Here is a 57,393-nt window from a genome sequence, read left to right as displayed (position 1 = left end):
ACGCTAAGCTGTTAGCTGACCACAAACAGCTTAAGGTATGGCGCTGGGTCTATAATTACCCTATCTTTCCAATAGATCGAGTTTGCTTTCTTTCCCGTTCCAGTCATCCGCATCAGGTAAAGGCGGTTTTACATCGGTAATAACAGGCCATTGTTTGGCCAGTTCGGCATTTAATGCGATGAAATCTTCCTGCCCCTCAGGCAATTCATCTTCTGCAAAAATTGCGTTGGCGGGGCATTCAGGTTCGCATAACGTGCAATCGATACACTCATCCGGATCAATAACCAGAAAGTTAGGGCCTTCATGAAAGCAATCTACCGGGCATACATCTACACAATCAGTAAATTTGCATTTAATACAGTTTTCGGTGACTACAAAAGTCATAATTATTACCAGGAAAGTTGATTTTTAATTTAAAGCGTTATTCTAGCAGAAAGCGTTGGATGATTGAATGCCGAGTTTGTTAAACGCATCATTTAGCCGGGTTTGGTGTGATGCCGAGGCAAGTAATGGCAGGGCAAATAGAGGCTCATTTAGTCTTCGCGCCATTCTGAATAAGGATGTATCGCGAGATTGTTGTTGTAATAACGCAAATCCGCGGTGACTTCCAGGCCTAGCCAGTAGGGTTTGGAAAAAGATTGTCCTGTTGCGTCCAGTTCAATTTCAGCGACTATCAAGCCCTGATTGTCGCCTTCAAACTCATCTATTTCCCAAAGATGATTATCATCAGTGACGAAATGACGGGTTTTTTCGATTAACGGTTTCCTGCAAAGATTCATTAATATCTCGTTTGCATCAGTCATCGGAATTTCATATTCATATTCATGCCGGTGAGTGCCGACAGTCGCCGTTTTTATGTTCAGCCAGGCATGATCATTGCTGATGCGCACCCTGATTGAGCTGGTTGCCTGAGAGCTTAAATAGCCTTGCCGATATTCTACCGAATGGCTAACGTATTTGCGCCAGTCATCATTGGCAAGCAAAAATTTATGTTCTATTTCTATAGCCATGAGTAGATGTCTTTAGTATGGGGTACCATTCAGCTTGCGTAGCCTAAGCTAACCGGATTAATGAAAAAAATTATCGTCATTATTATCATCGTCGTCGTCCAGCGACAATGATTCTCCGGGAATTGTCTTTTCTTCCATTGCCCATTCCCCCAGATCAATCAATTTACACCGTTCGGAGCAGAAGGGTTTGGAGGGTTGTTCAGGAATCCAGGGTACAGAGCGTCCGCAGTTAGAGCACTTTACAATCAGTGTTTTATTGGATGCAGACATTAGAAGAGGCAGCAGGTTAGATAAAAAGGAATCTTGTCAGGACTTTGTGTTGGCCGTTTGTTGTCGGAAGACGGCACCATGAACCGGATGGTGCAGCGGTGTTTGCCGCCACTGATTTCTGCAAAGCAGTGTATGGATTTATCCACACTGACTTTAAGCAGTTGGTGGAGTTGGTGGGGTTGATTGATGTCCAGCGAAAATTGAAAAAAACCGGCTTCAGCGATCTCATGAGTCGGTGAACTGCAATGACGGATAAAATTAAGAATCAGGTCAATTGCGGTACGGATGTCATTAAATGGGCTACTCCAGTGTTGCAGGTCTTTTAATCGATTAGCTTCATCCTGCTCAAGCCAGTAATGGAATTCGGGTAAGTCGAAAGAACACGTTCCACCAGGGATGGAACTGCGTTGAGCGATGCTCTGGAATAAGTCGCTTTCCATGACAAGGGTGCCGATTTTTCCGTTAGTGGCATAGAGTTTTTTGCTGGTTTGATTTAATGTGCGAAGCAGTTCTTCCAGTTTTTGGGTGTCGACGCCTTGGTTATAGGCGATTTTATTGAGTACGTTGGCATGCCGATCGAGCTCTTTCAGTATTTCTGATTTGAGATCATTGCGTCTGAAAATGGTCATGATATCGAGCAGCACGCTGATCGCGGCACGTTTATCATCAACCGTCTCACCCGTTAAGAAATGGCTGAATTGCAGGAAAAGTTGTTCTAGCCGTATAAAAACCCGGATGCGTTCATTGAGTGGGAATTCATAGGTAATCGTGGTGTTCACAGACAAGTTAATCCTGGTAAGCGCTTAATGAAAGGTATAAATTGTGCAGTTTTTTTACCTGTTCTGCAAGTCTATAATCAGTATTCGAGTTATCAATCAGATCGTCGGCTTTTGCTTTTCTGAATGCGCGAGACACCTGGTTGTCGATTATGGACTGTATTCTGGCAACGGTCAGATTATCTCGAATCTTAACGCGTTCAATTTGCGTCTCAACAGGGCAGTCGATAACCAATATCCGGTCAACAAGGTGAGTCATGCCGGTTTCGAATAATAATGGAATGCTGATTATGCAATACGGAGCGATGAGCTGTTCGAGTTCTGCTTGCAGGGTTTTGTAGATTAAGGGATGAAGTATTGATTCAAGTTTTTGTTTCTGTTCGTGATCGGAAAAAACCAGTTCCCTGAGATTTTGTCTATTCAACGAGCCGTCCGGGTTGAGGATGGCGGGGCCAAATTCCTGTCGTATTCGAGCAAGTGCCGGCTGTCCTTTTTCGACCAGCCGATGGGCTATTTCATCGGCATCGAGCACCGGGACATTTAACTCAGAAAAAATCCTGGCAACCGTCGATTTTCCACAGCCTATGCCGCCGGTTAGTCCGATTTTCAACACGATTTTACAAACCTGCGGCGGTCAAATAGAGTTGGTTAAGATCGTTTCCCCATAATAGCGCGATCCATCCTGCGGCTGCTAGATAAGGCCCGAAAGGGATAGGTACGGTATGATCGTGTTTGACAAAAATGATCATGCCGAGACCGATGACCGCACCGACCAGTGATGATAATAAAATAATAATCGGCAAGTACTGCCAGCCCAACCAGGCACCGAATAAAGCCAGCAATTTGAAATCGCCATAGCCCATGCCTTCTTTGCCGGTTATCAGTTTAAACAGATGAAATACCGCCCAAAGGGCTGTATAACCGGCAACAGCGCCGATGATGCTGGTGTGGGCATCAGTAAACACATTAAAGAGACTCAGACACAGACCCAGCCAAAGCAGGGGCAGGGTGATGGAGTCAGGCAGTAACTGGTGGTCAATATCAATAAAGATTAATGCAATCAACGACCAAGTCAGCAGCAGGGCGAAAGCGGCTTGAGGCGTGTAGCCAAAATGCCAGGCGACTATGAATGATGTTATCGCGGTGAAAGCTTCTATGAGCGGATAGCGCATCGAAATGTGACAGCCGCATTGTGCACACTTTCCTCTTAAAAAAACATAGCTGATGACCGGAATGTTCTGGTAAGGCTTGATCGGCGTATTGCATTTTGGGCAGCGGGATAAAGGAAAAACCAGATTAAAGGGTTCTTCTTTTTCAGTCTGCGCCGTTTCCGGATTAAGTTGCAAGTATTCGGTACATTCCTTACGCCATCCTTGTTGCATCATGATGGGCAATCGATAGATGACGACATTCAGAAAGCTGCCGACTAGCAAGCCGATAACACCGGCTAAAAGTGAAAATAAAGGCGTTATAGCTAAAAGCGTATTAAGTTGTTGCATCGGTGTTTTTGAGAAATGAGTGAAAGGCTAAAGGCTAAAGGCTAAAGATAAATTGTATTGGCGCCAGGGTTTTTTCGCTTTGTATCTTTCGCCCGATTCTTCTTCAAATCGCCGCACCCATTTTAAATATCGGTAAATACATTGCGACAATCAGGCCGCCGACTAAAATGCCCAGTATCACCATAATAATAGGTTCCATTAAGCTGCTTAAATTATCGACCAGGTTGTCGACTTCTTCGTCGAAAAAATCGGCGACTTTCAACAGCATGGAATCCATTGCGCCGGATTCCTCGCCGATAGCCACCATCTGTATTACCATGTTCGGCCAAAGATTGGACTGCTGCATCGCAAATTGAAGTCTTTGTCCGGTTGCCACTTCCTCGCGCATTTTTAACACGGCTTCTGAGTAGATAATATTGCCGCAGGCTCCGGCGACGGACTCGAGAGCCTCTACCAAGGGCACCCCGGCTGCCGACATGGTGGCCAAGGTTCTGGCAAAACGCGCAACGGCAGACTTGTTTAAAATGAGACCGACTACCGGTAATTTCAGCAGGGTTTTATCCAGAAAGTGACAGAATGCTTTGGAACGTTTTTTAAAATAGCCGAACACGTAAACAGCGCCAATAACAATACCAACAACAACATACCACCAAGCCTGCATCCATTCAGACATATGGACAACCATTTTAGTGAAGGCGGGCAAATCTGCGCCAAAACTTTTAAACATGTCGTCAAATACCGGCACCACAAAAATCAGCAGGATGGTGGTGACGATAAAGGCGACAACAATAACAGCGATCGGATAGGTCAGCGCCTTTTTGATCTTTTTCTTCATCGACTCGGTTTTTTCTTTGTAGGTGGCGATCTTATCCAGCAGCGTTTCCAATACCCCCGCCTGTTCGCCTGCCGCAACCAAGTTACAAAATAATTCATCAAAATACAGCGATTTTTTGTTTAGCGCTTCGGCCAAGGTGTCGCCGCCTTCAATATCGGCTTTGATCCCCATCAGCAGGGCCTCCATGCTGGCGTTATCATGGCCTTTGCCGACAATCTCGAAAGACTGAACCAAAGGCACGCCCGCTTTAAGCATCGTGGCAAGCTGTCTGGCGAAAATGGCTATGTCGCCCGGCGTGATGGCCTGGATTTTTGCGCTGAATAACGGTTTGGGTTTTTTCTTGAGTTTAATGACACGATAGCCTTGCCGCCGCAGCTCGGTTTTCGCAATGATTTCGCTTCTTGCAGAGATTATGCCACCGGTTTTCTTTTTGTTTTTGTCGGTTCCCGCCCAGACGAAATCTATTTGTTCAGTTTGCTGTGCCATGATTATTCCTTGGTAATCCGATCAATTTCTTCCAGGCTGGTTATTCCCATGCTTACCTTGTTGAGTCCCGATCTACGCAAATCATTAAAACCTTCAGCCAGCGCGCACTCCGCCAGTTGATCGGCATTGCCGCCGTTTAAGATCAGAGTGCGCATTTTTTCGGTCAGCGTCAGGACTTGATAAATACCGACCCGGCCTTTATAGCCATTGGTGCAATGATCGCAGCCGACCGCACTGAACATCTTAAGCTCGCGTAACTCTTCCGGTTTGAAGCCGGCATCAAGGAGAACTTTATCGGGAAGGTTGGCCGGGACTTTGCAGTGTTCACAAAGCCTCCGGCCCAGACGTTGCGCCATAATCAAATTAACCGCAGAAATGATGTTGAAGGCAGGTATGCCCATTTGCAGGAGTCGATTTAAGGTTTGCGGGGCGTCATTAGTATGCAAGGTTGATAGCACCAAATGTCCCGTTTGTGCGGCTTTAACGGCGATTTCGGCGGTTTCCAAATCACGAATTTCGCCGACCATGATGATATCGGGATCCTGCCGTAAAAACGCCCGTAAAGCACTGGCAAAAGTCAGGCCTGCTTTAGGATTCATGTTGACCTGATTGATGCCTTCTACAGTGATTTCAACCGGGTCTTCGGCGGTGGAAATATTGCGCTCCACGGTATTCAGGATATTTAAACCGGTATAAAGGGTAACCGTTTTACCGCTACCTGTTGGCCCTGTGACCAGGACTAAACCGTAGGGTTTGTTGATGGCCTCAAGGAAAATCTGTTGTTGTTCCGGTTCAAAACCCAATTTTTCGACGCCCAGTTGGGCGCTGGTAGGGTCCAAAATACGCAAAACGACTTTTTCGCCAAACAGGGTAGGGCAGGTATTTACCCGGAAATCAATGGCGCGATTTTTGGATAAGGTCATTTTGATACGGCCATCTTGCGGAACCCTGCGTTCGGCAATATCCATTTTAGACATCACTTTAAGACGGGACACGAGTCTGTTGGCGATACTTTGGGGCGGCGTGGCAACCTGGCGAAGTATGCCGTCCGATCGGTAGCGGATGCGGAAAATTTTTTCGTAGGGTTCCATGTGTATATCGGATACCCCCTGTTTGATCGAGTCTAACAATATCTTGTTAACGTAACGCACAATAGGCGCATCATCAATGTCTGAGTTGACTTCGGCTTTAGCGATATCTTCTTCGCCACCGCTGATGTTCAGGTTGTCCAAATCCTCATCAAGCATATCCGTCATTGAGGTATCGGCGGCCTCTAAGGCGGCCTCAATGGTTTTGGCAAGCTTATCTTCTTCAACCAGAACGGCTTCGGGATTAAGGCGGCTGTGGAACTTGATGTCATCCAGAACGTGAAAATCGGTTGGATCGGATATGGCGACAAACAGGGTTTTGCCCCGGGTAAAAAGGGGGAGCGCGTGGCATTTTCGGACGAGCTTTTCGCTTACCAGATTTACAGGGAGTTTACGGAAGTCGATGGCATCCAGATCAAAAAAAGGTACGCCAAATTCAATGGAGGCTTGGGATGCGATCACTTTACTGTCAATAAGCTTATTGCTGGCAAGATAACGTATTAGCGAGACTTGTTTTTTTTGCGCTTCCTGGCTATGGGTTCGTGCATCATTCTCAGTTAGCAATCCCTTTTCAATCAAGCACCGTATAAGGCCACTAAATTGTAAATCTGTTGATGCGGTTTTCATAGGATGCTTGCTTTGTCAGTTGTTTGAACAAATATAGGTTAAAAAGGGGTAAGGTACAAGGCTAAGGGCTAAGGGCTAAAGGGGCGCTCTTTTTGCCCTTCGCCTTTCGCCCTTCGTCCGCCTTTCTTATAACTCCCGAATTTTGCGCTGCTGTTCTTCCAGGTTGTTAAGTATCGAACGTAAATCAGCCAGCTTGGCTTTTTCTTTATCGATAACTTCCGGAGGCGCTTTGTCGACAAACGCCGGGTTATTTAACTTACCCTCGACTCTAGGCAGGTCGTTATGGATTTTTTGTATTTCCTTTTCCAGTCGCGCCAGTTCCGCTTCCTTGTCGATTAAGCCCGCCATGGGGATCAGGATTTTCATCTCGCCGACTAAGGCCATCGCCGATTCGGGCGTGGTGTCATCAGTGTTTAACCAGGTGATCGATTCCAGCCTGCCCAGCTTTTGTAAATAAATCCGGTTGTTGGTCAAGCTTTGTTGATCGGCATCCGAGCCGTTTTGCAATAATATCGGCAGTGGTTTGCTCGGGGCGATATTCATTTCGCCACGAATGCGGCGCACGCCCAGAATAAAACTCATCACCCAGTTGGTTTCGGCGATGGCGTTAGCATCGATTTGCGCTTCATCGGCAACCGGGTAAGGTTGCAACATAATGGTTTCGGCATACACACCATCCCTGGCGATCGCCGCGCCAGTTCCCGACTGGCCTGCGGCATACACACCATCCCTGGCGATAATACCCGCCAATGGTGCAACCCGCTGCCAGATTTCTTCGGTAATAAACGGCATGATCGGATGCGCCAAACGTAAAATCGACTCCAGAACCGTCAGCAGGGTTTTACGGGTGCCGCGTTGCAGCGCCTCATCGCCGGATTGCAGCGATATTTTTGACAGTTCCAGATACCAGTCGCAATACTCATTCCAGGTGAACTCGTAAATGGCTTGAGCGGCCAGGTCAAAACGGTAGTTGTCGATCGCGTTGCTGGTTACGGCCGTCACCTGATGCAGACGGGAGGTAATCCAGCGGTCCACCTGGCTGTATTCGCAAGGTGCATCAGATAAACCGTTATCCTGCTCTTCGGTGTTCATCAGCACGAACCGCGCCGCGTTCCACAGCTTGTTGCAGAAATTTCGATAACCTTCGGTGCGGGCAAGATCAAAGCGAATATCGCGGCCGGTAGACGCCAACGAAGCGAAGGTAAAACGCAACGCATCGGTACCGTAAGACTGAATGCCGTCCGGGAAATGCTTGCGGGTATCCTGTTCGATTTTTTTGGCCAAATGCGGCTGCATCATGCCGGAAATACGTTTTGCAACCAAGGCTTCCAGTTCTATGCCGTCGATGATGTCAATCGGGTCGAGTACATTGCCCTTGGATTTGGACATCTTCTGCCCTTCCGCATCGCGCACCAAACCGTGGATGTAGACTTCCTTGAACGGCACTGCGCCCTGGAATTTCAGGCCCATCATGATCATCCTGGCCACCCAGAAGAAAATGATGTCAAAGCCGGTCACCAGTACGCTGGTCGGGTAATGCTTGGCCAGTTCCGAAGTTTGCTCGGGCCAGCCTAAGGTGGAAAAAGGCCACAACGCGGAAGAAAACCAGGTGTCCAGCACATCTTCATCCTGTCTAAGCGCATAGTCGGCAGGCAGGTTGTGCTTGGCGCGGACATCCTGCTCGGAGTTGCCGACGTAAATATTGCCCAGTTCGTCATACCAGGCCGGGATACGGTGCCCCCACCAGATTTGCCGGGAAATACACCAGTCCTGGATATTGCGCATCCAGTCGAAATAGGTGTTTTTCCAGTTATCCGGCACAAACTTGATGTCGCCGTTTTCAACGGCGGCAATCGCAGGCTCGGCTAGCGGCGCAACCTTAACATACCACTGGTCGGTCAGCAGCGGTTCGATAATGCTGTTGCTGCGGTCGCCACGCGGCACCATCAATTTGTGGTCGGCGATTTTTTTCAGCAAACCGAGAGCATCAAGGTCGGCGACCATTTGTTTGCGCGCGACAAAGCGATCCAGGCCGATGTATTTGGCTGGAATCAGCTCGTTTTCGCCTTCGTCGTTGCCGCGTATCGCGGCGTCAACGGTAAACAGATTAATCAAGCCGCCATGCGGCAAGTCCTGAATAACCGAGGTATGACGGTGGCGCGTCCAGACCTCGTAATCGTTAAAATCATGAGCCGGAGTGATCTTGACGCAGCCGGTGCCGAATTCGGGATCGACATAGTCATCGGCAATAATCGGTATGCGACGGCCTGTTAATGGCAGTTCCACGAACTCACCGAGCAGATGTTTGTAGCGCTCGTCATTGGGATGTATCGCTACCGCCGCATCGCCCAGCAGGGTTTCAGGACGGGTGGTGGCGACGATTAAATGCCCCTGACCGTTGGACAGCGGGTATCGAATTTGCCACATGTAGCCGTTTTCTTCTTCCGACAACACTTCCAGATCGGAAACGGCGGTATGCAAAACCGGGTCCCAGTTGACCAGGCGTTTGCCGCGATAAATCAGGCCTTCCTCATACAGCCGGATAAACACTTCCTGCACCGCATCGGACATGCCGTCATCCATGGTGAAGCGCTCCTTGTCCCAGTCCAGCGAAGAGCCCATACGCCGCAGTTGACGGGTAATGGCGCCGCCGGATTCCTCCTTCCATTCCCAGACTTTTTCCAGGAATTTTTCGCGGCCCAGATCATGGCGGGTAAGGCCTTCCGCATTGCACAGCCTTTCGACCACCATTTGCGTGGCAATGCCCGCATGGTCGGTGCCCGGTTGCCACAAGGTGCTACAGCCTTTCATCCGGTGATAGCGGGTCAGCGCATCCATGATGGTATCCTGAAAGGCATGGCCCATGTGCAAACTGCCGGTGACATTGGGCGGTGGAATCATGATGCAATAGGATTCACCCTCCGGTTTGGCCGCGAAATAGCCTTTGTCTTCCCAGGTTTGATACCAGCGTTGTTCGATTGAATGCGGGGCGTATGTTTTTTCCATGGATGCGTTATTATTTTTGTGAAAAAGTTAGCTATTTTAGCAGGATTAAGCAGGTAGGGTGGGCAAACAGGCTTTATCGTTCGCCCACTTTTTTATCCGTGATTGGTGGGCTTAATATAATATTGTATCGTTTCTACGGCAACCGTGGGAGCGATAACTGTCGCGGGCGCGGCCCGCTCCTACAAATATTATCCGTACAAACATTATCCGTAGGAGCGGGCCGCGCCCGCGAGCTTTAACAATCAAAAAGCAATAAACAGGTGTTTAAGATGCTGGCGCAGGTTCCACTTGGCATCGGTGTTCAGGGCGCGTTCCAGGCAGATAAAAGCTTGCGGGTTTTGCAGTAATTGATCGACGGTTTTATTCGACAGCGTATTGTCCAGACAAATCAATGCAGATCAAACAAGCCGATCAGTTGCGCTTCTTTTTCGGTGATGTAAGCTTCCAGCCGTTGCAGGTTTTCAGTTTCCGAAGCTTCCGGGTCGGGTTTGAAATCGACGCGGGGAAAATGCGATTTGGTCAATTGGTAGACTCTGAAACCGGCATCCAAAGCTTGGGGGTTGTCGCCACTTGTGCCCTTGAGGGTGGTGTTGGACATTTTGCTTTGCAGGGTGTTTTCGTTCATTTTTATATTGATGTTGTTGGTACATTGTGGGCAACGCTTTTTTGCCCACCACATGATGAATTCATAGTTTTGGTGCCGTAAACGGTGGGCAAAAAAGCCTGTCTACCCTGCAATCTATAGCCGATTTGCCCAGTAATCCGGTTTTCTATGCAGATGGGGTATGGCTACAATCAATATTTCATTAGCCCGAATTTGGTAAATAATGCCATAAGGAAATTGCTTGATGAGGCAGCGTCGTGTGCGATGGCTCAATTGTTACCACGCATCAGGATATTGTTTAATACGTGCTACAGCCGATTGCACCTGATCAAGAAATTCAAAACCAAGTCCTGATCGCTGAGCATTGTAATACTCAATGCCCTTCTCAAGCTCTTTTTCAGCGGCATTTAAAAAGTTAACGTTCACTTTTATATTTGTCAAATACTTGCTCGGCGCTAATCGCTTTTATGTTTCCTGCCTCATAAGCATCGATTCGGTTTTCCGCTTCTTTTGCCCAAAGCTCATCCATTGTTTTATCCGGCTGATCGAGACTGGCTAACAATTTTTCAACCAAGCTCGCCCTGTTTTTAGGTGCGAGCGTTAAAGCCTCTTTAAGTATTTGTTGTTCTAACATTATGTCACCTCATTGTTGATGATTTATGTTGTTGAATGTCGGGCAATTAGAAAGGAATCTCAGTTGGCACCGTCATACCGGCATGGATGCCGGTATGACGAACTTTTTGGCGTTAACTGAATTATCTTGCTAATCAGGTTTCATTTTACAGCGATTATATCTTCATATCGCCGTAATCTTTAACGGGGGCTTGATAGGTTGCGTTAGGTTTTTTCCTGCAAGCGTTCTTGCTGGCCATCGGGGGTGTTGGGCATTTTGCTTTGCAGGGTGGATTCGTTCATTTTTCGTTGTATTGATGGTTGGATGTTTTATCGTTCCCACGCTCCGGCGTGGGAACGATGTCGTTTTGCCGGTGCCGATTTCCATTTCGATGCAGATTTGCGGCTCTTCGCTTAAGGCGGCTTCATTTTCTGCAAGGGCGTCTTGTTGCAGGATGGTGAGTTTATTTTTGTGTAGCTGCTCCGGGCTTAGCAAGCACAGGTTTGGGGCAATATCGGATGCATTTGTTTGTGATAGTAACGGACGCTCAGATACATTTTTGCTTTGACCTTTGAAGAGTTCAACCGCGCTTTGTATGGCTTTGTTTTGATAGAGCAGGTCTTCAAGCTGAAGTTGCATCGTGTTCCTTAGTTTGCGCTAAAGGGTGAAAAGGTGTGCTTACCAATCTTTATGCGTCGTAATCTTGATGCCTGACTGCTGATAGCGGCGATAACGATTTCTGCCGGCTTCTTTGGTCGTTTCGCTATTATCCAGTATTTCAAGAATGCGCTCGGTTTGCGCTCCAAAGTTAGGATAGTGTGACGACAGGTTGAATAGGACTTTTTGCCAGTTTTCGGGCGCATCCAGCGAGCCGATCAGTATGACTTTTTCTGTGGCCGCACTCGCTCCCGGCGAGTCTGCGGCATACACACCATCCCTGGCGATATCGGGCTGTTCGCCGGTATATATCTGGTGCGGGATAAAACTGCCCGCCCTGAAAGTCCAGAGCAGGTCGTCTATGATTTGGCTTTGTTCGGCTGAATCGGTGAGCACATAGCAAAAACTGCCGCTACGATAGGCTTTTTCGATCAGTTTACAGGCAAACAGATACCGATCTTCCAGCGATTCAGTCGGCAGTATATAAAAGCTGACTTCAGCCACTTAGGTGATTTCCACTAATGAATCGACTAAAAAAATCGTCCACGAAAAATACAAAAATTCTCATAACACGATTGTTGTGACTGCTTTTTTCGTGTCTTTCGTGGAGAGGGTTTTTCCTACGGATCACCTTATGCCTTTGGCTGTTGAGCGCGGTCAATCAGATACTGGCTTAATAACGATACCGGGCGGCCGGTTGCACCTTTGGTTGGACCGGTGCGCCAGGCGGTGCCGGCAATGTCCAGATGTGCCCAGCGGAATTTTTCGGCAAAACGTGACAGAAAACAGGCGGCAGTGATGGTGCCGGCATCTTTGCCGCCGACATTGGCTATGTCGGCGAAATTGGATTTAAGTTGTTCCTGATATTCTTCCCATAGCGGTAAACGCCAAACGCTGTCGTTGGCGGTTTCACCGGCCGCACTCAGGTCATTGCACAAGGCGTCATCGTTGCCGAGCAGGCCGCTGGTTACACGGCCTAAAGCCACCAGGCAGGCGCCGGTCAGGGTGGCCAGATCAATCACTACCTCGGGATTGAAGCGTTCGGCATACGTTAACGCGTCGCACAGCAGTAAGCGGCCTTCGGCATCGGTATTTAACACTTCAATGGTTTTGCCGGACATGCTGGTCAAAATATCGCCCGGTTTATTGGCGTCGCCATCCGGCATATTTTCTGACGAGGGAATCAGGCCGATAATATTCAACGGCAGTTGCAGTTGCGCCACGGCAAGCAAGGTGCCCAGAACAGACGCGCCGCCGCACATGTCGTATTTCATTTCATCCATGCCTGCGCCCGGTTTTAATGAAATGCCGCCTGCATCGAAAGTGAGACCTTTGCCGATCAGCACGATAGGCTTGGCGTCTTTATCGCCACATTGATAGCTTAGGGTGATAAATTTTGCCGGTTGACGACTGCCGCGCGAGACCGATAAAAGAGCGCCCATGCCCAGTGCAGTCATATCGGATTCTTCCAGGATGTTAACATCCAGACTGGCATATTTTTTACTCAGCTCTATCGCTTGTTCGGCAAGATAGGTTGGGGTGCAGATGTTACCCGGCAAATCGGCCAGGTGTTTAGTCAACTCCATGCCTTCGGCAATAGCCTTGCCTTGCAGCATCCCAGAATGCGCCAAAGCTCGTTCGGCTTCGGTGGCGGCAATGCTGATTTTTTGAATCTGGCTTTCTGTTTCTTTATCGGATTTTGTGTGGGTAAATTGATAGACGGCATCGTTAAAGACTTCAATGATGTGCCGGGATTTCCATTGCAGGTCACGGCCTGCAACATCGCATTCCGCCAGACAGCAGATGACCGATTTTATTTGCGGCTTTTTCAGGCTGTTAACGGCAGCGAGCAACGCTTTTTTGTAGTCTTTGCCGGATAAAGGCTTATTTTCGCCCAGTCCGACCAGCAAAATGCGTTCAATCTTGCTGTCTGGAACAGCGTTGATTAACACGGTTTCGCCGTTTTTTCCGCTCAGGTCGCCACGGCTGACGATGTTGTTAATGAGTCCGTGAGTGATGCTGTTAAGCGTGGATGCTGATGGACTGAGTTGTTGGTCTTGATAAACACCGACAATAATACAATCACATTGCAGCTCTTCTAATGGTGCGGTTTCTATTGAATAATCCATAACTTAACTCGGTTATTTGTTGAATGGAGCATTATCTTGAGCAGACCTGAATTAACTGGCCCTGAGCCTGTCGAACAGGGCGGCTCAAGATGGGCCGTTTAGCTGGGATTATACAACACACACTCGTTTTTGATACGGGGGATACGACGGTTGGCGGTAAATTGGATTTTATAGATTCACCACGAAGACACGAAGGACGCGAAGTTTTTACTCAAGCCCCTCTGAAAGTATATTGATTTTTTAAAGATAAAACTATGAACTTCCGTTTACGACCAAAGTTGACGATGGATTTTAAAGTAACTTTATCTCCTCTTCCAATTCGCGTATTTTAAGAAACAACGGCTTAAGTAGTTCGTTGGCGTCTCCATAAAAAAGTTTCCCACTCCCCGTTACTTCAATATTTTTTCTTTGCTCTAAAGATGACAAACTGCGCTTTTGCTCATACTCAGACGCATGAGATTCTAAATACCTCCTAACTGCACTATTTCCCTGTTCTTTTATATATTCATATTCTATCCAGTATGGGCCAACACCTTTAGGATAGCGTTCAATATCTAAGACTGCACCAGATTCATACGCCATGATAATTAAACCAATATGATTTATCCTGTCACTATCACTATCACTATAACGAGAAAAAAAACCCATATTATTGTCTTCCTAATAAATAAATCCTCTAAAAATTTTATATTAGCATAAGGCATGTTTCTATTGCGGTTTTCTTAGCCAAGTAGGCCGGAATAAGACCATCCAAGCGCGTAGCGCGAGGTGGCGTTTCCGGCGGATTCGGGCGGTGTGTGCCGGAAACGCCCGTTTTCGCTATCGCTCAAACAGGTTTATTCCGGCCTACGGGGCTATGAATTTCAGCTTACACCCCATTGCTGTCATTGGAGCAGGCTAGGAACGGACTGTTAAACTACGCGGCTAATCACTCTTCTGCATCTTTGGTTGCCATGTCTTATTTGCCAAGCCGTGGTAGTTAGCCAGTGAACGGACAAGCTCTTCATCGCGACCAATGACAAATCGCTGGCAATGGTCAGTCAATCCTAGATTTATCTGACGAACTTGCTGAGCACTCGCGACCCTGTGCTCTAACCGCCCATTGTTACTGTACATCAAGAGGGCACAAGACGCGGTTAGCGGAAACACGACTAGGGCATCAGAGTTCCCAAAGCCAACTCCATAAAAGTTGCTCTTACGCGGTGCGACGGTGGTAAGCAACACGGGGGCATCGGTCGTAACGAATGACTTCTTGTCGTTGTTTCGGTGAGTCACGATCCAGTCACGCCTAGCCAAAATTGGCGCAACGGTAAAGGCCATTTCCATGGCCTTTCCGACAGCCCACTTGTGATCCGTGGTCACTTTATATGCGCCGCTATTAATGAAGTTAACCAGCCCCTGAGCCTCTTTTTCAAGCTCTTCTTCTGAGATTGGCGATCCTGTTTTACTGCGGATTCGATCTTTAACTTCTTCAACGTTGGCAAATCTTCTTTTCGCTATGTCGCTAATGAGTTCAGAGTTAAAACCCTTGAGTGAATCAACTATGTCCGGTGTTCGAAAGGCGGCAAGGGCGATGAAGATGGCTAGATCGGTTCGCTCGTCTGTACTAATCGGTTTCTTCGCAACGAGCTTCATGATGACTTGGTTAGCCTTTTTTTCAAAGCCGCAAAGCATCTCTTCAAGCTCGAAGCGCTGTCGACCTTCTGCATCTTTGAGCGTGTAAAAGTGGCCGATCACTCCTGTGTTTTTCGGTTGCTGGACACGAATACTGTTTGATTGTCGGTCATACACAGCGAGCATCCCGTTCTTGGTGAAGCCCTTCAAATAGAATTCCGGCAAGAAGTGCTGGCGTTTGGGACCAGTCAGTTTTGGATTGACAGATGGAGGCATTTGGGCGGTAGATTCAGGTATCGTCATATTATGGATTGGTGTTGTTTTTCATCCTAAGCGGGACGGGGTTTGCAACCCCGTCCCTAACGTTTCTGAGATGCCCGAGCTAAACGGTTACACTTAATCAACGCAAAATGTTTCGGACGGGGCAACATGCCCCGTCCGGCTGTTAGTTTAATAAAGATATGGATATATAAACTTTGGGTTTTCAAATTAATTAAACATAGCGTAGAGCGTTGCGAGATAATTTGTAACTAAATCATCGCCTTCGACTGGAGCCCATGGTGCTTGCTCTTCAGCTTTAAGTGGAACAAATGGCCCGGCTTTAGCTTCAAAGAACACGGTTCCATTTTTTAGTGCGAGTACCGTGTGAAAAGTACCGTAAGGAATGTCAACTCCAACAGTCTCACTATCTGCTTCTAATGTTAGCGTTTGCTCAACGTTACCTGTTGAGTCGAAAACTATTAAACCCAACTTACCAGAAAGGCAAATTATAGTTTCCCCTTTGTTTGGGTCGTTATGTTTGTGTGGCATAACATATGAATTCGGCTCTATAGCATTTAATAATCGGTGCGTTTGAGCTTCACTATTTTCGTGAAAATTGTGGTTCTTACGGCGGCGAGGCGACGCTATGGCCTCCATACTAAGCTTTTTGAGCAGTTGCTGATCGATGGGAGTAATCATACGTTTTTGATCCTATCTTCCCCTGTGGATTAATTAATGTTCCAAAAGAGGGGAGGGGATTGCAACCCCGTCCCTAACGTTTCTGAGATGCCTGAGCTAAACGGTTACACTTAACCAACGCCAAACATTTCGGACGGGGCAACATGCCCCGTCCGGCTGCGCCCCCATCGACAAGCCGGAAACACCTATTCGGTTTCGCTCAAGTGGGCTTCGGGGCCTACGGGGCAATCTTCGAACCCTGCACAGCCAACACACCTGAACGACCCTCTATTTCTGACATAGCCAGTTCATGGCAAGGCAATGTAGCGGTATCGAGGTCGGCGGCATAATCTTCCAGCGTACCGATGTCATCTTCGGCTTTTTGCCACAGTTGCAGCAGTTTTTCCATGACCGGTAGCAATTTCATGCCCTCCAGTTCCGCATGTAAGGTATACACATGACCTTCCGGGGCGGGCTTACGGCTGGCGGCGAAGACGGCTTCATGTACGTTCGCTTCGGTAATGCCGTTGCAGCCGAGCAGTTCGTCCAGCGTCGGCAGGGTGGTGGGAATTTGCGGGCATTGGAAAGTCTGGCCTTCCATATGAGGGATAAAGGGAGACTGGCCCCTACAGTCGCTGGCATAACGAAAACCGAGTTGCTGCTCCAGTTGTAACGTGTATTTGTTCAACTGCCAGCCGGCCGCACCATGCACTAAAGGCTTGCGCCCGAAAACGGCCTGAAATGAATCGATGGCTGCCTGCATTTCTTTTCGGGTCCACTCGGCATCTTGACTGGCGACAAAATCTTGCCAGCGGATGTGGTCATAGCAATGCACGCCCACTTCATGCCCGGCCTGTTCGGCTTGGCGCATGATGTCGCGACCCCGGCGACCGATATGCGGGCCGGGGAGCAAGGTGCCGTAAAGCAGGGTTTTCAGTCCGTAGTGGCTAAGCACCGAGGTGCGTTGAACCTTGCTGAAAAATCCGGGCCTGAATATCCGGCGCAGTGCCCGACCGGTATGGTCGGGGCCGAGGCTGAAAAGAAATGTGGCCTTCACGCCGTAGCGTTGATACAGGTTCAGCAATGCGGGTACGCCTTCCAGCGTGCCACGCAGGGTATCCACATCGACTTTCAGCGCTATTTTCATAAAGTCAGGTCTTGATCGATCAGGTCTCTCGCGGCGGCAACCTCATGACTGTAAACATCGAAAATATTGCGCAACGCATCTTCGACGCTGACCTCAGGCTTCCAGCCCAGATCGTCGATGGTATTGTCAATCCAGGGCACCCGGGTTTTAACGTCCTGATAACCTTTTCCATAATAATCAGTGGCGTTGGTATCGATGAGTTCGACTTTGGCCGCCAGTTCCTTATATTCGGGATGCTCTTTGGCGATTTTCAGCATCAGCTCGGCAAGTTCCCTGATTGACAAGTCATTGGCCGGGTTGCCGATATTGTAAATGCTGTCGGTGGCCTTGCCGTTTTCATTTTTGATGATACGTGTCAGCGCGTCAATACCATCGCTGACAAAGGTAAAGCTGCGACGTTGTTGCCCGCCGTCGACCAGTTTAATGGATTCGCCTCGGGCGATATGCCCCAAAAACTGGGTGACTACCCGCGAACTGCCTTCTTTGGGCGTGTGGATGCTGTCGAGACCGGGGCCGATCCAGTTGAAAGGTCTGAACAGGGTGTAATCAAGGCCTTGTTCCTGGCCGTAAGCACAGATAACCCGATCCAGTAATTGCTTGGAGCAGGAGTAAATCCAGCGTTGTTTGTTCATCGGGCCTAAGACCAGTTCGGACTCATAAGGATGGAATTCATCATCCTTGCACATGCCGTAAACTTCGGAGGTTGAAGGGAACAGCACGCGTTTTTTATATTTTACGCAGGCGCGGATAATCGGCAGGTTCGCCTCGAAATCCAGCTCGAATACCGCCAGCGGGTGAGTCACATAAGTAGCAGGCGTGGCGATCGCAACCAGCGGCAGAATCACGTCGCATTTTTTGATGTGATATTCCATCCATTCATGATTGATGGTGATATCGCCTTCAAAAAAATGGAAGCGTTCATGATCGCAGAATGATTCAACGCGGTTGGATTGCATGTCCATGCCGTAGACATGCCAATCGGTGGTTTCGAGTATGCGTTTTGACAGGTGATGGCCGATAAAGCCGTTGACACCCAGTATCAGTACGTTCATAAGTTCCTAGTTGGTTACATTAAAAATTTGTTAATCGTTTACGGTTGTAAGTAACAGCTCATCACCGGCTATGGCTCTAAAAGCAGCTTGGTCCAGTGAAATTCCGTCGCAGCAAAACTGTTCGATACGGAAACGCTTATTATCGGTGCAGTCGGCATAAAAATGGTCGTCAGCCCAATAGATGCAAACCTTGCCCGGGTTCAAAGCGGGTTCGCCGCGGTACTGACTGCCGAGCAGAAAAAACCGCTTGCCGTTGAAGTCGAAGAATGCGCCCGGATAAGGCGGCGCCACGGCCCTGACCAGATTATGGATCGTCCAGGCTGATTGCTGCCAATCGATACGACCATGTTCCGGCTTGCGGCCGCCGAAATAACTGCCCTGGGCAAGATCCAACGGCTTGGGTTCTATCTTGCCGGCCAGCAACCAAGGCAAACAGCGGTTCAGCAGCGTTTTTGCGGCCGGGGTAAGCTTTAAAAAAACAGCGTGCGCGGTATCGTTGGGCAAAATAGCGACGGCTTGCTGATCAATCAGCGAGCCGGCATCGGGTTTTTCCACCATTTGATGGAGACTGACGCCGGTTGTCGATTCGCCATGCAAAACCGCCCAGTTGACCGGCGCGCGGCCCCGGTATTTCGGCAACAGCGAACCGTGCAGATTATAAGCGCCTCGGGGCGGGATCGCCAGCAGCTCGGGGCTCAACATGTGCCGGTAATAAAAGGAAAAAAACCATTGCGGCTTAAGCTCGGCAATGTGTTTGATCAGTTCCGCCTGATTGGGATTGTCCGGCGTTATCACAGGAATTTGATGGCTGTTTGCCAGTTCGGCAACGCTGTCAAACCAGATGTTTTCCTCGGGATCATCCTGATGGGTGATCACCAGTTTAATCTCGAACCCGGCCTGCAGCAGGCATTCTATGCCGGTAACCCCAATGTTGTGATAGGCGAAAACGACGGCTGAGGGCTTCATCAGGTCTTATCGTCTGTTTTGGCATTATCCAGTACCGCCTTGACCAGATAACGGGGGCGCGAGCGGGTCTGGGAATAAATCCGCCCGATGTACTCGCCCAGCAGTCCGATACCGAACAGCAGGATGCCGATCAAGAAAAACACGATGGCGAACAGCGTAAAAACGCCTTCCGCTTCCGGTCCGACTGTCAGTCTGCGCCAGCCCAGATAAAATACAAACAGCAGCGAGAATATCGAAACGCCGATGCCGATCAACGAAAATGCCTGCAACGGGGCAATGGAAAATCCGGTCATCAAGTCGAAATTGAGATGGATCAGCTTGAACAGCGAATACTTCGACTCCCCGGCCGCACGCTCTTCGTGGTTAATAACGATTTCCGTAGGATTTCCGGCGTAAAGGTAAGCCAGCGCCGGTATAAAGGTATTGGTTTCGGTGGTGGCTAAAACCGCATCGATAATGTCGCGGTGATAAGCCCGCATCATGCAGCCCTGATCGGTAATGTGAATGTGGGTGATTTTTTCGCGCAAGCGATTCATCGCCAACGACGCCCAATGCCGCCAGCGGCTGTCTTTACGCTCCCTCCGGATAGTGCCGACATAATCAAAACCGGCATCCATTTGCAGCAGCAGATTGGGGATTTCTTCAGGGGGATTTTGCAGGTCGGCATCGAGGGTCAGGATGTAGTTGCCTCGGGCACGCTCGAAACCCGCGATCAGCGCCGCGTGTTGCCCGGCATTGGCGCGCAGCAACACGACGCGGGTGGTGTCGGGGAACAGCTGAAACTGTTTGCGCAGTAAGGCGGCCGAGTGGTCGCGGCTGCCGTCATCGACAAAAATGACTTCGTAGCGGTGCTTAAGTGTTTCCAGAACGGGATAAAGTCGTTCAAACAGCAACGGTAAAACCGCTTCCTCGTTATAGACGGGAATAACGATGGATACTTCCGGTATTTCAAAATTGTGCGTCATTATAAAATTAGGTGTGTGGTGTTAAATCGGTAAGTGCGTCGTAAATTATCGCTCGGAAGGGTACGCTGTGCGTACCTACATGGCTGCATTAATAAGAGCCATTCAATAATGAAATCACTGCCGAGCAGACCCGGTCAACGTCTTTTCCCTCCATGCCGGGAAATAGCGGCAGCGTCAAGGTTTGCTCGCCGATTCTTTCGGCATTGGGAAAATCACCGGGCTTATAGCCGTATTGACGATACAGCGAAAACAGATGCATAGCCGGGTAATGGATGCCCGCAGCGATGGCTTGCTGCTTGAGCGCTTCGAGAGCCTGGTTACGACTCAGGCCGATTTTTTCCCAATCGAGCAGGATACAGAACATATGCCAGCTGTGACCCTCCACATCGGCAGGCAGCACCAAGGCGTCATGTTTTGGCAGCTGCTGTAAATAACGCCGAGCCAGCGCCCGGCGTTTTAGGTTAAAGCCATCCAGTTTTTTCAATTGCACCAAACCCAGCGCCGCGCCCACATCCGGCATATTCATTTTGCCGCCCCAGGCGGTTACATCCATGCCGCCCTGCTCGTCTCTTTCGATGCCGTGAAAACGGATGGCTTCGATTTTCTTCAGCAAAACCGGGTCGCTGATCACCAGCGCGCCGCCTTCAATCGTGGTCATGTTCTTGTTGGGATGAAAACTGAAGCAGACCGGATTGCCTGCGCTGCCGATCCGGCGACCCTGATATTGTGTGCCGATAGCCTGAGCGGCGTCTTCAAGCACCAGCAGATTATGCAGTTCGGCCAGCTGATAAATGGCATCCATATCGACAGCGCGACCGGCAAAATGCACCGGGATAACGGCTTTGGTGTTGGGCGTGATTGCCGCTTCAACCGCAGCAGCATCGATATTGCGGGAGACCAGATCGACATCGACAAATTTGGGCGTTGCCCCGCAACGAACGATGACATTGGCGCTGGCCACAAAGCTCATCGCGGGTACGATCACTTCGTCGCCCGGCCCGATTCCGTAAGCCAGCAACACAGCCTCCAGCGCGCTGGTGCCCGAATTGAATACCCGAAGCTGGACATCGCCGCCGATATAATCGGCCAACGCGGCTTCAAAAGCGGCAACCTTGGGGCCGGTTGCCAGCCATCCGGATTGCAGGACTTCTTTAATGGCTTCAAACTCTTCGGCATCGAGCGTGGGTCGAGTGAATGGCAGCATCTTAACTCCTTGCTAAAATGTAAACGCCCAGCAGGACGATGCCCATCCCGATCATGCGGGCGGGATTCATGGTTTCGCCGAACAACTGCCAGGCGAAAAGCGCATTGACCACATAGCCCATGGACAGCATCGGATAGGCAATGCTGACGTCGACCCTGGACAACGCCAGTATCCAGACGATGACGCTGATGCCGTAACAACATAATCCGACCCAGAGAAAAGGCTCGGAGGCCAGTCTCAAAAACGCGGTAGCGGACGAGGAAAAATTCAGGCCGATGGCCCCCATTTCCCTGACACTGGCTTTGAGCGCCAGTTGTGCGACGGCATTCAACAGCACGCCGGTCAGGATAATGCTGAAACTAATGATATTCATCGACGGGCCACAGCGATATAACGGGGATTTTTAAAAATTAATTGCATCGGAATCTTTTGTTGTTGCCATAGTTCATAGGTCGTCTGGGTAAGTATGCTGACTGCCTGTTCTGAATTTAACCATAAAAGCAGAAAATCATCCTCATTCAGCCATTTTTGCGACTCCTGCTTAATCCCGAATTCCAGTTCGCCGGTAAAGTCGACCAGGTTGATGGTCCTGCCTAAATAATAAGGCAGGGATTGATCATAGCGATTAACGTCGTAAATTTCCACGATATCCTTGTTGTTGCCGAGGTAGGATTGAATCGTTGCGGCCATCGTTCTGCTGGAGCGTAAATGACTGATGCTTTGATAGCCCCAGGAAAGCATTTGTATGCCAAGCAGGGCGCAGAGCGCAAAAACAGAGATAGCCAGATTTTTTTGGTTTCTTAGCAGCAGCGTAGAAATGCCGGCAGCGCCGGTTAAAACGGCGGTTGCAATAATCCAGGGACGAAACAGTGCAAGGTGTGACGCTAATCGTCCAATCGTGGCGGTATTATCGGCATTCCAGATAAAGAAAATGATTATAACGAGTGCCAGTACTATCGCAACAATGCCGTCGGCAATAAAATGTTTGCGCCTGGACATATTCTCGCCGACTAACAACGCCAGCGCTGGAAACATCGGTAAAATATAGCCCGGTAACTTGGAATGGGAAATCGAGAAAAAGAAAAAAACAAAAACCGTATATACCCAAAATAATCGTGATACTTCAAATTTTCCGGCTTCAGTCCGCCAGGAAAAAGACGGTTTAATCAAGCCGTTTAAGGACGAGAACAGCCAGGGTATTGTCCCTATTGCAAATACGGCGAAGAAATACCAGTTGGATTTGGTGCGTCCGTGTACATCGCTGGTAAAACGCTCGAAATGTTCATGGATGAAAAAGAAATGGGGGAATTCAGGGTTCTCATAGCTGACAGCAATAAACCAGGGCGCGGCTATCAACAAATACAGCAGCAAACCTTTGCCCAGATGCAAATGACGCCACAACGCCCAGTCGCGCTGCCAAATGGTATACAGAACAACTGCGGCGCCGGGAAGCACCAGACCGATTAGCCCTTTGCTCAGCGTTGCTCCGGCGAGCGCCGCCCAGGCCAGCAGCATCCAGTTGCGTTCCTGTTTGGGCAGATGCCGTACTGATTGCGCCAGCGCCAGTGCGCCAACCGCGAGGATCAGCATTACGCTGACGCCCATATCCAGGCTGTTCGCGTGGCCCATCCCAACATAAAGCACCGTGCTGATTAAAAACAGGAAGGCGAAATAACCGGCACTACGTCCATAAAGTCGGCTGCCTACAAAACCAACCCATAAGGCGCCGATAAATCCGAGTCCTGAGCACCATACCCTGGCAGCCGCATTGGTTTCGCCCAATAAGGCCATGCTGATTGCGGAGCCCCAATACTGCAAAGGCGGTTTTTCAAAATACTTGAATCCGTTGAGGCGCGGTGTAATCCAGTTGCCGGAATTCAGCATCTCCCTGGCGATTTCGGCGTAGCGCCCTTCATCCGGTTCTATCAGGTCACGGTAACCCAGCAACAGAAACCAGATAAATCCGGCAACAACTATTACTATTCCATTTATCCGGCATTGATGCAAAGACACTGATGTCATGTTTTTGAAGATCCTTTAAAATTTCTGGTCTTGGCAAAATTCCGGCAATGATAATACAATTTGGCAGCCAAAACACATTTCATCAAAAAAAACAATTAAAAAATAGATGCAATCAATGTGTCGTTATTTGATTTTGGTGGAGGCTATAATTTTTTAAGGTAGGCGAAATGGTGGCTCAAGCACAATGAGCTACTTCTAATAGCGCTGTTTCGATAAAATAGTTCATAATTTACAGACTCAAGGGAGAAGCGAAAAGTCTTTCGACTTTTCTTCGCTGTACAACACACACGTTTTTGATTGGGAGAACACGCTTGGAAGCAACTTGGACTAAAGGCTATAACATGGGGCGGCGCAAGATAGTCACCGTTCTGGATAAAATGATTGCCTTGGATTTGTTAAGGACATTGCTGGCGGTTTGGTCGGTGATTGTCGTGATTATCGTCAGTCGGCAGTTTATCAGGATTCTTGATAAGGCCATTGAGGGGCAGGTATCCAATCAAACCCTGATGACTGTTTTGGGCTTGAAAACGATTATTGCCAGCGCGGCTTTTTTGCCTGCGGCCTTGTTTATGGCGGTGTTAATGGTACTGGGCAGAATGTACAGGGATCAAGAGATGTCGGCAGTGGCCTCGGCAGGGGGCGGTGCGGGAACGGTCTATCGAGCTATATTCTTGCTGGTTTTTCCTTTAACGGTGCTCTCAGTCGGCTTGTCATTCTACGTTGCACCCTGGGCGGAAGCCATGATGGAGGGGTTGATGCATCAGGATAAGGAATTCGCCGATCTTAGGGGTATTGCCGCCGGAAAGTTTAGTGAATATAGCCAGGGAGACCTGGTTTTTTACGTGGAAAATATCGATGCCGATAAAAAAATGCATCAGGTTTTTGTACAGCACCGGCAGGGAGATCGCCTGGCGATTATCAATGCGGAAACAGGTCGGTTGAAAGATTTGCCTGACGGACGCTATGTCATTCTGGAAAACGGTGAGCGCATCCAGGGACAACCGGGTGCGTTAAATTTTGCGCTTGAACAGTTCACTGAATATGCGGTCAGAATAGAGAATAAAGAATCCGTTGCTAGTTTTGGCAAGGAGTCGATTGGCAGTGATGCGTTAGTGGGTTCCGGCCAAATAGCCGATATTGCCGAATTGCAGCGCCGGCTGTCTATTCCTATGGGGATAATATTGCTGAGTTTTATTGCCGTGCCTTTGGCCCAAATGTCGCCTCGCGGAGGTGTATACGGGAATATGCTGGTTGGCTTTATGATTTATTTTAGCTATGGCAATCTTATTCGCGTCAGTCATAGCTGGGTAATCAATCAAACTATCCCCGCGTGGCTGGGTATTGTTGGCGTCAATACCTTATTGTTGTTGATAGGCGCGGTTTTGTTGGCAAGATTGTTTGGCTGGCAGTGGCTGCTGATGAAGCTTAGGGAGATCAATAAGTGAATGTATTAACAGGCTATATCGTCAGGGAAATAGTAAAGGGCTCTTTTATTGCCATTTTATTATTATTGACCTTATTTAATTTATTTACTTTTAGCGACCAGCTAAAGGACCTGGGCAAAGGGAGCTACGGCTTAACAGAGATTTTTTATTATCTTGCGCTGACCTCGCCGACCGTTTTTTATGAATTGATGCCTGCCTCGGCATTATTAGGCAGTCTGTTTATCTTGGGTGCGATGGGCAATAACCGCGAACTGATTGCGATGCAAGCGGCCGGCTTATCTGTTATGGGAATTATCAGAGCGGTGATGCTGGCCGGTGCTATTTTAGTCTTTATTGCGATATTGGTCGGTGAATTCATTGCACCGGTAACCGAACGGGCGGCACGGATATTGAAAGTTACCGCCCAGAATGAACAGGTTGTTATGGGAGGGGCATATGGACTGTGGCTGCGTGAGGGCAAAAAATTTATTAATGTACGCAAAATACAAGACGACGGAAGTCTAGCCGACATCAGTATTTATGAGCTGGACGATCAGCGCCATTTGAGGCAGTCGACTCATGCAGAGAAAGCCTCTTTTCAAGGCAATAAGCAGTGGAAATTAGAGCAAATCAAGCAATCGGATATTTCAATGCAGCAGATGACGGCAAGCAGTCAAAATGAGCAGCTATGGCAATCCTCTGTTGCCCCGGATTTGTTAAAAATTGTTGTGGTCAATCCGAATAATCTGTCCATGTATGATCTGGTTATGTACATTGGTTTTTTAAAGGACAATCATCAAAAATCGCATAGTTTTGAACTGGCTTTCTGGGGGCGGGTGGTGAATCCTCTGATTGTTTTTGTGATGTTGCTGGTGTCTGCGCCCTTTGTTATCGGCGTTAAACGCGGCATTAATGTAGGCGGAAGGATGATGATAGGCATTGTCATTGGCATGGGGTTTAATATCGTCGATAAAATAGTCGGGCATATCGGCTTGATTTATGAGATTAATCCGCCGTTAATGGCATTTGCTCCCAGTTTGGCTGTTTTGGTGGTGGCGTTATTTGCTTTGAAGCGGGTGCGAGGCTAATTCGACGCGGTGCACACGGCGTCAAGGGATGAAAATTAACTATACCTTGGATGCTTAAGCTTTCAGTTTTTGCACGTCATCAAGTCCATGTGGGGGGCGACTTTAGTCGCCCCCCACAATTTGCCGGGTGTTCAAATTATTTGGACTCCATTCCTAAAGTATGTCAATCGAGATTAGTGTGACCATTAGAAAATTTAACGATAAACAGCCTAAAATCGGCAAATCGGTGTTTATAGACGATAGTGCTGTGGTGATCGGCGACGTTACCTTGGGTGATGATGTCTCTATCTGGCCGACGACGGTGGTCAGAGGCGATGTTGAAGCTATCACTATCGGCGATGGCACCAATGTCCAGGACGGTTCGGTATTGCATGTATCGCATTTTGGCAAATTCACCGACAAAGGCCATCCTTTAACCATAGGAAAAGGCGTCACTATCGGGCATAGGGCGGTTGTTCATGCCTGCACTGTGGGCGATTATTGTCTGATCGGCATAGGGGCGATTATTATGGATGATGCCGTTCTTGAAGATTATGTGATGCTGGGTGCGGGTGCGTTGGTTCCGCCGGGGAAAAAACTGGAAAGCGGCTATCTTTATGTCGGCTCGCCCGCCAAACAGGTACGGCCATTAACAGAGACCGAAAAAGAGTTTCTGGAATACTCGTCTCAACATTACATTCATTTGAAAAATGAATATTTGAAGGGAAAAGATGAAGGGCGAAGGGCGAAGGGCGAAAAAAAGCTTGCATTGAGGTTTAAGGGCATTACAATTTTTAGCCTTTAGCCTTTAGCCTTTAGCCTTTAGCCTTTAGCCTTTAGCCTTTAGCCTTTAGCCTTTAGCCTTTAGCCTTTAGCCTTTAGCCTTTAGCCTTTAGCCTTTAGCCTTTAGCCTTTAGCCTTTAGCCTTTAGCTCAGCATTCAACAGCTCAATAACCGGCCGAGTCTTTGGACGAATGCCGCGCCAGATAAAAAAAGCCTCTGCAGCCTGTTCAACCAACATACCCAGACCATCCAGGCTTTTTGCCGCAAGGTTTTCCTGTCCCCAACGCACAAAAGCGGTTGGCTCGTTGCCGTAAGTGAGATCGTAACACACACCCTCTTTAGCCAGTAAACCGGTCGGCAGTGGCGGCATGCAACCGCTTAAACTGGCGGATGTTGCGTTTAAAATCAAGTCGAATTGCCGGTTTTTTAAGGCCTCAAAACCGCAGCCGGTGATTGAACCGCCGTTGTCAAATTCGGCGGCCAGCTTGACGGCTTTATCAACGGTACGGTTGGCGATAACAAGGGAGTGCGGGGTTTGTTCAAGAATCGGGGCTATGATGCCGCGACTGGCGCCGCCTGCGCCCAGAATCAATATGCGGCTGCCCGATAAGGCGATGCCATGATTGATGGTCAAGTCGGTTACCAGACCGATGCCGTCGGTGTTGTCGCCTAACAGAGAGCCGTCCGCCTGGAGTGCGAGCGTGTTGACGGCTTTGCTCAGTTGGGCGCGTTCGGTTTTATGGTCGGCGCAGTTCCAGGCGAGTTCTTTGAGCGGTACCGTGCAATTTAAGCCTTTGCCGCCTTCAGCAAAAAAGGTGGTAACGGCGCTCTGAAATTGTTCGGCAGCAATGTCTTGAGCCGTGTATTCGAGCGTTTGCCCGGTTTGTTCGGCAAAAAGCCGATGGATGCGCGGCGACTTGCTGTGTTTGATGGGGTGGCCAAATACGGCGTAGCGATCTATTAAAGTCATGATTGCGCTTTTCTCTCCATCCATAATTCCCACGCGATGGTGACTGCAACAATCAAGATGGCGATGCCCAACTCTACCCAGAGAAAGTGCGCCGTATAGACGGAAACCACGGCGGCAACGCCCAGGAACAGCCCGACCAGGCTAAAGCGCCAGCCTACGCGCAGGCCGTCCAGTATCGTCGAAAGCGACAAGATAAGCAGGATGATCAGCCCTGCATCTTCCTCGGCTATCCGGCCGGACTGATGGATTAAGAACGCCCCGCCAACCACCAGCAACGAGGTCGCCCAATGCATGGATTGTTCGCGGAGTATTATCTTGAAATCATCGCTACGGTGTTTGGATTGCAGCCAGCCGATAATGATCGCAAACAGACCGAACAGCAGCATCATAATCAGCCAGTAGCCATAGCCGTCGGCGGGGGAAAAGTCCATGATGCCGATGCCGACCAGCGACAGGATCAGCAGCAAAACCAAAATGGCTTCCTCAATATGAAATCTTCTTTTTTCGGTGATTAAAATATCTTCTGACATGAAATAGGCCCCGCTTTAATGTTAGATTAATAATTATGCGTTCGAATTACTCTTGTAGCCACTGGGCTGCAGATTTGGCGTAATAGGTCAGAATGGCATCGCTGCCGGCGCGTTTGAAGGCCATTAAGGATTCCAGTACGACGGCTTTTTCATCCAGCCAGCCGTTTAGGGCGGCGGCCTTGAGCATCGCATATTCGCCGCTGACCTGATAGGCGAACGTCGGTACGCCATAGTGGTCTTTCACCCGGCGGATAATATCCAGATAGGGCATTCCGGGCTTGATCATGACCATATCCGCGCCTTCTTGCAAATCCAATTGAATTTCGCGCAGGGCTTCATCGGAATTGGCCGGATCCATTTGATAGCTGAATTTGTTGCCTTTGCCTAATGTTCCGGCGGAACCGACCGCATCCCTGAACGGGCCGTAAAAGCTGGAGGCATATTTCGCAGAATAAGCGAGTATCAAGGTATTGATATGATTTTCCGCTTCCAGTGCTTGTCTTATCGCGCCGATGCGACCATCCATCATGTCCGACGGCGCCACAATATCGGCCCCGGCTTCAGCGTGGGAGAGCGCCTGCCGGGTCAATACAGCGATGGTTTCGTCATTCATCACGTAGCCGTCCGCATTGATCAGTCCATCCTGTCCGTGTGTGGTGAAGGGGTCTAGTGCGACATCGGTAATAATGCCCAATTCAGGAATGGTTTTTTTTAAGGCTCTTACGCTACGCTGAATCAGTCCGTCAGGATTATAGGCTTCGGCCGCCTGCTCCGATTTTTTATCGGCAGAGGTCACCGGAAACAGTGCGATCGCGGGAATACCCAGCTTATAAAGCTGATGCGCTTCTTCAACTAATAAGTCCAGGGATAGTCTTTCTACTCCGGGCATCGATGAGATGGATGCCCGTTGATTTGAGCCTTCGGTGACAAACATCGGGCAAATCAGGTCGTCGACAGACAGGCGGTTTTCGCGCATTAAACGACGGGAAAAATCGTTGTAACGCATTCTTCTCATGCGTGTTTGAGGGAAGTTGATGTTATTATATGTCATCTTATCTTTGGCTCTGAGGGTTTGGAAAGATCTTAAATTTCTGTAGAGACTCTAAGTACAAGAGATTTATTGTATCAGGGAAATTGCCACTCTGATATTTGAACAGTGAATGTATTCGTCAGTTTGATTTTTGAGGGTTTTATGCAAGCTAAGCAAGTTTCAATAGTGGGTTTACTCGTGGTATTACTCGGTTTAATGCCTGTCGCTAACGTTATCGCAGCTGACTTGTTGCCGCCGCAGCAGGCGATCAACGTAGCTTCGATGCAATTGCAGGAAAGGATGCAGGATAAGTCGTTTACCACCGATTTTGCCAAGATTACAGAATTCGTTAACAAGGCCATTTATCCGCATACCGATTTTGACAGGATTGCGGCATTAGTACTCGGAAAGCTCTGGAAAACCGCGACTAATGACGAACGTGAACGATTTAAACATGAATTCCAAACGCTGTTGGTAAGAACCTATTCCCGTGCTTTTGTGGAGTTTAAAGATTGGTCGGTTCGTTTCCTGCCTCTTGAAATGGAAGGTGATGCAACAAAAGTTATTGTAAAAACCGAGGTTTTGCAGCCCGGTATACAGCCTATCGGCGTCAATTACAGGATGCTGCTAAGCAAAGGCGAATGGAAAGCCTACGATATTATGATTGAAGGTGTGAGTCTGGTGACCAACTATCGCACCACCTTTACCAATGAAGTTCAAAGCAAAGGTTCATTAAACGCCGTTATTGCTAGCTTGGCTAAGCGTAATGCTGAAGCATTGGCGGTAAGATCTAAGGCAAATTCCTGATGCTTTAATGGGGCATTTGCCCTTCGTAAGGGCGACCGGTTGGTCGCCCTTATTCATTCTTTAAGTGTAGGTAACAAAAATGTTAAAAAACTTTTGAACGACTACTTAGTTATCTCTCCCGGTGTGATTTTCTTACTAAACTAATGAATTCCCTCAAAGACTCCATCTATGCCAGTCCCGTTGGCGAAGTCGGTGCTTTTAAGTTTGACGAAACAGTAGCCGGCGTTTTCCCTGATATGATCCAGCGATCCGTTCCCGGTTATAACGCCATTATTTCCGCGATAGGTCTTTTGGCTGGACGTTTTGCTCGCGAACATAGTGTTTGTTACGACCTGGGCTGCTCTTTGGGTGCGGCGACCTTATCGATGCGCCATCAGATTGAAGCTAAAGATTGCCGCATCATAGCTGTCGATAATTCTCCGGCGATGGTGACTGGCTTTCAGCAAGCATTGCAAAAAGATCAGGCCACGGTTGCAGTCGATGTCGTGTGTGCCGATATTCGAGAGCTTGCGATAGAAAATGCCTCGGTGGTTGTCTTAAACTTTACCTTGCAGTTTATTCCGCTTGAAGATCGGCTCGATTTTTTGCAAAAAATCTACCGGGGACTATTGCCCGGCGGCATATTAATCTTGTCGGAAAAACTCAAATTCGATGATGATAGGCAGCAGGAATTGCAGACGCAAATGCATCACGCCTTTAAAAAAGCGCAAGGTTACAGCGACCTGGAAATCAGCCAGAAACGCACCGCGTTGGAAAATGTGCTGATTGCTGAGACCTTTATTCAGCATCAAAACCGCTTGCTCCAAGTCGGATTCAGCAGTGCCGAAGTCTGGTTCCAATATTTCAATTTTGCCTCAATGATTGCCTTGAAATGATCGACTTCCAACCCTTATATAATGCGCTGATCGACGCCAAGGCCGAAGCCTGGGCAAAAATGCTGCCGCAACAGCTTGAACAGAGCCTTGATCAAAGCAAACATGGCAATTTAGCGCAGTGGCAGGCTTTAGTCGATAGCGTGCCGGTATTGCCTACCGCGCAACGGCTGCTGGATGCCGATGCGGTGCAAATAGGCAGTGCAGATGACCTGCCGAATGAGTATTGTGGGAGCGACTTTAGTCGCCCTGGGCGACTAAAGTCGCCCCTACAAAGCCAGTTAAAAGCCCTGCATCCCTGGCGTAAAGGTCCGTACAACTTGTTCGGCATTCACATCAACACCGAATGGCGATCAGACTGGAAGTGGGACAGGCTGAAAGACCATATCGCGCCGTTAGAGCATCGCTTGGTGCTGGATGTCGGTTGCGGCAACGGCTATCATTGCTGGCGCATGCTGGGAGCCGGAGCAAAAATGGTGGTCGGCATCGATCCCCTGCTGCTCAATGTAATGCAGTTTCATCTGGTTAGGAAATTGTATGGCGAAGCGCCGATCTACGTCTTGCCGATGGGCATAGAAGAACTGCCTTATGGCTTGAAGGCATTTGACACGGTATTTTCGATGGGCGTGCTCTACCATCGCCGTTCGCCTATCGATCATCTGATGGAATTAAGAGACTGCCTGAAACCCGGCGGTGAACTGGTATTGGAAACTTTGATTATCGACGGTGGATTAGGCCAAGTATTGTTGCCGGAAGACCGTTATGCCAGAATGCGCAACGTCTGGTTTCTACCCAGCTGCGACACCCTGATCAGTTGGTTAAAACGTTGCGGCTTTAAAAATATCCGTCTGGTCGATGTCACCGTAACCGGTATTGAAGAACAGCGAACTACAGAATGGATGACTTTTCATTCGCTGAAAGATTTTCTGGATGCCGATAATCCGCAACTGACGTGCGAAGGTTTGCCGGCTCCGAAACGAGCAATTGTTATTGCCAATGCGGCGTAGAATCAGAGCTGGAGTGCAGGCTTCGCCTGCCTCGCAAGCAGAGCTTGCACTCCCATCGTTTATTTAAAAGTCGTCTTCGGTCAGAATTAAGGATTGGTATTTCGGATTATCGCTAAATTGCCGCCGCAAGGTTTCTCGACCAACTTTTTCTATGTGCTGATGGAAGCTGGAAAAAGGATAATCAGCTAGATTGTTAGTGCAACCCTGTTTTACAGGATTGTTCAGCAAATAGTTAAGGTGAATTAAGTAATCTTTTTCATCACGCGGGCAATAATCCCAGTAATTCCACCACGCCGGCAAATTAGAGGGGTAAATTTTTCTGGTTAACTGCCCCGATTGATAATGTACTCGGCCTATGATTTTCGGTAAATCTTCATCTTTATGACTGAGCGCCATCAGATGGTAGTGGTTATTTAATACCACCCAATGTTCTAGCGTCCAGGAAAATTCAGTAAACGTTTGTTGCAATAAGGCGATCAACTGTTCTTTAAGTTGATTGTTTAATAGATGGCGTTTTTGATAAATACTGCCGGTTATAAAGTAACTGGTATTATCTAGCAGGAGGTGTGCTGGGCGATGTTGATAGCGTTTTAACATAGTCAGCTCCAAAAGATAATTAAGGTGCGAAGCGTGGTTGGAGTGCAGGCTTCGCCTGCCTTGCAAGCAAAGCTTGCACTCCGGGTTGCGGAACTAAAAAATCTCCAATACCCCCGACAAAAAAAACTCACTCACCAGCATTTGCCGATGCGAAATCGCGTAGACGGTTCTTCTTCCCCAGATTGGCTGGTCGATATAGCCTTCAGCTAGCGCGGGCGGCGTCCAGGTCGACGGGTTAATCAAGGCGACATCCATTTCGATGCGTTCCAGTTTGGGATAGGAAAAAATCACTTCCCCCAGCGGGCGACTGCCGAGATGAGCCAGGTTGTTTTTAGCCACTTTGATGGTTTTTGCCGGGATGATGGTTCTGGCTAAAATCAGCGGCTTGTCGTCGGCATGCAGTAAAACTTCACGGATCAGGCTGTACTTGCTGTCGTGCAATTTAAGCAGCCTGCGCTCGGTTAAAAACGGCGTATTCCATTGTTGCAGCAGAATTTTAACGCCAATCGCATCGCCGTAATAATCACGCAGACGCTGAGTCAGCGACCCCGGCTCATAGACCCATGATTGGACGTTTTCCGGCAGGGTGTGACGGGTGCCCGAGCGGTTTTCCAGCCATAAGGGTTCTCGGTTAAATAAAAAGCTTTTGCTAGGCATCGTAGTTTAAACCTCGGAATATTCGGTGGATGCGCCCAACCAGCGATCACACAAGGGTTGTATGGCCTGGGGCGAATGAGTAAAAAAACTGTCGCCGACCTGTTGGACAATATCCAGCACATCGGCATCTCTAGCTAAATCGGCAATCTTAAAATGCATTTGCCCTGTCTGCCTTGTACCCATGACTTCGCCGGGGCCGCGTAACTCCAGGTCTTTTTCGGCAATCACAAAGCCGTCGTTGCTGTCCCGTAAAACGCCTAGGCGATGGCGGGCAGTGTCGGACAACGGCGCTTGATACATTAGCAGGCAGTAACTGTCGTCATTGCCTCGACCGACCCGGCCGCGCAATTGATGCAGCTGCGACAAACCGAGGCGTTCCGGGTTTTCGATGATCATTAATCCGGCATTGGGTACGTCGACGCCGACTTCAATAACGGTCGTGGCGACCAGTAAATCAAGCTGGTGATTTTTAAAGGCCTGCATGACGGCATCTTTTTCGGCCGATTTCATGCGCCCGTGTATCAGTGCAATACGCACATTCGGCAAGGCTTCAGTCAGTCGCTCGGCGGTTTTTTCCGCCGCTTCGCATTGCAACACTTCGGACTCTTCAATCAGCGTGCAGACCCAGTAGACCTGTTTTTTTTTCTCGACCCAGCCGTGAATCCGGTCGATCACCTCGGCGCGTCGCTCGGCGGGAATCACGCTGGTGACGATCGGTTTTCTGCCCGGCGGTAGCTCATCGATAATGGATATGTCCAGATCGGAGTATTGCAGCATGGCCAGGGTGCGGGGAATCGGCGTGGCGGTCATCACTAATTGGTGCGGCCTGATACCGTCCTGTTGGCCTTTTTCCCTTAGCGCCAGCCGCTGGTGTACGCCGAAGCGGTGTTGCTCATCAATAATAATCAGGCCGAGGCGATGAAAGTTTACGCTGTCCTGAAACAAGGCATGAGTGCCGATGATGATTCCGGCGGTACCGTCTTCCAGCGCTTCTAAAACGGCTTTCCTGGCGTTGCCTTTGAGTTGCCCGGTTAAATACATTACCTGGGTCTGAAAGCCTTCAAACCAGATGCTGAAGTTGCGCTTATGCTGTTCGGCCAGTAACTCGGTCGGAGCCATCACCGCAACCTGATAGCCTGCCGTTAACGCCAGTAAAGCCGCGTAGGCGGAGACCACGGTTTTACCGGAGCCGACATCGCCCTGTACCAGACGCATCATCGGGTGTTGTGATCGGCAATCGGCTTCAATTTCCGCGATGACCCGTTGCTGCGCGCCGGTCAATTTAAACGGCAGGGAGCGGATAAAATGATCTGTGGCAATGTTATTGGATGAGGTGCCTGTCGCCTCTACAAGGAAAGAGGGCGCTTGCCAGGCTTTGGTTTTATTCCGGGTTATTCGGAGGCTTAAATAATGCGCCAGCAGTTCTTCAAAGGCCAAGCGTTTTAGCGCGGGTACGCTGCCGTTTTGCAAGGCTTCAATCGATACCGATTCGTCCGGTGCATGTAGGGTCCGGATCGCCTCGGCGAGGCTAGGATAATGATATTGCGTTAAGATTGACTCGGGTATCCAGTCGGTCAGCAGTTCGGGAAACTGCTTGCACAGGTCTAAAGCCTGTTTGACTGCCTTGCGGATGACATTCTGGCTGAGGCCTTCGGTCAGCGGATAAACGGGGGTCAAGCGCGTTTCCGTGATGCAGTCGTTTGGATCGACGATGACCTTGTATTCGGGATGAACCATTTCCAGTCCGGCATAGCCGTAGCGAACTTCGGCAAAACAACTGATCGCTGTGCCGGGTTTCAGCATGTTGTGCTGGCTGGCGCTAAAGTGGAAGAACTTCAGGTTGATAAAGCCGGTGCTGTCGCTGATTCGGCAGATCAGGCTTTTTCGGCCTCGGGGCAATACGTCGATAAACTCAACGGTGCCGCTGATCAATGCGGTCATGCCCGGCCTTAGCGAGCCGATCGGATAAATGCGGGTTCGATCTTCGTAACGCAGGGGCAGATGGAAAATCAAATCCTGAATAACGCAAAGGCCGAGTTTTTGCAATCGGTTTGCGGTTTGAGCGCCTATCCCTGCTAATGCTGAAACGGGTTGATTCAGGGTGTTCATATAACAACTCGGCAGTGAGAGATGTGGTATTGTCCACGAAAGGCACGAAAAACACGAAAAATCTTTATAGCTCAATAACTTCGACTGTTGTTGTCTCCAGAAGTTATGAAAGTATTCATTTTTAGGATAACACAAGAATAACCATGGAGAACACGGAGAACACGAAGGATTCAATCCATTGAATTAATGTAATTACTTTCTCCGTGTCTTTCGTGTTCTCTGTGGTGAATAATTTTTTTGCCTGATTTGGGTAATGCTTTTACAGTCTCTGGAGCTTGGGAGCCGGTGTATTCTTCATTTCTTTCGTGTATTTTGTGGACAATTTAAGGAATCTGCCTAATCTAGGTTCTAGTCAAGAAGCCGGATATTCCTGAGGCTTTAACACCATGATCGCATCCATTTCCACGTCGGCGGCTTTGGGCAATGCAGCAACGCCGACAGCGGCGCGTGCGGGATAGGGATCCTGGAAATAATACCCCATGATTTCATTGACTATCGGAAAGTGCGTCAAATCGGTCAAAAAAACATTCAACTTGACGATGTCCGAAAAATCGCCACCCGCAGCTTCAGCAACCGCTTTTAAGTTTTTGAACACCTGAGTTATTTGTGCGCTTATATCGCCCTCAATAAGGGTCATGGTTTCAGGCACCAAAGGAATTTGTCCTGAAAGATAAACCGTGCGACCCACTTTAATGGCTTGCGAATAAGTGCCGATGGCTTGCGGCGCTTTATCGGTCTGGATGATGTATTTGGTCATGGTTGATCCTTTAGGCTTTAACGCGAGTCAGTTTTAATACGATGGACAGTTCTTTCAAACGGCGCATGATTTTGGCTAAATGCACGCGATCTTTGACGGTTAAAGTGACTAAGTCGACACAAATACGATCATCCTGATCGACGACGGTGACGTTTTCAATGTTGGAGTTCAGTTCGGAAATAGTCGAGGCGATGGTCGCCAGCGAGCCGCGTTGATTGAGTATTTCTATGCGAATTTCAACGGGGAAATCGCCGACCGCATCCTCGCTCCATTCAACATCCAGCCAGTTGGTTTGTTTTTTTCTGACGATATTGCTGTTACGACATTCGTGGTGATGTACGACGATGCCTTTGCCGGGGTTGAAATAGCCTATTATCGAATCGCCTGGAATTGGCCTACAACATTTTGCCAGGGTTATGACCATGTCTTCCGTGCCTTTTATAACCAGCGGTCTTTTGGGGATTTGGTCATTGTCATCCAGTTTGACCGTGGCATTAATATCATCCTGAGTGATCAGTTTGGCGATCAAAAACGGCATTTTATTGCCCAGTCCAATGTCTTCGAGTAATTCATCCAGTGTTTGTTTAGACGTGACCTGAAGCAAGGCTTGTATTTTGGTTTCGTCAATATCTTCCAGATGTAAATGCATGGCCTGCAGTTCTTTTTCCAGTAAACGACGCCCCAGGTCGATTGCTTCCTGCTGTTTAAAATGTTTAAGATAGTTGCGGATGCCGGAACGGGCTTTGGCGGTAATCACATAATTAAGCCAAAGCGGATTGGGTCTGGCCCACGATGCGGTAATGGCTTCGACGGTGAAGCCGTTTTCCAGTTGGGTTTGCAGCGGCACCAACTGTTTGTCGATTCTGGCCGAAACGCAGGCATTACCCACGTCGGTGTGCACCGCGTAAGCAAAATCGATAATGGTCGCGCCGCGCGGTAATTTAATAATCTCGCCCTGCGGGGTGAATACAAAGACTTCCTGAGGGAACAAATCCACCTTCAGGTTATCGATAAATTCCAGCGAATCACCGGCAGATTTTTGGATTTCGAGCAAATCCCTCAGCCACTCGTTGGCACGGTCCTGGAACTTTTCCGTTTTATCGTCATCGGATTTATACAGCCAGTGCGCGGCGATGCCGGATTCCGACATGCGGTGCATTTCATGCGTTCTGATCTGGACCTCAATCGGCACAGCGTAGGGTCCCATTAATATTGAATGCAGGGATTGATAGCCATTGGCCTTGGGCAAGGCAATATAATCCTTGAAACGTCCGGGAATCGGCTTGTATAGGTTATGCATAACGCCTAGAACGCGGTAGCAGGTATCAACGTCATCGCAAAAAATCCGGAACGCATAGACATCAAAAACATCGGCCAGGGAGATTTTTTTGTTGAGCATTTTTTTATAAATGCTGTAAAGATTTTTTTCTCGTCCGGAAACGTCACAGTTTATGCCGACTTCTTGCAAACGATTTTTTATCGTACTTTCGATGATGTCGACAATTTTACGACGATTGCCCCGCGCTTTTTTTACCGCATTATTTAACACCGCGTGCCGCATCGGATACATCGCCTCAAAACTCAGCGCTTCGAGTTTTTGCCGGATATTGTTCATGCCCAGACGATTGGCGATCGGCGCGTAAATGTCCAGGGTTTCACGGGCAATGCGACGCTTTTTTGCAGCCGGCATGACACCGAGAGTCTGCATGTTGTGCAGTCGGTCTGCCAGTTTGACGATGATAACGCGTAAATCTATAGCCATGGCCAGAAACATTTTGCGGACATTTTCCGCTTGCGTTTCTGCATGTGACTTATTATCGATTTTGGTTAATTTGGTAACCCCGTCGACCAGTTCTGCGACTTGTGTGCCGAACTTGTCAGCCAGTTCTTGTTTGCTGATAGAAGTGTCTTCGATAACATCATGCAGTATGGCCGCCATGATGCCGTTGGCATCCATGCGCATTTCAGCAAGCGTGATCGCGACAGAGATAGGGTGGCAAATATAGGCTTCGCCGGTTTTACGAAATTGACCGGAATGGGCGGCTGCGCCAACTTCATAAGCTTGGACGCATTGGTCGATTTGGGCTTGATCCAGATAGCCGGACAAGGTCGTGCATAAACGCCGAATCAGTTTGTCTTGAGGGCGTTCCCGCTCGATCGTGTCCGCTATTTCCAGCATAGGCTTTATAAATCAGAACATTGGGTTATGGTGATCATGGGCTTCGCCGACACGATGCAGTAGATCGACATTTTCAGCGGTGACATGGCCTGCCGCAATTTCGCGCAAGGCGACAACCGTATCTTTGTCTTTACCGCGCGGGACAAATTCAGTCGCACCGTGGCTCAGTTGGCGCGCTCTGGTGCTGGCTAATAAAACCAGTTTGAAGCGGTTTTCAACATGTTCTAAACAATCTTCGATAGTGACTCTGGCCATTTTTAATCCTGATGCGTTGTAGTTAAGGCAAAAGGCAAAAGGCAAAAGGCAAAAGGTTTTTTCACCCTTCGTCTTTTGCCCTTTGCCTAACTTGTTAGCGCGATTTTAACACAGAAACAGCGGGAAGTTCTTTACCTTCAAGAAATTCAAGAAATGCGCCGCCGCCGGTCGAGGTGTAAGACACGTCATCGTTAATGCCATATTTGTCGATGGCAGCCAAGGTATCGCCGCCGCCCGCAATCGAGAAAGCTTTGCTTTCGGCAATCGCGGTTGCCAACACCTTGGTGCCGTTACCGAACTGGTCGATTTCAAAGACGCCGACGGGACCGTTCCAGACGATGGTGCCGGCGGTTTTTATGATCTCGGCATACTGTTTTGCGGTATCGGGACCTATATCCAGAATCAAATCGTCAGCTTCGACATCGGCCACTTTTTTAACGGTAGCGACGGCGGTTTCTGAAAATTCTTTGGCGCAAACCACGTCGACAGGGATCGGAATGTCGGAACCGTTGCTTTTGGCTGCTGCAATCAGTCGTCTGGCTTCATCCAGCAGATCGGCTTCGTAGAGCGATTTGCCGACCGGGAAACCTGCAGCCGCAATAAAGGTATTGGCGATACCGCCGCCGACGATTAACTGGTCGACTTTTTCCGACAGGGATTTTAATACCGTTAATTTGGTCGACACTTTAGAGCCGCCGACAATGGCGACCAAGGGTTTGGCCGGTGTTTCCAGGGCCTTGCCCAGTGCGTCCAGTTCGCTGGCTAACAATGGCCCAGCGCAAGCAATCGGTGCAAATTTGGCTACGCTGTGGGTTGAAGACTGAGCTCTGTGCGCGGTACCGAAAGCATCCATGACAAATATGTCGCACAGAGCCGCCATTTTTTTGCCCAGCGTGTCGTCATTTTTTTCTTCGCCGATATTAAAACGCACGTTTTCGCAGAGCACGACTTCGCCTGGCGCTATAGTGATGCCGTTGATCCAGTCTTTTTCCAGTCTGACCGGCTTGCCCAATAAGCTGGACAGGCGTTCGGCGACCGGCTTCAACGAAGACTCTTCGTCGTATTGACCTTCAACAGGGCGACCCAGATGCGACATTACCATGACCGCAGCGCCTGCAGCCAGGGCTTTTTCAATAGTGGGGACGCTGGCCTGGATACGAATATCGCTGGTCACTTGGCCGTTTTTTACCGGTACGTTCAGATCCTGACGGATTAATACCCGTTTGCCTGCCAAGTCCAAATCTACCATTTTCTTAATTGACATATTACGCTCTCATTGTTGTGGGTTGATTTATTCATTCTAAAAAAGCAGTTTGTCCACGAAAGGCACGAAAAATATGAAAAAAACATAAAAAAGTAAATACGTTGTGTAACACAGTTATTCACCTTTTAAGTGATAGTTACGACTTTTGGTTAAGTTCAGGTAAGCCCTGATAACTATTCGAAATTTTTCGTGCCTTTCGTGCTTTTCGTGGACAATGCCTGTTTGATTAATCCTGTTTCCATTTGATCGAGCAACCGATACTGTTGATTTGCTCTTTGGGGCCGTGGCCGGTTTCGGCAACTAGCTTCATCGCCTCAAATAATTCCCGCTTGGCGCCTTCCGGTGCGGTTTCCTTGCGACTGGCATCCAGTCGTCCGCGGTATTGCAGTTCGTAGTCGGCATTATAGCCAAAAAAGTCCGGTGTACAGATAGCGCCGTAAGCCTTGGCGACTTGCTGCGATTCATCAAGCAAATAAGGGAAACTAAAACCTAACTGCTCGGACAGTTTTTTCATGTTGTCGAATGAGTCGGCGGGGTATTCAGCGGTATCGTTGGACATGATTGCCACCGATTCTACGCCCAGCGCTTTAAGTTCCCGCGTATCCCGGATAATCCGATCCTGTACGGCTTTGACATAGGGGCAATGATTGCAGATAAACATTACCAGCAGACCATTTTTGCCCATGCACTGTTGCAAAGACCAGGTGCGCCCGTCAACGCCGGGCAGTTCAAAATCGATGGCTTTTTTGCCGAAATCACAGATGGGGGTTTCCAGAGTAACCATTTTTACACCTACCTTTTTTGTATGAATCTAAAAACGCCGATTTTTCCACGAAAATCACCAAAGCCAAAAGTAGGCGCCTCTAGGCGACACAAAAAAATCTATATGTTGAATGCAGGTTATTTATTCCCGGTAATGATTTTCGTGGATGAAGTGCTTTTTTTAGTTTTATTGAAACAACAGCGCCGCACTGATGACCGCCGCGCTGACCAGCATCGCCCAGACCGTTTTGCGGTGATTGTTGTCCATTTGTTGGCGTAACAGCATTAATTCCCTGTTTTGCGTTTCCGCATGTTGCTTTGCATGAGCGGCATTGCCCAGCGCTTTATAAATCAACGAGGGAATTTCGGGGAATTGCTCGGCAAAGTCGGGAAACTGCTTGATCAGTTTGTCTATTTTGGCTTTAGGGCCGACGCGCTGATGAAACCATTTTTCAAGAAAAGGTTTGGCGGTTTGCCACAAGTCCAGATCGGGATAGAGTTGTCGCCCCAAGCCTTCAATGTTGAGCAGGGTTTTTTGCAGCAACACCAGTTGCGGCTGGACATGCATATCAAAACGACGCGCAGTCTGGAATAAACGCAGCAGCAATTGACCGAAAGAAATGTCTTTCAGCGGTTTTTCAAAAATCGGCTCGCAAACGCTGCGTATCGCCGATTCAAACTCTTCTATCCGGGTCGATTCGGAAACCCAGCCGGATTCAACATGCATTTCGGCCACTTTGCGATAATCGCGATTGAAAAAAGCCAGAAAATTTTCCGCCAGATAGTGCTGGTCTGATAATGACAGGGTGCCGACGATGCCGAAATCAACGGCGATATATTTGGCCGGCAGATCGACAAAAATATTGCCGGGATGCATGTCGGCATGGAAGAAATTATCCCGGAACACCTGGGTAAAAAAGATTTCCACGCCGCGTTCGGCGAGCAATTTAAAATCGGCGCCGCCCGCCCTAAGCTCATCGATATTGCCTACCGGGATGCCGTGAATCCGTTCCATGACCAGCACTTTCTGGCGCGTTAACGGCCAGTGGATTTCCGGGATGTAGATGATGTTGGAGCTCTCGAAGTTGCGGCGCAATTTGGACGCATTGGCGGCTTCCCTGACCAGATCGAGTTCATCCAGCGTGGTTCTTTCAAATTCGGCAACGACATCCACAGGGCGTAAACGCCTTGCGTCAGCCCAGAAACGTTCGGCAAAACGCGCCAGTTCATAAAGCAGTCCTATATCCGAGCGTATCCGGTTTTCTATGTCGGGACGCAGCACTTTAACGACAACGCTTTCGCCGCTGTGCAGAACGGCGGTATGAACCTGTGCGACGGATGCCGAGGCCAGCGGTTCGGGATCAAACTCGGCAAACGCCTCGCCGATTGACATGCCGAGCTCTTTTTCGATAATGCTGCGGGCAATATCATTGGCAAAGGGAGGAACCCGGTCCTGTAGTTTGACCAGTTCGTCGGCGATGTCATCGGGCAGCAGGTCTTTTCGGGTAGACAAGGCCTGGCCGAATTTGACATAAATAGGTCCCAAATCTTCCAGCGCGCGCCGGATTCTGACGCCACGCGGTTCCTGTTGGCGTTTGAGCCAGTAATTGGGGGAGAAAACCGCTAAATAACGAACAGGTCGGAATAAATGCGTTTTTAAAACGATTTCGTCCAGGCCGTGAAAGACCAGAACCCAGTTGATATGGATCAGGCGCAATAATAATTTAGGGTGGATCACGAGTTACCTTTGTTGCTTGATGCAAGGTTGAGATGTGTAGGCTGACAGATTTGTTTATGTCAACAAATGCTATAAAACCGACATAAAATAGTCCCAATACCAGCTCTATTAAAAAACATAACATCAATCCAAATTGCTATATGGATAATGACGATGATCCAAAAAAACACTTGGAAAGATGTTTTTTTATTTTTATGCCGTATTACGTGTTGGGTAATTAAAGCGCCGGGCCAACCGCCTAGTAATTCGAGCAGGTGTAATGTTGATTCTTGTGTTCTCCATTCCTTCTTATGCGCCTTTGTTTTGTCTCTGGCGTAAATAATGAATGTTATTAAACTCATAACGAAATAAACAAAAAATGGAATGAAATTATGCTGGCTTTTAATTAGGAGAGCTGAAAATACAAACGGAATCGCCGCGATAAATAGAATGGATGGCATTCCTGATCGATATTCTCGTCTTGTTTTTTGATTTTTCTTAAAACACTTTCTTTTATACAGCTGGCTTATTTCTTGTCCTTTTATAAAAGCGTCGCAAGCCCTTATTTTGCCATTTTTATCAATAACAACTTTATAACAAACATCGTCACCTTGTTGGGGCTGATAATTGGAATGCGCTAAATCACGAATGTGAATAAATACATCTTTTCCGCCGCCATTGGGTTGAATAAAGCCGAAACCTTTATCCCCTTTCCACGACTTAATGATGCCTTCGTATAACTGCATTTAGAATCCCTAGCCAGCTACAAATACTTTTCCAGTCTTTCGATCCTGCTTTGCAATCTGTCAAAATCGGTGCGCAATTCATCAACCTGGGCAAAATAAATATTCACTTCAGGCGCAGACGGCAAGTCGCGGGTTTCTTCCTGCAAAAATTCTGCGGCATTCAGTCTGAAGGTTTCAAGCGACTCCTTGCTCCAGCTTTGACCTGCACGAAAAAAGCTTGCCACCTTATGCGCGATAATGTCGCCGGTGAACTGCGACAGTTTTTCTTCCAGATCGATGTCCAGTTTGGCGAACAACTCCTGAAATTTGCGGCCGGTTTGCATATCGCCTTCGATTTTCACCTCGCCCGAGAAAACTGAACGCATCGGCGTAGAGCTTAGTCCCATCAAGCCCAGCGCCCAAATCGAACCGGTCATACGGGTGTCCGCCGGCTCAGGGAACTGATCCAGGCACTGAATGGATTCGGTAGTCGGGCACAGGTAAATGGTTTCATCAAACGGCAAAACGGTCACGGCAATGACTTTACCGGCTAGCGGCGTTAAAAAATAGCCGCTGTCCTGATCCAAGGCAAGATATTGATTCAGCGTAGCTTCCAGCGCGCCAACCAGCAAGGGTTTGATGGACATGCTAAATTTTATAACCTCTGTGAACGGCGACGATACCTTGTGACATATTGAAGTATTCGCAGCGTTCGAGGCCTGCGTTTTCCATCATTTTTTTCAGTTCATCCTGCTTGGGGTGCATGCGAATCGATTCGGCAAGATAACGGTAGCTTTCTTCATCCTTCGCGACAAATTTGCCTATCTTGGGCAGCAGCTTGAAGGAATAAAAATCGTAGACTTTTTCGGTGATTTTGTCGACCGGATGCGAAAATTCCAGCACGATAACCCGGCCGCCGGGTTTAAGAACGCGGTACATGGAGCGCAACGCGGCATCCTTATCGGTGACGTTACGCAAGCCGAAAGCGATGCACACGCAATCGAAGGTGTTGTCTTCAAAGGGCAGGCATTCGGCATTGACTTGCGCATAACGGATATTGCCGACCAAGCCTCTGTCGATTAAACGGTTACGACCGGTGCGCAGCATTTCCGAGTTAATGTCGGCCAAAATCACTTGGCCTTCCGGACCGACGCGTTTTTCGAACAGCGTGGTTAAATCGCCGGTGCCGCCAGCCAGATCAAGCACTTGCTCGCCTTGACGCACATTGCTCAGCTGCACGGCAACGCGTTTCCAGATGCGGTGGATACCCAAGGACATCAGGTCGTTCATGATGTCGTATTGTCCGGCAACGGAATCGAATACGCCGCGTACCAGATTGACTTTGTCTTCTGTGGCGACTTGCTTAAATCCGAAATGGGTGGTGTTAGTCATGGTTGTACCTGTAAGTGATCGTTCCCACGCTCTGCGTGGGAATGCATCCTGCAACGCTCCAGCGTTGCGTGAGCGCGGAAACGATGAAGTTAGTTTTGTCTTGGTTCTTTGTGTTTATGCCCGGCAGCGTCAAGTTTATGCAGATAATCAGCCCATAAAGTTCGATATTCAGCTCCCAATTTATGCAGCAAATCCCAGGTATAAATGCCGCTGTTATGGCCGTCGCTAAATACCGGGGCTATCGCATAATTGCCTATCGGTTTGATTTCCTTGATGGTGACATCTTCCTTGCCAACCTGCAGGACTTCCTGTCCTGGCGCATGGCCTACCGCTTCTGCCGAAGGCGTGTAGACGCGCAGATATTCGCACGGCAATTTAAACACGCTGCCGTCATCAAAACTGATTTCAACAATGTTGGAAACCTGATGCAGCTTGATTTCAGTCGGGTGGGTGTTGGTGGGTTTTGCAGTTAGGCGCATAAACAATATAAGGCGAAAGGCTAAGGGTGAGAGGCTAAGGGTGCAAGGTAGTGGGGCAGATTTTTGCCTTTAATCTTGCACCTTGCACCTACAAAATATAACGACTCAAATCCTCGTCTTCAACAAACTCGGCCAAATGATCATTAACATAAGCCGCATCGATAAGGATGTCTTTTCCACTAAGATCCGGGGCGTTAAAGGAGATGTCTTCCAATAACCGTTCCAGAACGGTGTGCAATCTTCTGGCGCCGATATTTTCAGTGGTTTCATTGACCTGCCAGCCAAGTTCGGCAATGCGCTTGATGCCGTCGGTAGAAAATGACAGCGATAAGCCTTCGGTGGCCAATAACGCAATATATTGCTCGGTTAACGAGGCATCAGGTTCGGTCAGAATACGCACAAAATCATCGGCTGAAAGTGCATCCAGTTCAACGCGGATAGGGAGTCGGCCTTGCAATTCGGGGATTAAATCCGATGGTTTGGATAAATGGAAGGCGCCCGATGCGATAAATAAAATATGGTCGGTTTTGATGGCGCCGTATTTGGTGCTGACGGTAGTGCCTTCAACCAACGGTAACAAATCGCGCTGTACGCCCTCGCGGGAGACTTCACCGCCGCCCAGCTCGGAGCGTTTGCAGATTTTATCGATTTCATCCAGAAACACGATGCCGTTTTGCTCCACAGATTCAACCGCGCGCAAGCGGATGTCATCTTCATTAACCAGTTTGGCCGCTTCTTCATCCTGTAGAACTTTCAGGGCTTTGTTGATTTTCATTTTGCGGGAGCGGGTTTTGCCTGAGCCCAGATTTTGAAACATGCCTTGCAGCTGGCTGGTCATTTCTTCCATGCCGGGAGGCGCCATGATTTCAACGCCCATCGGCGCCAGATGCACGTCAATCTCAATTTCCTTGTCATTCAAGTCACCCTCGCGTAATTTCTTGCGCATTTTTTGACGGGTCGTTTCTTCGGTGTCGGACAGCATGCCGCCATTCGCCCTGGGCAACAGAATATCCAGAATCCGGTCTTCGGCGGCATCGAAAGCCTTGTTTTCAACCTTGTCCATTTCCAGGGTGCGGGTCATTTTGACGGCGGTATCGACTAAATCACGGATAATGGAATCAACGTCACGGCCGACGTAGCCGACTTCGGTGAATTTGGTGGCTTCAATTTTAATGAAAGGCGCATTGGCCAGACGCGCCAGGCGACGGGCAATTTCAGTCTTGCCGACGCCGGTAGGGCCGATCATTAAAATATTTTTTGGGGTGATTTCTTCACGCAGGGCAGGGTCAACCTGTTGACGGCGCCAGCGGTCGCGTAGTGCGATCGCGACGGAACGCTTGGCATTGGCTTGACCGACAATATGCTTGTCCAGTTCGCTTACAATTTCTTTTGGAGTCAATTGGCTCATTTGTTTACTCGTTAGGTTCAGCGTCGAGTTCTTCTATACGCAAGTTGTGGTTGGTATAAATGCAGATATCGGCGGCTATATTTAAAGACCGTTCGACAATTTCGCGGGCGCTAAGATCGGTATTTTCCAGTAATGCACGGGCAGCAGCCTGGGCAAAAGCGCCGCCGGAGCCTATCGCCATCAAGTCGAATTCGGGTTCGATCACATCGCCGGTACCGGAAATAATCAATGAGGTTCTGGCATCGGCAATGGTCAGCAAGGCTTCCAGTTTGCGCAAGGCGCGGTCGGTACGCCAATCCTTAGCCATTTCCACGGCGGCACGGGTTAAATTGCCCCGGTGTTTTTCCAGCTTGCCTTCAAAATGCTCAAATAAAGTGAATGCATCTGCCGTTGCACCGGCAAAACCGGCGATAACTTTATCGTGATATAACCGGCGTACCTTGCGGGCATTGCCTTTCATCACAGTGTTGCCCAATGTGACTTGACCATCGCCGCCGATCACAACTTTGTCGCCCCGGCGAACAGAAAGTATCGTTGTTCCTCTAAACACTTTAATATCCTAAAATTACCAAATAGATAAAATCAATTTTACATGGTCTGAATTTAATTGTGCGAAAAAATGAGGGCAGGGTCTTAATTAATGTAGAGGATTCGATTTAGTTGAGGTTCAGAAAAATATGCTACGCTGGGTAAAATAGTTAGAAGAGAGGCATTCTAAATGGACGCACTGGACCAAATATCAACAACCCTGGCACTATCAATGGGACTGGCGTGGGCCAGCGGCATAAACCTGTATGCGACGCTGTTCACACTGGGTTATCTTGCTAATACCGGTAACATCGATCTGCCGCCGGATTTGCAGATAGTCGCTACCCCGATGGTCATGGCTGCGGCGGGACTGATGTATTGTGTCGAGTTTTTTGCCGATAAAACGCCGGGCGTAGATACCGGTTGGGATGCCATCCACACCTTTATCCGCATCCCGGCAGGAGCCATGCTTGCGGCCGGGGCGATCGGCGACTTGAATCCTGCCGTTGAATTAGCCGCAGCCATCATGGGCGGCGGTCTGGCGGCAGGTTCGCATGCGACCAAGGCCGGAAGTCGGGTGTTGATCAACACCTCGCCGGAACCCTTTAGCAACTGGGCGGCATCGATCGGCGAGGATGTCGTGGTAATCCTCGGCGTCTGGGCGAGCATCAATCATCCGGTATTGTTCCTGGTAGCGCTGGCGTTATTTATCCTGCTGATGATCTGGCTGCTGCCGAAAATATGGGTAGGCATAAAGCGGGTATTCGGTTTTATTATGAACTTGTTCAGAAGAGAAAATCCGGCGACAAATCAAAGTCCGCCCCAATAAAAAACATTATGTATTGACTGTCGGCAGATAATCGAGTCTAATGGCGCTCTTTTGTAGTTCCGCCCAGGTAGCTCAGTCGGTAGAGCAGAGGACTGAAAATCCTCGTGTCGACGGTTCGATTCCGCCCCTGGGCACCACTGCAAAAAACGCAACACCTCAAAAATGCCCAGGTAGCTCAGTCGGTAGAGCAGAGGACTGAAAATCCTCGTGTCGACGGTTCGATTCCGCCCCTGGGCACCAAGAATTTCAAAGGCTCCGATCTAATCGGGGCCTTTTTTATTTGTGCTCTCCGGTCCTCCGCTGGGCCGAGCGGCTTCTAGATCACTCCGGTTCAGTCATAGTTGTACTGTGTCGCACCCTTATTCTTGGTGTAAAACGGCAATGTGACGTAAATCATTCATCGCGAATAATTCTGCACAAACAAACTGTTCATTTTTCATCAAGTCAGATTTTAGCTCTATCAAACGACTACTTTTCGGTTCATCTCCGGCCTTTTCCGGTTACTCAATCCTCCATATACTCTTGCCAAAGGTCAAAGTTAAGTAACTTTTGCCCCGCCCAATAGGTTCGAGCATCGACAAGCTTAATCTAATTCAATCGTGCTCGTTTAGCACTGCATACAAAACCCTTCTACTTAAAGAAAGCTGTTCCACTTTTAATCCAAATACACCTCAAGCTCCAAAATACTTGTTCCTTCAAGGCCTTCATTTTTTTCCGCCCGACCAAGACGGTACAAAAAAAACAGAACAACTCACTTAAGCTCTGGAATTAACACCAATGAGACAAAATAAACGTGTTATCTTGCGGTAGGAACAGTTACGTCAAGCTCTGGCTACAAAATCCAAGACACGCTGTAATATCTAAGCTGTAGAAGCTTTAAAGAACCTAGAGAAAGCCAGGTCTGGCGACAGAATGCCTACGCGCCGTAGAATTTTTGAAAAATCAGCAGATAAATAAGATAGCTACCCCCTATAATTCAGCACAAAATCAAAAACGACCAACCAGGATAATTAAAGAAAATAAATGGCCATTAAAAAAAGCGAACTTTACAGCTCTCTATGGAGTAGTTGCGACCAGCTACGGGGCAGCATGGATGCCTCACAATACAAAGATTACATCCTGGTGCTGTTATTTGTTAAATACGTGTCGGACAAATATTCGGGCGTTGAAGATGCACCCATTGAAGTACCTGAAGGCGGTAGCTTTAAAGACATGGTCGCCTTAAAAGGGCAGAAAGACATTGGCGAAAAAATTGACATCATAATCACCAAGCTAGCCACAGCGGGAGACAACAACCTTAATGGCGTGATTAACGTTAACAGCTTTAATGATGAAAACAAGCTGGGCAAACCCAAAGAAATGCAGGACAGGCTGTCTAAGCTGATAGCGATTTTTGAGAACGAAAGCCTTAACTTTAATAAGAACCGCGCCGACGGTGATGACATACTCGGCGATGCTTACGAATATTTAATGCGCCACTTTGCCAGCGTATCAGGTAAAGACAAAGGACAATTTTACACGCCATCCGAAGTATCGCGGGTGGTCGCTAAAATAGTCGGCGTAACGCATGATACGTTACAAGACAAATCAGTTTATGACCCGACTTGCGGCAGCGGCTCGTTACTGTTGAAAGTGGCGGATGAGGCCAGCCGTGGCTTAACCCTTTACGGACAAGAAAAAGACAATGCCACCACCGGCTTATGTAAAATGAACATGATTTTGCATAGCAATGAAGATGCAGAAATAGCCCCCAACGGCGACACTATTACCAGCCCTCATTTTAAAGATGCTCAGGGTCAACTAAAAACCTTTGATTTTGCCGTCGCCAATCCACCTTTTTCCACTAAATCCTGGAGCAATGGTATTAATCCGGCTGACGATGAATATAATCGGTTCAGTTACGGTATTCCACCCGAAAAAAATGGCGATTACGCGTTTTTGCTGCATATCATCCGCTCGCTTAAAAGTAACGGCAAAGGCGCGATTATTCTGCCTCATGGGGTTTTATTTAGAGGCCATGCAGAATCCAGAATCCGTGAAAACCTGATCAACAAAGGCTATATTAAAGGCATTGTTGGCCTATCTGCCAACCTGTTTTACGGCACTGGCATCCCCGCCTGCATTATTGTTATCGACAAAGAAAACGCAATCGCTCGTAAAGGTATTTTTATGATCGATGCGAGCAAAGACTTTATTAAAGACGGTGACAAAAACCGGTTGCGCGAACAAGACATTCATAAAATTGTCGATGTGTTTAACAAACAAATCGAATCGCCACGTTATGCGCGACTGGTGTCCCTGGATGAAATCGCAACCAACGATTACAACCTTAATATACCTCGCTACATCGACAGTCAGGAGCCGGAAGACCAGCAAGACATAGAAGCCCACTTATTAGGCGGCATACCCGACAGCGACATAGATGCACTTAACGATTATTGGACGGTTTGCCCAACACTACGCGCTGATTTATTTGTCGCCAGTGATCGACCCGGATACAGCCAACTGAATATCGATGAAGATGATATAAAAACCACTATTCATGGGCATCCGGAATTTAATGTCTACAGTCAACAATTACAGCTTACCTTTAACGAATGGCAAGCAAAGCAAACGGTTTTTCTAAAGGCGCTGCAAACACAATGCAAACCGAAACCTATCATTCATCAGCTATCGGAAGACTTACTGACAGCGTTTGCTAACAAGCCATTGATTGATCAATATGACGTTTACCAGTCGCTAATGACCTACTGGCTGGAAACTATGAAAGATGATATTTATCTGATTAGCGAAGACGGCTGGAAGGCAGACTTAACCCAGGTACTGGCTAAAAGCGGCAAAGTCAGTGAAATAATCTGCGAGCTAATCCCCAAGCCGTTAATGGTCAACCGTTACTTTAAAAAGGAACAGGCCGCGATTGAAGCCCAGGAAATCAGCAAAGCAGATATAACTCGGCAAATGGAAGAGCTACAAGAAGAACATGGCGGCGAAGACGGCTTATTGTTTGAGGCATTGACCGACAGCGGTAAATTAAGCAAAGCCAGTATTACCGAGCGGCTTAAAAACCCGAAAACCGCACTGGATACTGAAGAGATAGTTCAACTTAATGCCTACCTGAAATTGCTTGAGCAAGAAGCAAAAGCCGGCAAACAGATAAGAGAAGCTATAACAGCACTCGATAACCTTGTCTTAGCCAAGTATCCTATCCTTTCCGAAGCTGAAATTAAAACCCTGGTGGTTGATGACAAATGGATGGTTACGATAGCTGAGGCCGTCCAAACAGAAATGGAAAGATTGTCGCAACGCCTCACCCAACGTATTAAACAGTTGGCCGAGCTCTACGCGAAGCCATTGCCTGCTTATATTAATGAAGTGGAAGCACTATCAGCCACCGTTGACGAACACCTGAAGAAAATATTGGGGTTCGCATGGAACTGAGGCCGGGCTACAAGCAGACCGAGGTAGGGAGGATTCCTGATGATTGGAATACCAAGACTATCGATGAGATTGGATTTGTCACGAGCGGAAAACGGCTACCACTTGGCAGTTCATTAACGGAACAAGAAACACCCCATCCCTACATTCGTGTAACCGACATGAGACCAGGGACAGTTTCACTTTCTGATATAAGGTTTGTGCCTGACCATGTCTATCCTGCCATCAAGCGTTACAGAATATTCCGAGACGACATTTTCATCTCGGTAGCTGGATCATTGGGGATAGTTGGGAAAATTCCAGATGAACTTGATGGTGCAAACCTCACCGAGAACGCTGACCGAATCACAAACATTTCGTGCTCACGGGACTATCTTCTTTATGTCCTTATGTCACCGCTGATTCAGAATACGATTGAATCATTGCAGACAGTTGGCGCGCAGCCGAAACTTGCTCTGACAAGGATTCGCAAGTTCGTTATTCCACTCCCGGACACCAGAGCCGAACAAGAAGCCATCGCGGAAGCTCTGTCCGACGTGGATGCCCTGATCGCATCACTTGATGAACTCATCACCAAAAAGCGCAGTATCAAACAAGGCACGATGCAGCAATTACTCACTGGCAAAAAACGCTTGCCAGTATTTAGTGAGAAGTGGGAGGTGAAGCGGTTGGGAGCTGTTGCTGATATTGTAAGGGGCGCATCACCAAGACCTATTGAAGACCCTAAATGGTTTAATGAAAACTCATCTACAGGCTGGGTAAGAATTTCTGATGTAACAAAGTCTAATAAATATCTTTTTGAAACGTCTCAGAAATTATCAGAGTTGGGTGTTATAAATAGTAGATATGTTACAAGAAAAAATTTAATCATGAGTATTTGTGCAACTGTTGGAAGACCAATATTAAATGAGATAGATGTTTGTATTCATGATGGTTTTGTAGTTTATAGAAATCCACAAATAGATAAGGAATACTTATATTATTTTTTATCATTTATTGAAAAGGATTGGTCCAAAAATGGGCAAACAGGTTCACAAATGAACTTAAATACTACCCTAATTAATACAACAGAAATTTATTTTCCTAAAGACAAATCCGAACAAACAGCCATTGCCACCGTCCTCTCCGACATGGACGCAGAAATCACCGCCATCGAAGCCCGCCGCGACAAAACCAAAACTATCAAACAAGGCATGATGCAAGCCTTACTAACCGGTAGAATAAGGTTGATATGAACATGCAAAATCAGCCCGTTTGCTGGATTATTGCCGGTCCTAATGGCGCGGGTAAAACAACTTTTGCTTTAAAATATTTACCTGAAGTAGCCAATTGCTCTGTCTTTGTTAATGCCGACTTGATTGCCGCAGGTTTATCGCCCTTGGCTCCTGAAAAAGAATTATTAACCGCCAGTCGCTTGTTTCTGAAAGAAATCTCCAACCATATTGAAGCTCGGATTGATTTCTCATTTGAAACCACCTTGTCAGGACGCAGTTATCTGCAATTAATTAATCGCCTCAAAGCCGCTGACTGGCGTGTTGAACTCATTTATTTGGCGTTACCCAGTGCAGAGATGTCTAAGATGCGGGTTTTAGAGCGCGTCGCTCATGGTGGACATAATATTCCGGTTAATGCCATTGAACGACGGTTTCCGCGCAGCCTGCATAATTTATTGACAGACTTTAGTTATCTGGCACATCAAACGCGCTGCTTTATGAATGATGGTGAATCACCTGCACTGGTATTTGAGCAACAAGAAAATAATCGCGAGATTATTAATGAAGAGTTATTTAACCATTTGTTACAACGAGCTACATTATGAAAGAACTTACTCAAGACACCCAGAAAATGCTGGACGTACTTAAAAAAGTTGCCACGGTGACTCTGGAGCGCAAACGGCGTTTAGGTGAATATGCAGTTGTTTGGCAGGATAACAAACCGGTCATTATTGGTGAGACGCTTGAAGGCAGTGAAAACGATTTCCGGCTTGAAACCTCATTAACAAATAAACTATGAGTGACATCGGTGAAGCTGAATGCAGCACTCAAAACCGCGTCATTACTCTGTTTACCGAACAGCTGGGTTATGAGTATTTAGGAAATTGGCAGGATCAACAACGTACCAGTCCGGTTGAAGAAAGCCTGTTACGGCTATTTCTAGTCAGGCAACAGTGCTATAGCAGCGTGTTAATTGACCGCGCCCTGAAAAAATTTAACGCACTGGTCTCCGACCAAAGCAAAGGTCTCTACGAAAACAATAAAGCCGTTTATGAAGCCTTACGTTACGGCATTAAAGAGCTGGACGAGACCAATCAGCTGACTAAAACCGTAGAGTTAATCGACTGGAAGCAACCGCTAATCAATGATTTTACCATTGCTGAAGAAGTCACCTTTAAAGGCGAAAACATTAAACGCCCCGATCTGGTGTTATACGTTAATGGCATTGCACTGGGCGTTTTAGAGCTAAAAAAAGCAACACAGTCGGTAGCGAAAGGCATACGGCAAAATTTGGATAATCAGGAGTCGGTCTTTATCAAGCCGTTTTTTGCCACCATTCAGCTGGTTATGGCGGGTAATGACAGTCAAGGTATACGTTATGGCACGATAGGAACGCCGGAAAAATATTATTTAACCTGGAAAGAAGACTCGGAGCAGGAAAACTTATTGACGCGGCATTTGCTGCAACTGTGCGATAAAAGCCGCTTGATTGAGTTACTGCATGATTTTGTGGTTTTTGATGGCGGCACTAAAAAATTGCCACGTCCACATCAGTATTTCGGCGTTAAAGCCGCCCAAGAATTTATTCGTCGCCGTGAAGGCGGCATTATCTGGCATACCCAAGGCAGCGGTAAAAGTTTAACCATGGTCTGGCTAACCAAGTGGATCAGGGGTTTTAACCCCGATGCGCGAGTACTGATCGTAACTGACCGTATTGAACTGGATAAACAAATCGGAGGCGTGTTTGCTGGCGTTAATGAAGAAATTTATCGCACTAAAAACAGCCATGATTTAGCCAGCCAGCTTAATGCAACGTCGCCCTGGTTACTGTGTTCGTTGATCCATAAGTTTGGACGTAAAACCAAGGCCAAATCTAAGACCGATTATGATGAATATATTGAACAACTAAAAGCCAGTTTGCCGAGTAACTTTAGAGCCAAGGGTGATCTTTATGTGTTTGTTGATGAGTGTCATCGGACGCAATCGGGTGATTTACACAAGGCCATGAAACAACTGCTGCCTAATGCCGTATTTATCGGTTTTACCGGCACACCGTTACTCAAAAAAGATCGAGAAAGCTGCAATGTATTTGGCAAATATATCCACACCTATAAATTTAATGAAGCGGTAGCTGATGGCGTGGTACTGGACTTGCGTTACGAGGCAAGAAAGGTCGAGCAAAATTTAGGTTCCAAGGAAAAAATTGATGAGTGGTTTGAGGTAAAAACCAAAGGTTTGAACGAAGCCGCCAAAACCAGAATAAAACAACGCTGGGGCACCTTGCAAAAGGTGCTGAGTTCTAAAGACAGGCTCGGTCACATTGTTGCCGATATTATTCTGGATATGGCGCGTAAGCCTCGATTAAAAAACGGCAAAGGTAATGCTATTTTGGTCGCTGGCAGTATTTATGAAGCCTGTAAATATTATGAGTTATTTCAACAAGTAAACTTTACTAAATGCGCGATTATCACCTCCTACACACCAAAGCTTACCGATTTAAAAGGTGAAACGCTGGGCGAAGAGGCCAAGACTGAAAGCCAGTGGCAATACGATGTTTACAACAAAATGCTGAACGGCAAAAAGCCGGAAGATTTTGAAGATGAGGTAAAAAAGCAATTCATCAAAGAACCAGCAAACGTGAAGTTGCTGATTGTGGTTGATAAGCTATTGACCGGCTTTGATGCACCGCCAGCGACTTACATTTATATTGATAAGACCATGCAGGATCATGGCTTGTTTCAGGCTATTTGCCGCGTGAATCGCCTGGACGGTGTTGACAAGGAATTCGGTTACATCATTGACTACAAGGATTTATTTAAAAGCCTTGAAAAAGCGGTCGGCAATTATACCCAGGACGCTTTTAAAGAGTACGAACCCAAGGATATTGAAGGCTTGTTGAATAACAGACTTAAGCAAGCCCGTGAAATCCTCGATAACGCCTTAGAAGCTGTAAAAGCATGGTGTGAGCCGGTAGATCAGCCGTACGCCGACGAAGACTACCGGCGTTATTTTTGTGGCAATAACCTTGCCAACGATAATCAGGTTGAAGACAATGAGCCCAAGCGGGTAAGCCTTTATAAGTTCACGAACGCGTTAATGAGAGCTTACGCCGAACTGGCTAATGAAATGCTTGAAGCAGGTTATAGCAGCCATGAAACAGTTCAGATAATAAAAGAGGTTAAGCATTATGAGGCTGTCAGTACCGACATCAAGCTGACTAGCGGCGACGCGCCGGATTTGAAGCAGTATGAGCCGGAAATGCGTTATCTGATTGACACCTATATTCGTGCTGAAGACAGCGAGGTGATCTCAAACTTTGATGACCTGACCTTAGTACAGATGCTGGTTAAGCAAGGTGAAGCAGCGGTTAATAATCTGCCCCCGTCCATTCGCAAAGATAGAGAGGCTGTTGCGGAAACCATTGAAAATAATATGCGTAAGCTGATTATTGACGAGAACCCGACTAACCCCAAGCATTATGCAAAAATGTCGAAATTGTTGGATGATCTGATTATCGCCTGGAAGAAAAAACAGCTGAGTTATGATGCCTATTTAAAGAAACTGGTTGATCTGGCAAGGCAGACGGACCAAGCCAATGGTAGCGGCATATCACGCCCTGACACACTGATCACTAACGCACAGAAAGCTTTGTATGACAATCTGGATAATGATGAAGAGTTGGCCTTAACACTTGATCAAGCCATCAGAGACGTTAAAAAAGACGACTGGCGAAACCATCCCGTTAAATCCAAGGCGGTTAGAACGGTTGTTAAAAACCACGTTACAGAAGACAAGGCAGATTACATATTCAATTTGGTCAAAAATCAAAATGATTACTGAGCCCTTGCATCAAATCACCGTGGGTAAGTTGGTGGTTAATATTGTCAGAAAAGACATAAAAAACCTCCATTTAGGTGTTTATCCGCCTGATGGCCGACTACATATTGCCGCGCCATTAACGGTGACGGATGATGCAATACGCTTGCTGGTGGTCTCTAAACTGGCCTGGATAAAAAAGCAGGTCGCTCAATTTGAAGGGCAGCAACGACAATCCAAACGGCAATATGTGTCAGGTGAAAGCCATTACCTAAAAGGGCAGCGGTATTTATTAAACGTCATTTACCACAATGCAGCGCCTAAGGTAATCATCCGCAATAAAACCTATATCGATCTTTATGTACGTGTGGGCAGTTCTGAAGAAAAACGCCAGGAAGTGATGACGGAATGGTATAGGCAACACCTTAAAGAGCAAATACCGGTACTCGTTGATAAATGGCAGCCTGTTATAGGCGTAGAAGTGCGCGCTTGGGGCATCAAGCAAATGAAAACCAAGTGGGGAACATGCAGCATTGCCGCTCAGCGTATCTGGTTAAACCTGAACTTGGCTCAAAAGCCGGAACACTGTTTGGAATACATTGTCGTGCATGAAATGGTGCATTTATTAGAGCGACATCATAATGATCAATTCACCGCCTACATGGATAAATTTATGCCGCCATGGCGTAATTACCGCGATGAGCTGAATCAATTTTTATTGAACCACTCGGATTGGAGTTATTAGTTATAAGCTGATGTTACGCAGCCAGTAATTTTTGCAACTCTTCATAAGCTATCTGGTTCGCTTTGATAAATAGCTTAGTTCTTAGCGCAAAATGATTGGCCTTGTATTTTATCTTCAGACATTCCAGCTTGAACACCGCATAGATCGACATGAAGACATGGTTGTTCTGAGTAGTGACCGTACGGGTTGGTGACTTTGCCAACCCCGCATTGGATTTTAATGACTTGTGGAACTCCTCAACTTTCCACCGTTTTTGGTAGATCGTGGCGGCTTGTTCGCCATTGCACGCTAAATCACTGCATACCAGATTCAATAGGCCGATGCTGCCGTCTTTGTTTGTAAAGACCCGGCGGACGAAAAGCACTTCCTGTTGAAAGCCTTTCATCCAACCGCGCACCGCCTGCTGATCCGCCAATTCCAGCTGACTGATCCGTACAAAACGGCCTTCTTTCTTGTCTTCTTCTGTTAAAGCCACCAAGCGGTTATTCTTTAGGGCGCTGATGAAGTGCTTGTCTTTTTTCAGGAT

General features: G+C 48.0%; 58 protein-coding genes and 2 tRNA genes. 15 read left to right on the top strand and 45 right to left on the bottom strand.

Translation table 11 applies throughout. From position 1 onward, the window contains the following. Nucleotides 1-60: 60 nt before the first annotated feature. The 26 genes from fdxA to RW114_RS04520 form a co-directional block, all read right to left on the bottom strand. Nucleotides 61-384: a ferredoxin FdxA gene (gene fdxA / locus RW114_RS04645; RefSeq protein ID WP_340121549.1), complete on the bottom strand. Its 324-nt coding sequence runs from the start codon at nucleotides 382-384 to the stop codon at nucleotides 61-63. A gap of 149 nt (nucleotides 385-533) precedes the next feature. Further along, on the bottom strand, nucleotides 534-1,010 hold the full coding sequence (locus tag RW114_RS04640) for a CYTH domain-containing protein (RefSeq protein WP_340121548.1): 477 nt from the start codon (nucleotides 1,008-1,010) through the stop codon (nucleotides 534-536). A gap of 57 nt (nucleotides 1,011-1,067) precedes the next feature. After that, complete coding sequence (gene yacG / locus RW114_RS04635) at nucleotides 1,068-1,280, bottom strand: DNA gyrase inhibitor YacG (protein WP_340121547.1); 213 nt, start codon at nucleotides 1,278-1,280, stop codon at nucleotides 1,068-1,070. After that, complete coding sequence (gene zapD / locus RW114_RS04630; RefSeq protein ID WP_340121545.1) at nucleotides 1,280-2,059, bottom strand: cell division protein ZapD; 780 nt, start codon at nucleotides 2,057-2,059, stop codon at nucleotides 1,280-1,282. The genes yacG and zapD overlap by 1 nt, the downstream gene beginning before the upstream one ends. 7 nt (nucleotides 2,060-2,066) lie before the next feature. Further along, a complete protein-coding gene (gene coaE, locus RW114_RS04625; RefSeq protein WP_340121544.1) occupies nucleotides 2,067-2,669 on the bottom strand; it encodes a dephospho-CoA kinase in 603 nt (200 codons plus the stop codon). 4 nt (nucleotides 2,670-2,673) lie between these two features. Then, the gene (locus RW114_RS04620; RefSeq protein WP_340121543.1) at nucleotides 2,674-3,555 is read right to left on the bottom strand and encodes a prepilin peptidase; all 882 of its coding nucleotides are present in this window, start codon (nucleotides 3,553-3,555) and stop codon (nucleotides 2,674-2,676) included. Between the two features lie 103 nt (nucleotides 3,556-3,658). Next, a complete protein-coding gene (locus tag RW114_RS04615) occupies nucleotides 3,659-4,876 on the bottom strand; it encodes a type II secretion system F family protein (protein ID WP_340121542.1) in 1,218 nt (405 codons plus the stop codon). Nucleotides 4,877-4,878: 2 nt separating this feature from the next. Beyond that, nucleotides 4,879-6,591 carry a type IV-A pilus assembly ATPase PilB gene (pilB, locus tag RW114_RS04610; RefSeq protein ID WP_340121541.1) on the bottom strand — a complete coding sequence of 571 codons (1,713 nt, stop codon included), beginning with the start codon at nucleotides 6,589-6,591 and terminating at the stop codon, nucleotides 4,879-4,881. Nucleotides 6,592-6,717: 126 nt separating this feature from the next. Beyond that, entirely contained in the window at nucleotides 6,718-9,597 is a 2,880-nt protein-coding gene (locus RW114_RS04605; RefSeq protein ID WP_340121540.1) for a valine--tRNA ligase, read from the bottom strand. A 242-nt stretch (nucleotides 9,598-9,839) separates the two neighbouring features. After that, complete coding sequence (locus RW114_RS04600) at nucleotides 9,840-9,989, bottom strand: hypothetical protein (protein ID WP_340121539.1); 150 nt, start codon at nucleotides 9,987-9,989, stop codon at nucleotides 9,840-9,842. Continuing rightward, nucleotides 9,986-10,222, bottom strand: a complete 237-nt coding sequence (locus tag RW114_RS04595; RefSeq protein ID WP_340121538.1) for a hypothetical protein — start codon at nucleotides 10,220-10,222, stop codon at nucleotides 9,986-9,988. Before RW114_RS04595 ends, RW114_RS04600 begins: the two co-directional genes overlap by 4 nt. Before the next feature lie 255 nt (nucleotides 10,223-10,477). Beyond that, the gene (locus RW114_RS04590) at nucleotides 10,478-10,627 is read right to left on the bottom strand and encodes a hypothetical protein (protein WP_340121537.1); all 150 of its coding nucleotides are present in this window, start codon (nucleotides 10,625-10,627) and stop codon (nucleotides 10,478-10,480) included. Next, nucleotides 10,617-10,835, bottom strand: a complete 219-nt coding sequence (locus RW114_RS04585) for an addiction module protein (RefSeq protein ID WP_340121536.1) — start codon at nucleotides 10,833-10,835, stop codon at nucleotides 10,617-10,619. Before RW114_RS04585 ends, RW114_RS04590 begins: the two co-directional genes overlap by 11 nt. Nucleotides 10,836-10,997: 162 nt before the next feature. After that, on the bottom strand, nucleotides 10,998-11,453 hold the full coding sequence (locus RW114_RS04580; protein WP_340121535.1) for a hypothetical protein: 456 nt from the start codon (nucleotides 11,451-11,453) through the stop codon (nucleotides 10,998-11,000). A gap of 39 nt (nucleotides 11,454-11,492) precedes the next feature. Further along, nucleotides 11,493-11,975: a DNA polymerase III subunit chi gene (locus RW114_RS04575; protein ID WP_340121534.1), complete on the bottom strand. Its 483-nt coding sequence runs from the start codon at nucleotides 11,973-11,975 to the stop codon at nucleotides 11,493-11,495. A gap of 128 nt (nucleotides 11,976-12,103) precedes the next feature. After that, entirely contained in the window at nucleotides 12,104-13,600 is a 1,497-nt protein-coding gene (locus RW114_RS04570) for a leucyl aminopeptidase (RefSeq protein WP_340121533.1), read from the bottom strand. A 291-nt stretch (nucleotides 13,601-13,891) separates the two neighbouring features. Beyond that, a complete protein-coding gene (locus tag RW114_RS04565) occupies nucleotides 13,892-14,248 on the bottom strand; it encodes a hypothetical protein (protein WP_340121532.1) in 357 nt (118 codons plus the stop codon). 276 nt (nucleotides 14,249-14,524) lie between these two features. Next, nucleotides 14,525-15,517, bottom strand: a complete 993-nt coding sequence (locus RW114_RS04560) for a DUF4238 domain-containing protein (protein WP_340121531.1) — start codon at nucleotides 15,515-15,517, stop codon at nucleotides 14,525-14,527. 186 nt (nucleotides 15,518-15,703) lie between these two features. Then, entirely contained in the window at nucleotides 15,704-16,174 is a 471-nt protein-coding gene (locus RW114_RS04555; RefSeq protein WP_340121530.1) for a WbuC family cupin fold metalloprotein, read from the bottom strand. 217 nt (nucleotides 16,175-16,391) lie between these two features. Beyond that, nucleotides 16,392-17,300, bottom strand: coding sequence for a polysaccharide deacetylase family protein (locus RW114_RS04550; RefSeq protein ID WP_340121529.1), 909 nt, complete (start codon nucleotides 17,298-17,300; stop codon nucleotides 16,392-16,394). Further along, entirely contained in the window at nucleotides 17,297-18,352 is a 1,056-nt protein-coding gene (locus RW114_RS04545; RefSeq protein ID WP_340121528.1) for a bifunctional UDP-4-keto-pentose/UDP-xylose synthase, read from the bottom strand. Before RW114_RS04545 ends, RW114_RS04550 begins: the two co-directional genes overlap by 4 nt. 30 nt (nucleotides 18,353-18,382) lie before the next feature. Next, nucleotides 18,383-19,318 carry a formyltransferase gene (locus tag RW114_RS04540; RefSeq protein WP_340121527.1) on the bottom strand — a complete coding sequence of 312 codons (936 nt, stop codon included), beginning with the start codon at nucleotides 19,316-19,318 and terminating at the stop codon, nucleotides 18,383-18,385. Continuing rightward, the gene (locus RW114_RS04535; protein WP_340121526.1) at nucleotides 19,318-20,283 is read right to left on the bottom strand and encodes a glycosyltransferase; all 966 of its coding nucleotides are present in this window, start codon (nucleotides 20,281-20,283) and stop codon (nucleotides 19,318-19,320) included. Before RW114_RS04535 ends, RW114_RS04540 begins: the two co-directional genes overlap by 1 nt. 88 nt (nucleotides 20,284-20,371) lie before the next feature. Continuing rightward, nucleotides 20,372-21,487, bottom strand: coding sequence for a DegT/DnrJ/EryC1/StrS family aminotransferase (locus RW114_RS04530; protein WP_340121525.1), 1,116 nt, complete (start codon nucleotides 21,485-21,487; stop codon nucleotides 20,372-20,374). A gap of 1 nt (nucleotide 21,488) precedes the next feature. Continuing rightward, nucleotides 21,489-21,860 (bottom strand): SMR family transporter, encoded by a 372-nt coding sequence (locus RW114_RS04525; protein WP_340121524.1) that lies wholly within the window; start codon nucleotides 21,858-21,860, stop codon nucleotides 21,489-21,491. Beyond that, nucleotides 21,857-23,509, bottom strand: coding sequence for a phospholipid carrier-dependent glycosyltransferase (locus tag RW114_RS04520; RefSeq protein WP_340121523.1), 1,653 nt, complete (start codon nucleotides 23,507-23,509; stop codon nucleotides 21,857-21,859). Before RW114_RS04520 ends, RW114_RS04525 begins: the two co-directional genes overlap by 4 nt. A gap of 377 nt (nucleotides 23,510-23,886) precedes the next feature. Here RW114_RS04520 and lptF point away from each other — a divergent pair, with 377 nt between their 5' ends. The 3 genes from lptF to RW114_RS04505 all read left to right on the top strand — a co-directional run bounded on the left by lptF (nucleotide 23,887) and on the right by RW114_RS04505 (nucleotide 26,805). Next, nucleotides 23,887-24,954, top strand: coding sequence for an LPS export ABC transporter permease LptF (lptF, locus tag RW114_RS04515; protein WP_340121598.1), 1,068 nt, complete (start codon nucleotides 23,887-23,889; stop codon nucleotides 24,952-24,954). Next, complete coding sequence (lptG, locus tag RW114_RS04510) at nucleotides 24,951-26,021, top strand: LPS export ABC transporter permease LptG (protein ID WP_340121522.1); 1,071 nt, start codon at nucleotides 24,951-24,953, stop codon at nucleotides 26,019-26,021. The genes lptF and lptG overlap by 4 nt, the downstream gene beginning before the upstream one ends. Before the next feature lie 178 nt (nucleotides 26,022-26,199). After that, nucleotides 26,200-26,805, top strand: coding sequence for a gamma carbonic anhydrase family protein (locus tag RW114_RS04505; RefSeq protein WP_340121521.1), 606 nt, complete (start codon nucleotides 26,200-26,202; stop codon nucleotides 26,803-26,805). Nucleotides 26,806-26,913: 108 nt separating this feature from the next. Here the strand turns inward: RW114_RS04505 and aroE are convergent, their stop codons facing one another. Genes aroE through hemB form a run of 3 tightly spaced genes read right to left on the bottom strand, consistent with a single transcriptional unit; the run spans nucleotide 26,914 to nucleotide 29,334 of the window. Next, a complete protein-coding gene (gene aroE / locus RW114_RS04500) occupies nucleotides 26,914-27,753 on the bottom strand; it encodes a shikimate dehydrogenase (protein WP_340121520.1) in 840 nt (279 codons plus the stop codon). Continuing rightward, nucleotides 27,750-28,283, bottom strand: a complete 534-nt coding sequence (locus tag RW114_RS04495; RefSeq protein WP_340121519.1) for a hypothetical protein — start codon at nucleotides 28,281-28,283, stop codon at nucleotides 27,750-27,752. The genes aroE and RW114_RS04495 overlap by 4 nt, the downstream gene beginning before the upstream one ends. 46 nt (nucleotides 28,284-28,329) lie before the next feature. Next, nucleotides 28,330-29,334 carry a porphobilinogen synthase gene (gene hemB / locus RW114_RS04490; RefSeq protein WP_340121518.1) on the bottom strand — a complete coding sequence of 335 codons (1,005 nt, stop codon included), beginning with the start codon at nucleotides 29,332-29,334 and terminating at the stop codon, nucleotides 28,330-28,332. 141 nt (nucleotides 29,335-29,475) lie between these two features. On the opposite strand from hemB, the gene RW114_RS04485 reads away from it, so the two are divergent. The 3 genes from RW114_RS04485 to cmoB all read left to right on the top strand — a co-directional run bounded on the left by RW114_RS04485 (nucleotide 29,476) and on the right by cmoB (nucleotide 31,999). After that, nucleotides 29,476-30,120, top strand: a complete 645-nt coding sequence (locus RW114_RS04485; RefSeq protein WP_340121517.1) for an MlaC/ttg2D family ABC transporter substrate-binding protein — start codon at nucleotides 29,476-29,478, stop codon at nucleotides 30,118-30,120. A gap of 143 nt (nucleotides 30,121-30,263) precedes the next feature. Continuing rightward, on the top strand, nucleotides 30,264-30,995 hold the full coding sequence (gene cmoA, locus RW114_RS04480) for a carboxy-S-adenosyl-L-methionine synthase CmoA (protein ID WP_340121516.1): 732 nt from the start codon (nucleotides 30,264-30,266) through the stop codon (nucleotides 30,993-30,995). After that, complete coding sequence (cmoB, locus tag RW114_RS04475) at nucleotides 30,992-31,999, top strand: tRNA 5-methoxyuridine(34)/uridine 5-oxyacetic acid(34) synthase CmoB (RefSeq protein WP_340121515.1); 1,008 nt, start codon at nucleotides 30,992-30,994, stop codon at nucleotides 31,997-31,999. Before cmoA ends, cmoB begins: the two co-directional genes overlap by 4 nt. 63 nt (nucleotides 32,000-32,062) lie before the next feature. Here cmoB and RW114_RS04470 read toward each other — a convergent pair whose 3' ends face one another. From RW114_RS04470 to hslV, 15 genes are all read right to left on the bottom strand, one after another. Next, nucleotides 32,063-32,596 carry an REP-associated tyrosine transposase gene (locus RW114_RS04470; RefSeq protein ID WP_340121514.1) on the bottom strand — a complete coding sequence of 178 codons (534 nt, stop codon included), beginning with the start codon at nucleotides 32,594-32,596 and terminating at the stop codon, nucleotides 32,063-32,065. 93 nt (nucleotides 32,597-32,689) lie between these two features. Then, nucleotides 32,690-33,253 carry a chorismate--pyruvate lyase family protein gene (locus RW114_RS04465; protein ID WP_340121513.1) on the bottom strand — a complete coding sequence of 188 codons (564 nt, stop codon included), beginning with the start codon at nucleotides 33,251-33,253 and terminating at the stop codon, nucleotides 32,690-32,692. A 6-nt stretch (nucleotides 33,254-33,259) separates the two neighbouring features. Beyond that, nucleotides 33,260-35,362, bottom strand: a complete 2,103-nt coding sequence (gene recG, locus RW114_RS04460) for an ATP-dependent DNA helicase RecG (protein WP_340121512.1) — start codon at nucleotides 35,360-35,362, stop codon at nucleotides 33,260-33,262. A gap of 352 nt (nucleotides 35,363-35,714) precedes the next feature. After that, nucleotides 35,715-36,119: a RidA family protein gene (locus tag RW114_RS04455; RefSeq protein WP_340121511.1), complete on the bottom strand. Its 405-nt coding sequence runs from the start codon at nucleotides 36,117-36,119 to the stop codon at nucleotides 35,715-35,717. Between the two features lie 10 nt (nucleotides 36,120-36,129). Continuing rightward, the gene (locus RW114_RS04450; protein WP_340121510.1) at nucleotides 36,130-38,298 is read right to left on the bottom strand and encodes a RelA/SpoT family protein; all 2,169 of its coding nucleotides are present in this window, start codon (nucleotides 38,296-38,298) and stop codon (nucleotides 36,130-36,132) included. Nucleotides 38,299-38,310: 12 nt separating this feature from the next. Further along, entirely contained in the window at nucleotides 38,311-38,553 is a 243-nt protein-coding gene (rpoZ, locus tag RW114_RS04445) for a DNA-directed RNA polymerase subunit omega (protein WP_340121509.1), read from the bottom strand. A gap of 94 nt (nucleotides 38,554-38,647) precedes the next feature. After that, nucleotides 38,648-39,817: a phosphoglycerate kinase gene (locus RW114_RS04440; protein WP_340121508.1), complete on the bottom strand. Its 1,170-nt coding sequence runs from the start codon at nucleotides 39,815-39,817 to the stop codon at nucleotides 38,648-38,650. 226 nt (nucleotides 39,818-40,043) lie between these two features. Continuing rightward, entirely contained in the window at nucleotides 40,044-40,601 is a 558-nt protein-coding gene (locus tag RW114_RS04435) for a thioredoxin family protein (RefSeq protein WP_340121507.1), read from the bottom strand. Between the two features lie 165 nt (nucleotides 40,602-40,766). Next, nucleotides 40,767-42,317, bottom strand: a complete 1,551-nt coding sequence (gene ubiB / locus RW114_RS04430; protein ID WP_340121506.1) for a ubiquinone biosynthesis regulatory protein kinase UbiB — start codon at nucleotides 42,315-42,317, stop codon at nucleotides 40,767-40,769. Between the two features lie 59 nt (nucleotides 42,318-42,376). Then, nucleotides 42,377-43,042, bottom strand: coding sequence for a DUF1294 domain-containing protein (locus RW114_RS04425; RefSeq protein WP_340121505.1), 666 nt, complete (start codon nucleotides 43,040-43,042; stop codon nucleotides 42,377-42,379). A 17-nt stretch (nucleotides 43,043-43,059) separates the two neighbouring features. Then, a complete protein-coding gene (locus RW114_RS04420) occupies nucleotides 43,060-43,668 on the bottom strand; it encodes a ubiquinone biosynthesis accessory factor UbiJ (protein WP_340121504.1) in 609 nt (202 codons plus the stop codon). A 1-nt stretch (nucleotide 43,669) separates the two neighbouring features. Then, complete coding sequence (gene ubiE / locus RW114_RS04415; RefSeq protein WP_340121503.1) at nucleotides 43,670-44,413, bottom strand: bifunctional demethylmenaquinone methyltransferase/2-methoxy-6-polyprenyl-1,4-benzoquinol methylase UbiE; 744 nt, start codon at nucleotides 44,411-44,413, stop codon at nucleotides 43,670-43,672. An 89-nt stretch (nucleotides 44,414-44,502) separates the two neighbouring features. Further along, the gene (locus tag RW114_RS04410) at nucleotides 44,503-44,892 is read right to left on the bottom strand and encodes a gamma-butyrobetaine hydroxylase family protein (RefSeq protein WP_340121502.1); all 390 of its coding nucleotides are present in this window, start codon (nucleotides 44,890-44,892) and stop codon (nucleotides 44,503-44,505) included. Between the two features lie 88 nt (nucleotides 44,893-44,980). Beyond that, entirely contained in the window at nucleotides 44,981-46,300 is a 1,320-nt protein-coding gene (gene hslU / locus RW114_RS04405) for an ATP-dependent protease ATPase subunit HslU (RefSeq protein WP_340121501.1), read from the bottom strand. Nucleotides 46,301-46,304: 4 nt separating this feature from the next. Next, nucleotides 46,305-46,856 (bottom strand): ATP-dependent protease subunit HslV, encoded by a 552-nt coding sequence (hslV, locus tag RW114_RS04400; protein ID WP_340121597.1) that lies wholly within the window; start codon nucleotides 46,854-46,856, stop codon nucleotides 46,305-46,307. Nucleotides 46,857-47,018: 162 nt separating this feature from the next. Between hslV and RW114_RS04395 the strand changes: the two genes are divergently transcribed. From RW114_RS04395 to RW114_RS04355, 9 genes are all read left to right on the top strand, one after another. After that, complete coding sequence (locus RW114_RS04395; protein ID WP_340121500.1) at nucleotides 47,019-47,657, top strand: DUF4126 domain-containing protein; 639 nt, start codon at nucleotides 47,019-47,021, stop codon at nucleotides 47,655-47,657. 61 nt (nucleotides 47,658-47,718) lie between these two features. Beyond that, nucleotides 47,719-47,794: transfer RNA gene (locus tag RW114_RS04390), tRNA-Phe, on the top strand. A 27-nt stretch (nucleotides 47,795-47,821) separates the two neighbouring features. Then, a tRNA-Phe gene (locus RW114_RS04385) sits at nucleotides 47,822-47,897 on the top strand. 783 nt (nucleotides 47,898-48,680) lie between these two features. After that, entirely contained in the window at nucleotides 48,681-51,095 is a 2,415-nt protein-coding gene (locus RW114_RS04380; RefSeq protein ID WP_340121499.1) for a type I restriction-modification system subunit M, read from the top strand. Beyond that, nucleotides 51,086-52,327: a restriction endonuclease subunit S gene (locus tag RW114_RS04375; RefSeq protein ID WP_340121498.1), complete on the top strand. Its 1,242-nt coding sequence runs from the start codon at nucleotides 51,086-51,088 to the stop codon at nucleotides 52,325-52,327. The genes RW114_RS04380 and RW114_RS04375 overlap by 10 nt, the downstream gene beginning before the upstream one ends. A 2-nt stretch (nucleotides 52,328-52,329) precedes the next feature. Then, nucleotides 52,330-52,911 carry an ATPase gene (locus RW114_RS04370; RefSeq protein WP_340121497.1) on the top strand — a complete coding sequence of 194 codons (582 nt, stop codon included), beginning with the start codon at nucleotides 52,330-52,332 and terminating at the stop codon, nucleotides 52,909-52,911. After that, nucleotides 52,908-53,105, top strand: a complete 198-nt coding sequence (locus tag RW114_RS04365; RefSeq protein WP_340121496.1) for a hypothetical protein — start codon at nucleotides 52,908-52,910, stop codon at nucleotides 53,103-53,105. The genes RW114_RS04370 and RW114_RS04365 overlap by 4 nt, the downstream gene beginning before the upstream one ends. Then, on the top strand, nucleotides 53,102-56,146 hold the full coding sequence (locus RW114_RS04360) for a type I restriction endonuclease subunit R (protein WP_340121495.1): 3,045 nt from the start codon (nucleotides 53,102-53,104) through the stop codon (nucleotides 56,144-56,146). The genes RW114_RS04365 and RW114_RS04360 overlap by 4 nt, the downstream gene beginning before the upstream one ends. Then, entirely contained in the window at nucleotides 56,136-56,867 is a 732-nt protein-coding gene (locus RW114_RS04355; RefSeq protein WP_340121494.1) for a M48 family metallopeptidase, read from the top strand. Before RW114_RS04360 ends, RW114_RS04355 begins: the two co-directional genes overlap by 11 nt. Before the next feature lie 13 nt (nucleotides 56,868-56,880). Here RW114_RS04355 and RW114_RS04350 read toward each other — a convergent pair. Beyond that, the coding region (locus tag RW114_RS04350) for a transposase (protein WP_340121493.1) at nucleotides 56,881-57,393 on the bottom strand (513 nt) is incomplete at its 5' end.

The organism is Methylobacter svalbardensis (genome assembly GCF_037671525.1).
GTDB classification, from domain to species: Bacteria; Pseudomonadota; Gammaproteobacteria; order Methylococcales; family Methylomonadaceae; genus Methylobacter_A; species Methylobacter_A svalbardensis.
This window is presented reverse-complemented; position numbering and strand designations above follow the sequence as displayed.

What these genes read in the sequence shown, in the direction of transcription:
- cmoB (WP_340121515.1), top strand. Translation starts at nt 30,992, where the DNA reads ATGATCGACTTCCAACCCTTATATAATGCGCTGATCGACGCCAAGGCC.
- RW114_RS04530 (WP_340121525.1), bottom strand. Translation starts at nt 21,487, where the DNA reads ATGCTGCCATTCACTCGACCCACGCTCGATGCCGAAGAGTTTGAAGCC.
- RW114_RS04520 (WP_340121523.1), bottom strand. Translation starts at nt 23,509, where the DNA reads ATGACATCAGTGTCTTTGCATCAATGCCGGATAAATGGAATAGTAATA.
- RW114_RS04585 (WP_340121536.1), bottom strand. Translation starts at nt 10,835, where the DNA reads ATGTTAGAACAACAAATACTTAAAGAGGCTTTAACGCTCGCACCTAAA.
- RW114_RS04560 (WP_340121531.1), bottom strand. Translation starts at nt 15,517, where the DNA reads ATGACGATACCTGAATCTACCGCCCAAATGCCTCCATCTGTCAATCCA.
- RW114_RS04485 (WP_340121517.1), top strand. Translation starts at nt 29,476, where the DNA reads ATGCAAGCTAAGCAAGTTTCAATAGTGGGTTTACTCGTGGTATTACTC.
- RW114_RS04555 (WP_340121530.1), bottom strand. Translation starts at nt 16,174, where the DNA reads ATGATTACTCCCATCGATCAGCAACTGCTCAAAAAGCTTAGTATGGAG.
- recG (WP_340121512.1), bottom strand. Translation starts at nt 35,362, where the DNA reads ATGAACACCCTGAATCAACCCGTTTCAGCATTAGCAGGGATAGGCGCT.
- cmoA (WP_340121516.1), top strand. Translation starts at nt 30,264, where the DNA reads ATGAATTCCCTCAAAGACTCCATCTATGCCAGTCCCGTTGGCGAAGTC.
- pilB (WP_340121541.1), bottom strand. Translation starts at nt 6,591, where the DNA reads ATGAAAACCGCATCAACAGATTTACAATTTAGTGGCCTTATACGGTGC.
- RW114_RS04470 (WP_340121514.1), bottom strand. Translation starts at nt 32,596, where the DNA reads ATGTTAAAACGCTATCAACATCGCCCAGCACACCTCCTGCTAGATAAT.
- RW114_RS04595 (WP_340121538.1), bottom strand. Translation starts at nt 10,222, where the DNA reads ATGAACGAAAACACCCTGCAAAGCAAAATGTCCAACACCACCCTCAAG.
- RW114_RS04410 (WP_340121502.1), bottom strand. Translation starts at nt 44,892, where the DNA reads ATGCGCCTAACTGCAAAACCCACCAACACCCACCCGACTGAAATCAAG.
- RW114_RS04540 (WP_340121527.1), bottom strand. Translation starts at nt 19,318, where the DNA reads ATGAAGCCCTCAGCCGTCGTTTTCGCCTATCACAACATTGGGGTTACC.
- RW114_RS04615 (WP_340121542.1), bottom strand. Translation starts at nt 4,876, where the DNA reads ATGGCACAGCAAACTGAACAAATAGATTTCGTCTGGGCGGGAACCGAC.
- fdxA (WP_340121549.1), bottom strand. Translation starts at nt 384, where the DNA reads ATGACTTTTGTAGTCACCGAAAACTGTATTAAATGCAAATTTACTGAT.
- RW114_RS04440 (WP_340121508.1), bottom strand. Translation starts at nt 39,817, where the DNA reads ATGTCAATTAAGAAAATGGTAGATTTGGACTTGGCAGGCAAACGGGTA.
- RW114_RS04395 (WP_340121500.1), top strand. Translation starts at nt 47,019, where the DNA reads ATGGACGCACTGGACCAAATATCAACAACCCTGGCACTATCAATGGGA.
- lptF (WP_340121598.1), top strand. Translation starts at nt 23,887, where the DNA reads ATGATTGCCTTGGATTTGTTAAGGACATTGCTGGCGGTTTGGTCGGTG.
- hslU (WP_340121501.1), bottom strand. Translation starts at nt 46,300, where the DNA reads ATGAGCCAATTGACTCCAAAAGAAATTGTAAGCGAACTGGACAAGCAT.
- RW114_RS04425 (WP_340121505.1), bottom strand. Translation starts at nt 43,042, where the DNA reads ATGCAGTTATACGAAGGCATCATTAAGTCGTGGAAAGGGGATAAAGGT.
- aroE (WP_340121520.1), bottom strand. Translation starts at nt 27,753, where the DNA reads ATGACTTTAATAGATCGCTACGCCGTATTTGGCCACCCCATCAAACAC.
- RW114_RS04545 (WP_340121528.1), bottom strand. Translation starts at nt 18,352, where the DNA reads ATGAACGTACTGATACTGGGTGTCAACGGCTTTATCGGCCATCACCTG.
- RW114_RS04525 (WP_340121524.1), bottom strand. Translation starts at nt 21,860, where the DNA reads ATGAATATCATTAGTTTCAGCATTATCCTGACCGGCGTGCTGTTGAAT.
- RW114_RS04365 (WP_340121496.1), top strand. Translation starts at nt 52,908, where the DNA reads ATGAAAGAACTTACTCAAGACACCCAGAAAATGCTGGACGTACTTAAA.
- RW114_RS04605 (WP_340121540.1), bottom strand. Translation starts at nt 9,597, where the DNA reads ATGGAAAAAACATACGCCCCGCATTCAATCGAACAACGCTGGTATCAA.
- RW114_RS04495 (WP_340121519.1), bottom strand. Translation starts at nt 28,283, where the DNA reads ATGTCAGAAGATATTTTAATCACCGAAAAAAGAAGATTTCATATTGAG.
- RW114_RS04550 (WP_340121529.1), bottom strand. Translation starts at nt 17,300, where the DNA reads ATGAAAATAGCGCTGAAAGTCGATGTGGATACCCTGCGTGGCACGCTG.
- hemB (WP_340121518.1), bottom strand. Translation starts at nt 29,334, where the DNA reads ATGACATATAATAACATCAACTTCCCTCAAACACGCATGAGAAGAATG.
- RW114_RS04570 (WP_340121533.1), bottom strand. Translation starts at nt 13,600, where the DNA reads ATGGATTATTCAATAGAAACCGCACCATTAGAAGAGCTGCAATGTGAT.
- RW114_RS04375 (WP_340121498.1), top strand. Translation starts at nt 51,086, where the DNA reads ATGGAACTGAGGCCGGGCTACAAGCAGACCGAGGTAGGGAGGATTCCT.
- RW114_RS04355 (WP_340121494.1), top strand. Translation starts at nt 56,136, where the DNA reads ATGATTACTGAGCCCTTGCATCAAATCACCGTGGGTAAGTTGGTGGTT.
- RW114_RS04380 (WP_340121499.1), top strand. Translation starts at nt 48,681, where the DNA reads ATGGCCATTAAAAAAAGCGAACTTTACAGCTCTCTATGGAGTAGTTGC.
- RW114_RS04535 (WP_340121526.1), bottom strand. Translation starts at nt 20,283, where the DNA reads ATGACGCACAATTTTGAAATACCGGAAGTATCCATCGTTATTCCCGTC.
- RW114_RS04450 (WP_340121510.1), bottom strand. Translation starts at nt 38,298, where the DNA reads ATGCTGGAAATAGCGGACACGATCGAGCGGGAACGCCCTCAAGACAAA.
- RW114_RS04370 (WP_340121497.1), top strand. Translation starts at nt 52,330, where the DNA reads ATGCAAAATCAGCCCGTTTGCTGGATTATTGCCGGTCCTAATGGCGCG.
- RW114_RS04580 (WP_340121535.1), bottom strand. Translation starts at nt 11,453, where the DNA reads ATGCAACTTCAGCTTGAAGACCTGCTCTATCAAAACAAAGCCATACAA.
- RW114_RS04465 (WP_340121513.1), bottom strand. Translation starts at nt 33,253, where the DNA reads ATGCCTAGCAAAAGCTTTTTATTTAACCGAGAACCCTTATGGCTGGAA.
- yacG (WP_340121547.1), bottom strand. Translation starts at nt 1,280, where the DNA reads ATGTCTGCATCCAATAAAACACTGATTGTAAAGTGCTCTAACTGCGGA.
- RW114_RS04360 (WP_340121495.1), top strand. Translation starts at nt 53,102, where the DNA reads ATGAGTGACATCGGTGAAGCTGAATGCAGCACTCAAAACCGCGTCATT.
- RW114_RS04565 (WP_340121532.1), bottom strand. Translation starts at nt 14,248, where the DNA reads ATGGGTTTTTTTTCTCGTTATAGTGATAGTGATAGTGACAGGATAAAT.
- rpoZ (WP_340121509.1), bottom strand. Translation starts at nt 38,553, where the DNA reads ATGGCCAGAGTCACTATCGAAGATTGTTTAGAACATGTTGAAAACCGC.
- RW114_RS04420 (WP_340121504.1), bottom strand. Translation starts at nt 43,668, where the DNA reads ATGTCCATCAAACCCTTGCTGGTTGGCGCGCTGGAAGCTACGCTGAAT.
- RW114_RS04640 (WP_340121548.1), bottom strand. Translation starts at nt 1,010, where the DNA reads ATGGCTATAGAAATAGAACATAAATTTTTGCTTGCCAATGATGACTGG.
- ubiE (WP_340121503.1), bottom strand. Translation starts at nt 44,413, where the DNA reads ATGACTAACACCACCCATTTCGGATTTAAGCAAGTCGCCACAGAAGAC.
- RW114_RS04435 (WP_340121507.1), bottom strand. Translation starts at nt 40,601, where the DNA reads ATGGTTACTCTGGAAACCCCCATCTGTGATTTCGGCAAAAAAGCCATC.
- RW114_RS04455 (WP_340121511.1), bottom strand. Translation starts at nt 36,119, where the DNA reads ATGACCAAATACATCATCCAGACCGATAAAGCGCCGCAAGCCATCGGC.
- RW114_RS04620 (WP_340121543.1), bottom strand. Translation starts at nt 3,555, where the DNA reads ATGCAACAACTTAATACGCTTTTAGCTATAACGCCTTTATTTTCACTT.